Source organism: Robertmurraya mangrovi, from assembly GCF_034427655.1.
GTDB classification, from domain to species: Bacteria; Bacillota; Bacilli; order Bacillales; family Cytobacillaceae; genus Robertmurraya_A; species Robertmurraya_A mangrovi.
Genome location: NZ_JAXOFX010000020.1, coordinates 1 through 57,671, shown reverse-complemented (window position 1 = coordinate 57,671; position 57,671 = coordinate 1). Strand labels below are relative to the sequence as shown.

General features: G+C 37.7%; 49 protein-coding genes, 19 tRNA genes and 2 rRNA genes (1 of these 70 running past the window's edge). 6 read left to right on the top strand and 64 right to left on the bottom strand.

What is annotated here, in order from left to right; all coding sequences use genetic code 11:
• The 17 genes from trxB to hprK form a co-directional block, all read right to left on the bottom strand.
• Positions 1 to 135: the beginning of a thioredoxin-disulfide reductase gene (trxB, locus tag SM124_RS20735; protein WP_322448436.1), read on the bottom strand. The gene continues 816 nt to the left of window position 1, outside the view; only the first 135 of its 951 coding nucleotides appear in the window; its start codon is at positions 133 to 135; the stop codon falls past the left edge of the window.
• 206 nt (positions 136 to 341) lie between these two features.
• Positions 342 to 1,850: a tetratricopeptide repeat protein gene (locus SM124_RS20730; RefSeq protein ID WP_322448435.1), complete on the bottom strand. Its 1,509-nt coding sequence runs from the start codon at positions 1,848 to 1,850 to the stop codon at positions 342 to 344.
• Between the two features lie 352 nt (positions 1,851 to 2,202).
• Entirely contained in the window at positions 2,203 to 2,844 is a 642-nt protein-coding gene (gene hisIE / locus SM124_RS20725; RefSeq protein WP_322448434.1) for a bifunctional phosphoribosyl-AMP cyclohydrolase/phosphoribosyl-ATP diphosphatase HisIE, read from the bottom strand.
• Complete coding sequence (hisF, locus tag SM124_RS20720; protein WP_322448433.1) at positions 2,841 to 3,599, bottom strand: imidazole glycerol phosphate synthase subunit HisF; 759 nt, start codon at positions 3,597 to 3,599, stop codon at positions 2,841 to 2,843. Before hisF ends, hisIE begins: the two co-directional genes overlap by 4 nt.
• Before the next feature lies 1 nt (position 3,600).
• Positions 3,601 to 4,332 (bottom strand): 1-(5-phosphoribosyl)-5-[(5-phosphoribosylamino)methylideneamino]imidazole-4-carboxamide isomerase, encoded by a 732-nt coding sequence (gene hisA, locus SM124_RS20715; RefSeq protein ID WP_322448432.1) that lies wholly within the window; start codon positions 4,330 to 4,332, stop codon positions 3,601 to 3,603.
• Positions 4,329 to 4,967 (bottom strand): imidazole glycerol phosphate synthase subunit HisH, encoded by a 639-nt coding sequence (gene hisH, locus SM124_RS20710; RefSeq protein WP_322448431.1) that lies wholly within the window; start codon positions 4,965 to 4,967, stop codon positions 4,329 to 4,331. The genes hisA and hisH overlap by 4 nt, the downstream gene beginning before the upstream one ends.
• Positions 4,968 to 5,555, bottom strand: coding sequence for an imidazoleglycerol-phosphate dehydratase HisB (gene hisB, locus SM124_RS20705; protein WP_322448430.1), 588 nt, complete (start codon positions 5,553 to 5,555; stop codon positions 4,968 to 4,970).
• A 28-nt stretch (positions 5,556 to 5,583) separates the two neighbouring features.
• Positions 5,584 to 6,852: a histidinol dehydrogenase gene (hisD, locus tag SM124_RS20700; protein ID WP_322448429.1), complete on the bottom strand. Its 1,269-nt coding sequence runs from the start codon at positions 6,850 to 6,852 to the stop codon at positions 5,584 to 5,586.
• Positions 6,853 to 6,875: 23 nt separating this feature from the next.
• Positions 6,876 to 7,508, bottom strand: coding sequence for an ATP phosphoribosyltransferase (hisG, locus tag SM124_RS20695; protein WP_322448428.1), 633 nt, complete (start codon positions 7,506 to 7,508; stop codon positions 6,876 to 6,878).
• Positions 7,505 to 8,689: an ATP phosphoribosyltransferase regulatory subunit gene (locus tag SM124_RS20690; RefSeq protein WP_322448427.1), complete on the bottom strand. Its 1,185-nt coding sequence runs from the start codon at positions 8,687 to 8,689 to the stop codon at positions 7,505 to 7,507. The genes hisG and SM124_RS20690 overlap by 4 nt, the downstream gene beginning before the upstream one ends.
• A gap of 403 nt (positions 8,690 to 9,092) precedes the next feature.
• Positions 9,093 to 10,103: a phosphotransferase enzyme family protein gene (locus SM124_RS20685; RefSeq protein WP_322448426.1), complete on the bottom strand. Its 1,011-nt coding sequence runs from the start codon at positions 10,101 to 10,103 to the stop codon at positions 9,093 to 9,095.
• 45 nt (positions 10,104 to 10,148) lie between these two features.
• Positions 10,149 to 10,898, bottom strand: a complete 750-nt coding sequence (gene fabG, locus SM124_RS20680; RefSeq protein ID WP_322448425.1) for a 3-oxoacyl-ACP reductase FabG — start codon at positions 10,896 to 10,898, stop codon at positions 10,149 to 10,151.
• Positions 10,899 to 11,260: 362 nt separating this feature from the next.
• Complete coding sequence (locus SM124_RS20675; protein WP_322448424.1) at positions 11,261 to 11,794, bottom strand: acyltransferase; 534 nt, start codon at positions 11,792 to 11,794, stop codon at positions 11,261 to 11,263.
• The gene (gene ppaX / locus SM124_RS20670; RefSeq protein WP_322448423.1) at positions 11,791 to 12,444 is read right to left on the bottom strand and encodes a pyrophosphatase PpaX; all 654 of its coding nucleotides are present in this window, start codon (positions 12,442 to 12,444) and stop codon (positions 11,791 to 11,793) included. The genes SM124_RS20675 and ppaX overlap by 4 nt, the downstream gene beginning before the upstream one ends.
• Positions 12,434 to 13,381 (bottom strand): nucleoside recognition domain-containing protein, encoded by a 948-nt coding sequence (locus tag SM124_RS20665; protein WP_322448422.1) that lies wholly within the window; start codon positions 13,379 to 13,381, stop codon positions 12,434 to 12,436. The genes ppaX and SM124_RS20665 overlap by 11 nt, the downstream gene beginning before the upstream one ends.
• A gap of 36 nt (positions 13,382 to 13,417) precedes the next feature.
• Complete coding sequence (lgt, locus tag SM124_RS20660) at positions 13,418 to 14,236, bottom strand: prolipoprotein diacylglyceryl transferase (RefSeq protein ID WP_322448421.1); 819 nt, start codon at positions 14,234 to 14,236, stop codon at positions 13,418 to 13,420.
• A gap of 141 nt (positions 14,237 to 14,377) precedes the next feature.
• Complete coding sequence (gene hprK, locus SM124_RS20655; protein WP_322448420.1) at positions 14,378 to 15,310, bottom strand: HPr(Ser) kinase/phosphatase; 933 nt, start codon at positions 15,308 to 15,310, stop codon at positions 14,378 to 14,380.
• 575 nt (positions 15,311 to 15,885) lie between these two features.
• Here hprK and nagA point away from each other — a divergent pair.
• The 4 genes from nagA (at position 15,886) to SM124_RS20635 (ending at position 19,508) form a co-directional block, all read left to right on the top strand.
• Positions 15,886 to 17,061 (top strand): N-acetylglucosamine-6-phosphate deacetylase, encoded by a 1,176-nt coding sequence (gene nagA / locus SM124_RS20650; protein WP_322448419.1) that lies wholly within the window; start codon positions 15,886 to 15,888, stop codon positions 17,059 to 17,061.
• A gap of 8 nt (positions 17,062 to 17,069) precedes the next feature.
• The gene (gene nagB / locus SM124_RS20645) at positions 17,070 to 17,810 is read left to right on the top strand and encodes a glucosamine-6-phosphate deaminase (protein ID WP_322448450.1); all 741 of its coding nucleotides are present in this window, start codon (positions 17,070 to 17,072) and stop codon (positions 17,808 to 17,810) included.
• Positions 17,807 to 18,529, top strand: coding sequence for a GntR family transcriptional regulator (locus tag SM124_RS20640; protein ID WP_322448418.1), 723 nt, complete (start codon positions 17,807 to 17,809; stop codon positions 18,527 to 18,529). The genes nagB and SM124_RS20640 overlap by 4 nt, the downstream gene beginning before the upstream one ends.
• Before the next feature lie 250 nt (positions 18,530 to 18,779).
• Positions 18,780 to 19,508, top strand: a complete 729-nt coding sequence (locus SM124_RS20635; protein WP_322448417.1) for an N-acetylmuramoyl-L-alanine amidase — start codon at positions 18,780 to 18,782, stop codon at positions 19,506 to 19,508.
• 77 nt (positions 19,509 to 19,585) lie between these two features.
• Here SM124_RS20635 and SM124_RS20630 read toward each other — a convergent pair whose 3' ends face one another.
• From SM124_RS20630 to SM124_RS20605, 6 genes are all read right to left on the bottom strand, one after another.
• Positions 19,586 to 19,942, bottom strand: coding sequence for a phage holin family protein (locus tag SM124_RS20630; RefSeq protein WP_322448416.1), 357 nt, complete (start codon positions 19,940 to 19,942; stop codon positions 19,586 to 19,588).
• Positions 19,943 to 20,014: 72 nt separating this feature from the next.
• Positions 20,015 to 21,121, bottom strand: a complete 1,107-nt coding sequence (locus SM124_RS20625) for a DUF4097 family beta strand repeat-containing protein (RefSeq protein WP_322448415.1) — start codon at positions 21,119 to 21,121, stop codon at positions 20,015 to 20,017.
• Positions 21,122 to 21,150: 29 nt separating this feature from the next.
• On the bottom strand, positions 21,151 to 21,471 hold the full coding sequence (locus SM124_RS20620; protein WP_322448414.1) for a magnetosome magnetite crystal formation protein family: 321 nt from the start codon (positions 21,469 to 21,471) through the stop codon (positions 21,151 to 21,153).
• A 121-nt stretch (positions 21,472 to 21,592) separates the two neighbouring features.
• Positions 21,593 to 24,466, bottom strand: coding sequence for an excinuclease ABC subunit UvrA (gene uvrA, locus SM124_RS20615; RefSeq protein WP_322448413.1), 2,874 nt, complete (start codon positions 24,464 to 24,466; stop codon positions 21,593 to 21,595).
• A 7-nt stretch (positions 24,467 to 24,473) separates the two neighbouring features.
• A complete protein-coding gene (uvrB, locus tag SM124_RS20610) occupies positions 24,474 to 26,453 on the bottom strand; it encodes an excinuclease ABC subunit UvrB (protein ID WP_322448412.1) in 1,980 nt (659 codons plus the stop codon).
• 370 nt (positions 26,454 to 26,823) lie between these two features.
• A complete protein-coding gene (locus tag SM124_RS20605) occupies positions 26,824 to 27,339 on the bottom strand; it encodes a hypothetical protein (protein WP_322448411.1) in 516 nt (171 codons plus the stop codon).
• 139 nt (positions 27,340 to 27,478) lie between these two features.
• Between SM124_RS20605 and SM124_RS20600 the strand changes: the two genes are divergently transcribed.
• The gene (locus SM124_RS20600) at positions 27,479 to 27,760 is read left to right on the top strand and encodes an alpha/beta-type small acid-soluble spore protein (RefSeq protein ID WP_322448410.1); all 282 of its coding nucleotides are present in this window, start codon (positions 27,479 to 27,481) and stop codon (positions 27,758 to 27,760) included.
• A gap of 50 nt (positions 27,761 to 27,810) precedes the next feature.
• Here SM124_RS20600 and SM124_RS20595 read toward each other — a convergent pair whose 3' ends face one another.
• From SM124_RS20595 to SM124_RS20550, 10 genes are all read right to left on the bottom strand, one after another.
• Complete coding sequence (locus SM124_RS20595; RefSeq protein ID WP_322448409.1) at positions 27,811 to 29,811, bottom strand: response regulator transcription factor; 2,001 nt, start codon at positions 29,809 to 29,811, stop codon at positions 27,811 to 27,813.
• A gap of 125 nt (positions 29,812 to 29,936) precedes the next feature.
• Positions 29,937 to 32,081, bottom strand: coding sequence for a bifunctional diguanylate cyclase/phosphodiesterase (locus tag SM124_RS20590; protein ID WP_322448408.1), 2,145 nt, complete (start codon positions 32,079 to 32,081; stop codon positions 29,937 to 29,939).
• Positions 32,082 to 32,170: 89 nt separating this feature from the next.
• Complete coding sequence (locus SM124_RS20585) at positions 32,171 to 33,868, bottom strand: SpoIIE family protein phosphatase (RefSeq protein WP_322448407.1); 1,698 nt, start codon at positions 33,866 to 33,868, stop codon at positions 32,171 to 32,173.
• Positions 33,869 to 33,924: 56 nt separating this feature from the next.
• Positions 33,925 to 34,263, bottom strand: coding sequence for an STAS domain-containing protein (locus tag SM124_RS20580; RefSeq protein ID WP_322448406.1), 339 nt, complete (start codon positions 34,261 to 34,263; stop codon positions 33,925 to 33,927).
• A gap of 2 nt (positions 34,264 to 34,265) precedes the next feature.
• Positions 34,266 to 34,652 carry an ATP-binding protein gene (locus SM124_RS20575; protein WP_322448405.1) on the bottom strand — a complete coding sequence of 129 codons (387 nt, stop codon included), beginning with the start codon at positions 34,650 to 34,652 and terminating at the stop codon, positions 34,266 to 34,268.
• 45 nt (positions 34,653 to 34,697) lie between these two features.
• Complete coding sequence (locus SM124_RS20570) at positions 34,698 to 35,747, bottom strand: protein-glutamate methylesterase/protein-glutamine glutaminase (RefSeq protein ID WP_322448404.1); 1,050 nt, start codon at positions 35,745 to 35,747, stop codon at positions 34,698 to 34,700.
• Positions 35,748 to 35,750: 3 nt separating this feature from the next.
• The gene (locus SM124_RS20565) at positions 35,751 to 36,527 is read right to left on the bottom strand and encodes a CheR family methyltransferase (RefSeq protein ID WP_322448403.1); all 777 of its coding nucleotides are present in this window, start codon (positions 36,525 to 36,527) and stop codon (positions 35,751 to 35,753) included.
• 128 nt (positions 36,528 to 36,655) lie between these two features.
• Positions 36,656 to 40,375, bottom strand: a complete 3,720-nt coding sequence (locus SM124_RS20560) for a methyl-accepting chemotaxis protein (protein ID WP_322448402.1) — start codon at positions 40,373 to 40,375, stop codon at positions 36,656 to 36,658.
• Positions 40,376 to 40,396: 21 nt separating this feature from the next.
• Positions 40,397 to 42,943 carry a chemotaxis protein CheW gene (locus SM124_RS20555; RefSeq protein ID WP_322448401.1) on the bottom strand — a complete coding sequence of 849 codons (2,547 nt, stop codon included), beginning with the start codon at positions 42,941 to 42,943 and terminating at the stop codon, positions 40,397 to 40,399.
• Positions 42,944 to 42,955: 12 nt separating this feature from the next.
• On the bottom strand, positions 42,956 to 43,399 hold the full coding sequence (locus SM124_RS20550) for a chemotaxis protein CheW (protein ID WP_322448400.1): 444 nt from the start codon (positions 43,397 to 43,399) through the stop codon (positions 42,956 to 42,958).
• Between the two features lie 342 nt (positions 43,400 to 43,741).
• On the opposite strand from SM124_RS20550, the gene SM124_RS20545 reads away from it, so the two are divergent.
• Positions 43,742 to 43,930 carry a hypothetical protein gene (locus SM124_RS20545; RefSeq protein ID WP_322448399.1) on the top strand — a complete coding sequence of 63 codons (189 nt, stop codon included), beginning with the start codon at positions 43,742 to 43,744 and terminating at the stop codon, positions 43,928 to 43,930.
• Between the two features lie 282 nt (positions 43,931 to 44,212).
• Here the strand turns inward: SM124_RS20545 and SM124_RS20540 are convergent, their stop codons facing one another.
• From SM124_RS20540 to SM124_RS20390, 31 genes are all read right to left on the bottom strand, one after another.
• Complete coding sequence (locus tag SM124_RS20540) at positions 44,213 to 44,929, bottom strand: DUF3784 domain-containing protein (RefSeq protein ID WP_322448398.1); 717 nt, start codon at positions 44,927 to 44,929, stop codon at positions 44,213 to 44,215.
• Between the two features lie 88 nt (positions 44,930 to 45,017).
• The gene (locus tag SM124_RS20535) at positions 45,018 to 45,929 is read right to left on the bottom strand and encodes a DUF1002 domain-containing protein (RefSeq protein ID WP_322448397.1); all 912 of its coding nucleotides are present in this window, start codon (positions 45,927 to 45,929) and stop codon (positions 45,018 to 45,020) included.
• A 186-nt stretch (positions 45,930 to 46,115) separates the two neighbouring features.
• Entirely contained in the window at positions 46,116 to 48,080 is a 1,965-nt protein-coding gene (locus SM124_RS20530) for a methyl-accepting chemotaxis protein (protein WP_322448396.1), read from the bottom strand.
• A 179-nt stretch (positions 48,081 to 48,259) separates the two neighbouring features.
• Positions 48,260 to 50,140: an ABC transporter permease gene (locus tag SM124_RS20525; protein WP_322448395.1), complete on the bottom strand. Its 1,881-nt coding sequence runs from the start codon at positions 50,138 to 50,140 to the stop codon at positions 48,260 to 48,262.
• Positions 50,115 to 50,885, bottom strand: coding sequence for an ABC transporter ATP-binding protein (locus SM124_RS20520; RefSeq protein WP_322448394.1), 771 nt, complete (start codon positions 50,883 to 50,885; stop codon positions 50,115 to 50,117). The genes SM124_RS20525 and SM124_RS20520 overlap by 26 nt, the downstream gene beginning before the upstream one ends.
• 139 nt (positions 50,886 to 51,024) lie before the next feature.
• Positions 51,025 to 52,020: a sensor histidine kinase gene (locus SM124_RS20515; protein WP_322448393.1), complete on the bottom strand. Its 996-nt coding sequence runs from the start codon at positions 52,018 to 52,020 to the stop codon at positions 51,025 to 51,027.
• Complete coding sequence (locus SM124_RS20510) at positions 52,001 to 52,714, bottom strand: response regulator transcription factor (protein ID WP_322448392.1); 714 nt, start codon at positions 52,712 to 52,714, stop codon at positions 52,001 to 52,003. Before SM124_RS20510 ends, SM124_RS20515 begins: the two co-directional genes overlap by 20 nt.
• Before the next feature lie 4 nt (positions 52,715 to 52,718).
• Positions 52,719 to 53,105: a MerR family transcriptional regulator gene (locus SM124_RS20505; RefSeq protein ID WP_322448391.1), complete on the bottom strand. Its 387-nt coding sequence runs from the start codon at positions 53,103 to 53,105 to the stop codon at positions 52,719 to 52,721.
• 19 nt (positions 53,106 to 53,124) lie between these two features.
• Complete coding sequence (locus tag SM124_RS20500; protein WP_407691433.1) at positions 53,125 to 54,135, bottom strand: medium chain dehydrogenase/reductase family protein; 1,011 nt, start codon at positions 54,133 to 54,135, stop codon at positions 53,125 to 53,127.
• Positions 54,136 to 54,316: 181 nt separating this feature from the next.
• The gene (locus tag SM124_RS20495; RefSeq protein ID WP_322448389.1) at positions 54,317 to 54,694 is read right to left on the bottom strand and encodes a MazG nucleotide pyrophosphohydrolase domain-containing protein; all 378 of its coding nucleotides are present in this window, start codon (positions 54,692 to 54,694) and stop codon (positions 54,317 to 54,319) included.
• A gap of 114 nt (positions 54,695 to 54,808) precedes the next feature.
• Positions 54,809 to 54,882, bottom strand: a tRNA-Ile gene (locus SM124_RS20490).
• Between the two features lie 5 nt (positions 54,883 to 54,887).
• Positions 54,888 to 54,961, bottom strand: a tRNA-Gly gene (locus SM124_RS20485).
• Positions 54,962 to 54,987: 26 nt separating this feature from the next.
• Positions 54,988 to 55,062, bottom strand: a tRNA-Gln gene (locus tag SM124_RS20480).
• A gap of 15 nt (positions 55,063 to 55,077) precedes the next feature.
• A tRNA-His gene (locus SM124_RS20475) sits at positions 55,078 to 55,153 on the bottom strand.
• 50 nt (positions 55,154 to 55,203) lie between these two features.
• Positions 55,204 to 55,287: transfer RNA gene (locus tag SM124_RS20470), tRNA-Tyr, on the bottom strand.
• A 16-nt stretch (positions 55,288 to 55,303) separates the two neighbouring features.
• A tRNA-Phe gene (locus SM124_RS20465) sits at positions 55,304 to 55,376 on the bottom strand.
• A gap of 48 nt (positions 55,377 to 55,424) precedes the next feature.
• Positions 55,425 to 55,500, bottom strand: a tRNA-Asp gene (locus SM124_RS20460).
• Positions 55,501 to 55,510: 10 nt separating this feature from the next.
• Positions 55,511 to 55,584 (bottom strand) — tRNA-Met (locus SM124_RS20455).
• 174 nt (positions 55,585 to 55,758) lie between these two features.
• Positions 55,759 to 55,851: transfer RNA gene (locus SM124_RS20450), tRNA-Ser, on the bottom strand.
• Between the two features lie 18 nt (positions 55,852 to 55,869).
• Positions 55,870 to 55,943 (bottom strand) — tRNA-Met (locus SM124_RS20445).
• 141 nt (positions 55,944 to 56,084) lie between these two features.
• Positions 56,085 to 56,157 (bottom strand) — tRNA-Ala (locus tag SM124_RS20440).
• An 11-nt stretch (positions 56,158 to 56,168) separates the two neighbouring features.
• Positions 56,169 to 56,245: transfer RNA gene (locus tag SM124_RS20435), tRNA-Pro, on the bottom strand.
• Positions 56,246 to 56,273: 28 nt separating this feature from the next.
• Positions 56,274 to 56,350 (bottom strand) — tRNA-Arg (locus SM124_RS20430).
• A 24-nt stretch (positions 56,351 to 56,374) separates the two neighbouring features.
• Positions 56,375 to 56,463, bottom strand: a tRNA-Leu gene (locus SM124_RS20425).
• A gap of 16 nt (positions 56,464 to 56,479) precedes the next feature.
• Positions 56,480 to 56,564: transfer RNA gene (locus tag SM124_RS20420), tRNA-Leu, on the bottom strand.
• Between the two features lie 107 nt (positions 56,565 to 56,671).
• A tRNA-Lys gene (locus tag SM124_RS20415) sits at positions 56,672 to 56,747 on the bottom strand.
• A 173-nt stretch (positions 56,748 to 56,920) separates the two neighbouring features.
• Positions 56,921 to 56,996, bottom strand: a tRNA-Thr gene (locus tag SM124_RS20410).
• Between the two features lie 49 nt (positions 56,997 to 57,045).
• Positions 57,046 to 57,121 (bottom strand) — tRNA-Val (locus SM124_RS20405).
• Positions 57,122 to 57,194: 73 nt separating this feature from the next.
• Positions 57,195 to 57,269 (bottom strand) — tRNA-Glu (locus SM124_RS20400).
• A 38-nt stretch (positions 57,270 to 57,307) separates the two neighbouring features.
• Positions 57,308 to 57,424: ribosomal RNA gene (rrf, locus tag SM124_RS20395) — 5S ribosomal RNA — on the bottom strand.
• A 119-nt stretch (positions 57,425 to 57,543) separates the two neighbouring features.
• Positions 57,544 to 57,671 (bottom strand): 23S ribosomal RNA (locus SM124_RS20390); the annotation flags it as partial.

Sequence of the window (57,671 nt, the reverse complement as noted above, 5' to 3'; positions counted from 1 at the left end):
TGCCATTTGTCCACCCGGAATTCCTCTTTCAATCATTAAAGTAGAAAGATTCGCACGAGATGTATATACAGCAGCTGTCATACCAGCAGGACCGGCACCAGCAATAATGACGTCATAAATTTTTTCTTCAGACACAACTTTCACTCCTTTATTAAAAAACATCCTATATAGTATCTTCTTTGAATAGTATTTCCTTACTACTCATATCCTATAAAACAACTCAAATATAGTCCAAAAATTTGCTCAAAAAGTTGTTCTATTTTTCCAATTTGTAAAGCGGTGTATTAAGTTATGTAGATACAAAGAAAAAACCGAGATGTGGACGGTTTTCTCTTTGCATTTTACTGAAGATGTGAATTCACCAATTTAACATATTTTTGCATAGTAGATGTAGAAATGCCGTACTTTGCTGCGATCGACTGTTGGGAGTATTTTTCGTTTCGAAGTTTTCTCCATACATATTCAATTGCAGCAGCACATGCTGTGTAATTGTTTATTTTAACATTCGATTGCTCAAATTCGACTGACACAGTAAACCACATTAGGTATAGTCCCGCTTCAACAGTCCCGATTGGTTGATGAAACTGATAAAGCTCCTTTGCCGTTTCATGGGCTACTTGAAGACTCATTTGATGAAGATGTTGACTTTCTTCTTTTATAAAAGATAAATAAGTATCCTCTAATGGAGAGCGCTTATTACTTATGTCTTGCATAAATGAAGACTCGAGAATATCTTCTTTATTTTTCGAAACCGAAGTTAAGAATAAACCAAATAGTCTCTCTTCCAGGTAGTCACTTTCAAGCTTCTTATGAATGGTTGAGATGTGAGCTTCAAACCCTTCTAGATTGGACCTCTCGTCATTCCAAGGTTCTAGACCTTCTTTTTCCGGATTGATTTCAAGGACTCTCTTCCAACTAACTTCCGCCATTTTTTCTCTGCCAGTAAAATAAGCGGAGTAACTTAACCAGTAGTAAAATGGACCATCTCCATCAAACCCCTGCTTATACAGCTTTTTCAGCCAGTGATAACCCTGTTCATACTCACCAATTAAAGCAAATGTCGCACCAAGCTTGAATTGATGTTCAACCAGTATGGGTTTAATTTTTTTAAGGATCTCCGCTAGATGCTGAACTTTTTCGCGATCCTTTAAATAGTGAGCAAAAACAAGCTTGTTGCACAAGGCATGTAAGTTACCTTGATTTTTATTTAAAACATCATTTAAAATACCGTCAGCCTTTTCTACTTCTCCTAAGTAAAAATAAGCTAACGCTAAATTATTATAAGCAGACCAATATTCGGGATATTCCTTAATAACCGATTTAAGTAGCTTTACCGCTTTAGGGAAATGCCCAGACTCAAGAAGTTCCCTAGCTTCTTCCTGCTTTGTAATTAAATCATCTTGCTCATAAATATCTTCTTCTAAAGCCTCGGCTTCTAAAGTTAGCAAATCGAGAAGATCCTCTGTGTCTTCAGCAAACTCTCCGTCTTCATCTAACTTCATGTATTGAGTCGCATGATGATAAGCGTCTTTAAATAAACCTAGATGAGCATAGTTGTTTGCTAAAAAATAATGGCACTCCACCATATGCTCGTCAAGCTCTTCTAGAATTAAATGAAGAAAACGATTAGATTCTTTATAGTCACCAAGCTCTGTATGCACAATCGCCAATTGACAAACAATCATCGGTTCACCAGGCTCAAGATGCAAAGCACGCTCTAAATAAGTTTTTGATTTATGGAAATCCCTACGTTGGTAAGCTTTAATTCCTTTCGAAAAATAGTACTCACCTGTCGGAATAAATGTTAGTAATTTACCTTTTTTCTGTAATGCTTTAGAGTCTTTACTCATGAAATCCTCCACTTTTCGTGATTAACTACAGTAGTATATCACAGGACGAACCACCGCGAATAGGATGAATCACAAGTAATCTAGTTTTATTTTGCTTATTTTAGTAGAAAGTGCTAATTATGTAGTGGATTTTTGATTATTGATGTGATTTCGTATGTAGGTTATCGCTAATTTTGCTATTTTAACTGCTCCTTAGCAATTAAATAGGCGGATATCATCGATTTTGGTGTATATATCATCGATTTGGTCCAAGATATCATCGAATTCGGTTCATATATCATCGAATTTTCGGATAAATCGTTTTTTCGACAAAAAACGCATGGAGATAGCAACCTCCACACGCTCAACCTAACTATTTCTTATCCGCACCCTCATGTCTCTTCTTCAACACTTTCAAGACTTCTTTAAATGAAAGCTTCTGTTCTGTGAATAGAACCATTAGGTGATACAACAAATCGGCTGCTTCCCATTTCAATTCTTCTGCATCACGGTTTTTCGCCGCAATGATGACTTCAGAAGCCTCTTCCCCAACCTTTTTCAAGATTTTATCGACACCTTTTTCAAACAAGTACGTCGTATAAGCTCCTTCTGGCCTGTTTTGCTCCCGCTCATGGATTACTTTCTCTAAAGCCAATAAGATTTCATAATCTTTTAGACTAGCAGCTGCCTCATCTTCCTTCAACAAACTCTCCGTAAAACAGCTAGTGGTTCCGTTATGACAAGCTGGTCCAGTAGGCTCAACTAAAACCACCACAGCATCTTTGTCACAATCAAATTTCATCTCTACAATCTTTTGTGTGTTTCCACTTGTTGCACCTTTATGCCATAACTCTTGGCGAGATCGGCTATAAAACCAGGTCTCTCTCGTTTCAATCGACTTTTGCAGTGATTCACCGTTCATATATGCTAGAGTTAGTACTTCTAGTGTTGCGGCATCTTGAACGATTGCGGCAATTAAGCCTTTTTCATCAAACTTTAACTCTTCCAAATTCATCGAACCATCACCTCTTTCTCTCTTAGAAATCCTTTAACTTCTTCAACAGATGTTTCTTTATAGTGAAAAATGGATGCAGCTAGAGCAGCATCAGCTTTTCCTTTTTTAAATACTTCCTCAAAGTGCTCCGCATTGCCCGCTCCACCCGAAGCGATAACGGGAACAGAGACGGCTTCACTAACCGCTTTCGTCAACTCAATATCAAAGCCCTTTTTCTCACCGTCACTATCCATACTGGTAAGCAAAATTTCTCCGGCCCCTCTATTCACTGCTTCCTTAGCCCACTCAATCACTTTCCATTCAGTCGCATTACGGCCGCCATGCGTATACACACGCCAAGTGCCAATCTCTTCATCATACTTTGCATCGATAGCGACAACGATACACTGAGTACCAAAAAAATTCGCACCCTCTGTAATTAGCTCTGGATTGGTAACTGCTGCCGTATTCAAAGAAACTTTATCCGCACCCGCGCGGAGAATTCTTTTCATATCATCAAGAGCGTTAATCCCACCACCAACCGTAAAGGGTATTGCCAATTCGGACGCGACGGCTTTAACGACTTCTACCATCGTTTTACGGCCTTCATGTGATGCTGAAATATCTAGAAAAACTAATTCATCCGCTCCTTGCTCATCATAAAAACGAGCTAACTCGACTGGGTCCCCAGCATCACGAAGCTGAACAAACTGTATTCCTTTTACGACTCGCCCTTCTTTTACATCAAGGCAAGGAATAATTCGTTTCGTTAACATCTTACTTCCCCACCTCTTTCAAAGCTTCCTCAACCGTAAATCTACCTTCATAGATGGCTTTACCAACAATGGCCCCTTTCACGCCTTTATCCGCTAACTCTTTTAAAGCGACTAAATCTGCTAGCTGACTCACCCCACCAGATGCAATAACTTCCTTACCCGTCTCAATAGCAAGCTGCTCCACTGCCTTTAAATTAGGTCCAGATAACATTCCATCTGTAGCAATATCCGTAAAAATAAACGTTTCTGCTCCAGCATCAGCAAAGCGTTTGCCCAGATCAACAGCTCTCACTTCTGAAGTATCCAACCACCCGTGTGTAGCCACATAGCCATCTTTTGCATCTAAACCAACAACAATCTGACTGCCATATTTACGAATCATATCGATTGCAAACTCCGGGTTAGAGACCGCTATACTACCGATAATCACTCGTGCTACACCATTATTTAAGTAATGTAAGATGTCTTCCTCTGTACGAATTCCACCACCAATTTGCACCTTAGCCTTCAGTTGCTGAGCAGCTTGAATGACGTATGTATCATTAACCTTTTTCCCATCCTTTGCTCCGTCAAGGTCAACCATGTGAATCCAATCAGAACCAGCTGTTGCAAACTGCTCCGCCATATGAAAGGGCGAATCTCCATAAACGGTCTCTTTATTGTAATCTCCTTGCAACAGACGGACACACTTCCCGCCTCTCATATCAATTGCCGGATAGATTGTAAAAGTCATGATTGAGTCACCCTTTCCTCCATTAATTTAGTAAAATTTCGAAGTAGCTCCATACCGAGTTTGCTGCTTTTTTCCGGGTGGAACTGCATGCCGAATACATTTCCTCTGCCAACAACAGCTGGTACTTGAACATCATATTCTGAACTTGCAATAACAACTTCATCTACTCTTGTGTTCACATAATAAGAGTGAACAAAATAAACATAATCTTCTTCAATATCATTTAACACCGTTGATTGGTTGTTAAAGTGAATTTTATTCCAACCCATGTGTGGAACTTTATAAGGAGTTCCTTCTTTCGAAATCCCTGAAAAGCGCTCGACTTTCCCCGGGAGTAACCCTAATCCTTTTGTAAGGCCATTTTCTTCGCTTTCCTCAAATAGAAGCTGCATCCCTAAACAAATACCTAAAAGAGGACGACCCGACTCTACATAAGTTTTAATCATATCTGTTAGCCCTAAGTCATTTAAGCGTTCCATGGCATCTTTAAATGACCCAACCCCTGGTAAAAGCAAGCTGTCAGCAGCAAGCAGTTCATCTTTATTATCTGAAATAAAATAAGGAACTTGCAGACGTTCAAGTGCTTTACTTACACTGAACAGATTTCCCATTCCATAATCAATGATGCCAATCATCTATAACATCCCTTTCGTCGATGGAACTCCTTTTATTCTAGGATCAATCGTAGTCGCTTCATCTAAAGCTCTAGCTAAGGCTTTAAAAATTGCCTCGATAATATGGTGTGTATTTTGTCCGTAATGAACAATCACATGTAGATTCATTCGAGCCTCAAGTGCCAGCTTCCATAAAAACTCATGAACAAGCTCCGTATCAAACGTTCCCACCTTTTGGCTTGGAAACTCCGCGCGCATTTCAAGATGTGGTCGATTACTTAAATCAACAACCACTTGTGCTAAAGCTTCATCCATTGGTACAAACGCATTGCCGTAACGTTTAATGCCTTTTTTATCTCCTAATGCTTCTCTTAACACTTGTCCAAGACAAATCCCGATATCTTCTGTTGTATGGTGATCATCCACTTCTGTATCACCTGAAGCATTAATGGTTAAATCAAACTGACCGTGCTTCGTAAACAAGTCAAGCATATGTGTTAAAAAAGGAACTCCCGTTTCTAAACTTGCTTTTCCTTCTCCATCTATATTTAAAGCTAATTCAATATTGGTCTCATTCGTTTTTCTACTAACACTAGACGTTCTACTCATCTTGAATCCTCCAAAAATTATTTGGTATCTACTTTTTAAACCTAGCTTCTACAGACCTAGCATGTGCCTCTAAACCTTCCAATCTTGCAAAGGCAGCGATTTTTTCTGCATTTTCATTCAATGCTTGTTCACTATATAAAATAATGCTGGATTTCTTTTGAAAGTCTTCTACATTTAATGGACTAGAAAAGCGAGCTGTTCCATTTGTTGGTAATACGTGATTAGGTCCTGCGAAATAATCCCCAACTGGTTCTGGACTAAAGCGGCCTAAGAAAATCGCTCCCGCATGTTTAATTTTCCCTATTAACTCAATAGGGTTAACCGTTATAATTTCCAAATGCTCTGGCGCCAATTGATTAATGGTTGATATTGCTTCTTCCATATCATTAGCAATGTAAATGGCACCATAATCTTCTATTGATTTAGATGCAATATCTTTTCTTGGTAACTCTTCTAATTGCTTCAATACCTCTTCAGCAACTTCATTCGCTAGTTTTTCGGAAGTGGTAACTAAAACACTGCAAGCTCTTTCATCGTGTTCAGCCTGGGACAATAAATCTGCAGCCACCTCATGAGGTCTAGCTGTTTCATCTGCTAAAATCGCAATCTCACTCGGACCGGCAATCATATCAATGTCCACATCTCCGAATACCTCTCTTTTTGCAAGAGCTACATAGATATTTCCTGGCCCTACAATTTTATCAACATTGGAAATGGTCTCAGTTCCGTAGGCAAGAGCAGCAATCGCTTGCGCTCCACCAACTTTATAAATCTCTTTTACTCCAGCCTCTTTTGCTGCAACTAACACAGCCGGCGGAAGTTTGCCGTTATCACTAGGTGGCGAAACCATAACGATCCGTTCCACGCCTGCTACTTTCGCTGGCAACACATTCATTAATACAGAAGATGGGTATGCAGCTAATCCTCCAGGGACGTAAACTCCAACAGAATCTAAAGGAGTAATTTTTTGTCCGAGCATCGTGCCATTTTCTTCTGTCGTAATCCATGTTGGTCGAAGTTGCTTTTCATGAAAGGAATGAATGTTAGCAGCCGCTTCTTGAATCACAGAGATGGAGTAGGAATCTACAAGTTCATATGCTTCCTTTATCTCTTCCTCTGAGACTAGAAAGGATGCTAAATTTACTCGATCAAACTTATCTGTAAATTCTCTTACAGCTTCATCTCCTCGAACTCGTACCTCTTCAATGATCTTTTTCACAGCTATACGTTGTTCTTCCGTTCCACTATCAACCGATCTTTTAATGGAGATAGCGTCACTAACTCTCAGAATCTTCACCTTAATTCATCCCTTTCATCATGCTACAACTCGTTAATTACATTGGTTAAACGGTCAACTAAATCACTAATTCTTTCATCTTTAATCCGATAACTTACTGGATTGACGATTAACCTAGAGGTAATGTCTACAATACGTTCGTATTCTACTAATCCGTTCTCTACTAAGGTTCTCCCCGTTGAGACAATATCAACAATTCGATCCGACAATCCAATCAATGGAGCAAGTTCGATTGAACCATTTAATTTTATGATTTCGACCTGTTCGCCTTGCTCTCTAAAATAAGCGGCTGCCACATTTGGATATTTTGTTGCTACTTTTGGTGCCACATCATTCATTTTTGTATTTGGTAATCCTGCTACCGCTAAGTAGCATGCACTAATTTTTAAATCAAGAAGCTCATAAACGTCACGTTCTTCTTCAAGCATCACGTCTTTTCCGGCAATCCCAAGATCAGCCACGCCATGCTCCACATATGTAGGTACGTCCATTGGCTTAGCTAAAATAAACCGGAATTTCTCTTCTTCAACATCTATGATTAATTTACGTGAGTCATCAAACTCAGGTGGTAAGCGAAAGCCTGCTTGACGTAAGAGCTCAGCAGCTTCTTCAAAAATCCGTCCTTTTGGCATCGCAATCGTTAAAATATCATTCACTCTGCAGGTCCCCTTCCTGCTTTTCCAATTAAAAAGCTAATATCATCATACTGACTTGTGCAGCCATCTACGTTTTTTACACCATTAATATCTTGAAGTACGACTTTGATGCCTTCTGCTCTTTTCTCTTTCGCTAACTGAAAGGCTTCTCTTCGTCTTTCATCGCTAAAAATAATGCAGTGAATAGGGTTCTTTTCAACCAGTTCACCTAGAGCTTCTAACAATCGATCTAGATGAAGAGCGAATCCTGTTGCACCTGTATTTTTCCCGAATTTTTGTAAAAGCAAATCATATCTTCCACCATTACCAATTGGGAAGCCAACTTGGTCGGCATATACCTCAAATAGAATTCCGGTATAGTAACTCATGTGACTAACTAAAGTTAAGTCAAATTTTAATTTCGTTTCCATCCCGTAATCAACGATGATATTCCAAAGCTGCTTTAATTCATGAAGAGCTTTCTTGCCAGGTTCATTTTCAGTAATTTCAAAAGCGAACTCAATTACTTCCTCGCCACCTCTTAGCTTTAAGAAATCTAATAATCTTTGTTTATCAATTGAAGATAAAGCAAGACTCTTCACATGCTCACGATAGCCAACGTAATTTTTTTCGTATAAGAATTTAGTTAAAGCCTGTGCACGTTCCTCTGTTCCTAAAATTTGCAGGAACAATTCTTGAACAAATCCTATATGGCCAACGGAAATTTGGAATTCTTGTAAACCAACTTCTGATAAAGCTGACGTCATTAATGCAATAACTTCACCATCTGCACTAACGGTTTCATCCGCAATACATTCAACGCCAATCTGTTCGAATTCTGCTGGTCTTCCTCCTTCTCGTTGCTGTGCGCGATAGACGTTAGCGGAGTAGGCTAACCTTAAAGGTAAATCTTCTTTTAACAGCTTGGATGCTGCTACTCTTGCAATAGGAGCCGTCATGTCCGGTCTCAACACAAGTGTATGACCTTGCTGATCAAGTAATTTAAATAATTGTTGGTCCAGGATAGCCGAAGCTGACCCGACCGTTTCATAATATTCAAGAGTAGGCGTTTCAATAAATTGATAACCCCACTTCTTCATTTCTTCACTTATAACAGAACGCACACGATTTTTTGTCTCGTATAGTTCTGGTAATGTATCTCTCATACCTAATGGTTTCTCAAACATAAATAAGCGACTCATGGTTTCACCTCTGTGTCAAAAAAGTCCAAATCCTTTAGTTCGCTAATATATTAGCAAACTGAAGCTATTTGTAGTTTACCTTGCATTTTATTGTCAGTCAAGAACAAAAGCGCAAGCGCCTCGGTCAGCCCCGACAAGCAAATGTTCTTCAACCCTAAAAGTCTGTTTTTCGACTTTTAGGGTTGAAGGTTATTTGACCGAGGAATAAATGGCTTTTAATTTATTCCCTCGAGGGGCTAGGCGCTGGAGCTGGACGTGGACAATCATTGTTAAAGAATTATCCACAATGCGAAAAATTTATAATTAACTTATTAATTTTTCGATTAATATGCCTAAAACCCTCTTTTACATAAAAAAATGCCAATCCCTTTGATGTCCAGGAATCAGCATGTTATCAACTTTATTAAAATTGTTCCAAGTACTTCTCTGCTAATAGTACCGTGTCCTCTGTATATTGACTTCCCAACTCTCTCGTTGTTTCATTATCACGGCTCCCCACCCATGCCACAAGCTGTAACCTGCGCATCATAATAAAAGTCGGAATTTCATACTCTTCTTCCTTTGAAAGGGGACGAACTTTTCTATAACCTTTTAACCACGATTGAATCAACAAAGGAACATACGGCTTATGTTCCATAAAACTGATTGAAGTAGCTAAATCGTACAAGTACCATCCAAACCCACAATCATCAAAGTCAATTATCTTGATATGATTGTTTTCGACTAACAAGTTTGCGAGCCTTAAATCAGAATGGATAAGACCAAATCGTTCCGGACTTTTTCCAAATTGATTTAGTCTCTCTTTAATTTTTCCGGAAACTTCCTCAAACAACTCTAGTTTTTCCTCGGTCATTCCTAGTCCATGCTGCCACCTTCCCCACTTTGGAGTAGAACCTAAAATTGTGTCATAGTCCCAAGTGAGTCTAGTAATTTGCTGAAGTTGATTTCGAAATTTAATGCTATGTTCATGAAGGTTGGCTGTTACTTCACCGAGAATTTCAAACTGATGAATTAACTCCTGTTCGTTCCCTTCATCTGGCGCATTTCCTTCTAGGAATGTGAAAAGAGTACAATAAAATGTCTGTCTTTCATAAACAATTGTCTGCACTTTTTCTCCATTCTCTCCTTGAAGCGGCAGAGAAATGGTTATAGCGGAAAGTTGATTAATGGACTTTAACCATTCTAATTCGCTCTCCACCTCTTTTTTCGTATGATAACCTGGCCGCCCCACTCTTAATATATATTTCTTAGTAGATTGACTATCTGTGACAAGATAGGTAGCGTTCTCAGAATAATTGATGAGTTTAATACTAGGCATCTTTAAAAAAGAGTAAAACTCTACTGCTTTTTCAGCTATTCGATTATATTTTTCTAACAATCTATTTATAGGGTCAACTGGTGAGGTCCCCATCATATATACACTCCTTCAAACACTTGATGGCTCTTGACTAGTTGCTCATTAATTTTCAGGTAAAATTTGACCACCGTCCACAATAATGGTTTGTCCTGTGATATAACCTGCCTCCTTAGATGCTAAAAAGAGAGCAGCATATCCAATGTCCTCTACACTCCCTAATTTCTTCATAGGAATTGAGGCAGCCATCTCATCTAAATAATCCTGACCTAAACCTTCTAATCCCTCTGTTAAAATATTCCCTGGCATAACAGCATTAACGGTTATGTTGTCTCCTGCTAATTCCAAAGCTGCAGTTCTCATAAAACCTAACTGGGCCGCCTTGCTTGCCGCATAGTGGGACCAACCAGGATAACCCGTTACAGGACCTGTAATGGATGAAGTAATCACAATCCTACCATATTCAGCCTGTTTTAAATAAGGTAGGCAAGCTTGAACAGTATGGAAGGTGCCCTTCGTATTGGTATTCATTACGATGTCCCAATCTTTACTTTTCATATTTTCAAGTGTGGCAGACGGAAAAATCCCCGCGTTGGAACATACGACATCAATACTTCCAAACGTTTGATTAATTCCTCTTGCAACTATTTTCATAGAGTCACCATCTGTTACATCACCATAAAAAGCTTTCACATTGCTACCTATATCAGCAGCTGCCCTATTTGCTACATTTAAATCTCGTGCAACGATAGCAACATTAGACCCATGCTTAGCAAACACCTGAGCAATCCCTTTCCCAATCCCCTTACTACCTCCAGTTACCACAACTGTTTTCCCTTTAATAGAGTGAGACACATCAACAACCCCTCATTTGAAAGCTATAGATATATACTTAATTCAAAATATGCAAGGCTTTAGAATGTGTTTAAAAATTGGCATAATTGTGTGCACTAAAGATTAAGTTGGGTGTTTTAAAACACAAAAAAACTCGCAAATGATTAATTCGCAAGTTTTTTCGCACATATCACGGTACAGCAGAACCTCTAGTAAAGGATATCCGCGTTTATTTTGTTATATCCGCGAAATTTTGAATATATCCGCATTAATTTTCATTTATCCGCGCTTTTTTTGTTATATCCGCGATAATTGAAATATATCCGCGAACCCACGTATTCTTGTTTTTTCAGATGCTACTCACAAATGTACATCAAGCTCCATCAGCTGTTCTTCCCATAAATCTCATCATTTTCCCATCTCTTTGCTAACTCTTCCTTCGTATAGATTACTCTCATGGGATTTCCACCAACAAAGGCACCCGGCGGAACATCTTTATGTACAAGTGTACCTGCCGAAACAATCGCTCCGTCTCCGATTGTCACGCCAGGTAAGATGGTTGAGTTTGCCCCAATCATCACTTCGCTTCCGATACGAACTTCTCCGAGACGGTACTCTTTGATTAAATATTCGTGCGCTAAAATAGTTGTATTATAGCCAATAACTGTATTGCGACCAACGCTAATTTTTTCAGGGAACATGACATCAAGCATAACCATAAGGGCAAAGGATGTTTGCTCTCCCACCTTCATGTTTAAAAAGTTACGATAGAGCCAGTTTTTCATTCCGAGAAATGGAGTGTACCGCGCGGTTTGAATCACCATAAAGTTTTTAACCACCTTTAAAAAAGGAACCGTTTTATACACGTGCCATAAAGAATTAGCTCCTTCCACTCGGTGGCGGGTCGTGTTCCTCATCGTCCTTCTACTCCAACAATCGGCAGTAAATCTCTCATGTTATCAAGCATAAAATCAGGACCATAACCTTGTAAGTACTCTCTACCTTTTACCGTCCATGCTACACCAGCTGTTTTCACCCCAGCATTTTTTCCAGCTAAAACATCATGATGGTTATCGCCAACCATAAGCGCCTCTTCAGGAGTGGAACCAAGCTGTTCTAACGCCATAAAAATGGGACCAGGGTCTGGCTTTGCTTTTTCCACGTGATCTAAAGCCACTACGACATCAAAGAATTGGTCAAGCTTCGTTAGCTGTAATCCTTTCAGTACTACATCTGAAACTTTCGAGGTTACAATGCCAATTTTAAATCCTTGTTCTTTTAAAATTTGAATGGTTTCAAATACCCCTTCATATTCTTTAACCAGGTTGTCATGGTTAGAAAGATTAAAAGTACGGTAGGTTTGAATCATTTCATCTACCTTAGCTTCATCCATCGACCCAAACGTTTCTCTTAACGTTGGACCAATGAATGGCAGTACATCTTCACGCTTATATTTACTTGGGTAATATTTTTCAAGTGTATGAAGGAAAGATTGAATAATAAGGTCATTTGTATCAATGAGTGTTCCATCTAAATCAAAAAGAATAGTTGTAATATTACGATTCATAAGTCATTTCCTTTCCTTTTGCTACATCCAAACGTTTCCAAATTAGACCAACTACGAGTGTTAAAATAATAGCCATTACTAAGCGGATTAGCAATAATGGTAGTACAGGAATGCCAAGTGGTACAAATATTAATGTATCTTCAACAACGGCGTGGCAACCTGCTAAGAAGATAAAAGCAAGCGTGACATCTTTCTTGCTGACGCCATCTTCTTTTACTGCTTGAATCATCACTCCTGCTCCATAAGCAAGACCGAATAACAATCCCGCAGCTAGAGTCGTTGAGGTGTTTTCCTTCATCCCTAACGCCTTTGTCATTGGCGCCATCCATCTTGAAAACACATCAAGCCATTTTAAGTCTTTTAAAATTTGAATTCCGACCATTAACGGAATGACAATAAGTGCTAATTGAATGACTCCAAGCCCCGCAGTCTGAAAAGCATTCAAAATGATATTTAAAACACCTGACACTTCTTCCTGCTTTTGAGCGATCATTCCGTACTTTGCTAGTTCTCCGCCACCTTGCCAAACAAGATTGATCACAATTCCTGAGAGGATGGCCAATCCAAGCCTAACCACAAAGGCAACCCAAATCTTCACACCTATTTTCACTGCTACACTCGACTCAACAAGGATATTGTGAGAAAAAGAAAGCATAACAGCAATAATGAACACTTCTTTAACCGTTAAATCCAATGTTAAAATGGCCCCGATGGCTGCATAAAGATTTAAGAAGTTTCCAATTACAAGCGGAATGGCTGCATCACCTGAAAGGCCAAACACTCTCATTAATGGAGAAATGATCTCAATTACCCAAGGCAAAATGGGAGTGTATTGAAGCAAAGCCACAATCAAAGCAACTGGAAAAATAATTTTCCCTAAAGCCAAGGTTGTTCGTAAACCAACCTTTATCCCCTCTTTTACTGAACCTAGCATCATGATTTCTATCTCCCTTTGTTCCCTATATTCTACTTTTTACATCCCTTTATCTAAATATCTTTCGTTGGCAAATCCCTTGATTCTTCGATAAACCCAAATAGCAACTGCTCCAATAATTAGGACAATGGAAATCGTTTGTGCAATTCTTAAGTACTCCGTTAGCATTAAGCTATCTGTGCGGAGACCTTCTACAAAGAAACGTCCAATGGAGTACCAAATGACATATGTTAAAAAGAGTTCCCCTCTTCTTAAGTTCACCTTTCTAAGTGCTAGAAGGATAAAGAATCCAACAATGTTCCAAACAGACTCGTATAAAAAGGTTGGGTGATAATAAGTTCCTCTTATATACATTTGGTTAATAATAAATTCAGGTAAATACAGACTTTCTAAAAACGCACGACTGACTTCTCCACCGTGTGCCTCTTGGTTGATAAAGTTCCCCCAGCGACCGATTCCTTGGCCAAGAATAATACTAGGCGCTGCAATATCAGCAAGCTTCCAGAAAGAAAGACCTTTCTTTTTTGTAAAAATATATGTCGTAACAACCGCTCCAATTAATGCACCGTGTATCGCAATTCCACCTTGCCAGATTTTCGGAATATCAGATAGGTTTTGCGAGTAGTAATCCCATTGGAAAATGACATAGTAAATACGAGCTGAGATGATTGCAATGGGAATAGCCCATAATAGCAAATCAGGAAAAGTATCTTTCTCTAATCCCCTTCGATCTCCTTCACGCATCGCAAGGACTAGTGCGAGAACGATCCCAAATCCAATAATGACCCCATACCAATGTATTTGGATAGGCCCTAGTGCTATCGCGACAGGATCAATTGGCTGAATATTTTTTTCCATCTCTTCTTCACCTTCGTTTCTATATTTATATAGCCGTTATTGCCATGTAAATGACAACAAATGACCTTTCTCTATTGGCTCTTTTCTATCACTTTAGGCTCTTGCTTGTAAAATTTTTATACTATAAAAAAGCCAATTAAATTAATCCTCATGATCTCCATCTTCAATAACATCAGAGAGACGATTCGTAAACTGTTCTGCCGCGTTTACACCCATTCGTTTCAAACGGAAATTCATTGCTGCTACTTCAATAATAACGGCAAGGTTTCGTCCAGGACGTACAGGAACGGTTAACTTGGTAATTTCAGTATCAATAATTTTCATTTTTTCTTCATCCAACCCAAGTCGATCATATTGTTTGTTCTGATCCCAAAGTTCAAGGTTAATGACTAAAGTAATACGCTTATAGCTTCGTACGGCACCTGCCCCAAATAAGGTCATAACGTTAATAATCCCTAAACCTCGGATTTCAAGTAAGTGTTCAATTAGTTCTGGAGAAGTACCAACTAGCGTATCCTCATCTTCTTGACGAATTTCTACGCAATCATCCGCTACTAAACGGTGCCCACGCTTCACTAGTTCAAGTGCGGTTTCACTTTTACCGACACCGCTTTTTCCTGTAATCAGCACTCCAATTCCATATATGTCGACTAAAACACCATGGACAGCTGTTGTTGGAGCTAATTTACTTTCTAAAAAGTTCGTTAAACGACTCGAAAAGCGAGTGGTCTTTTGCTTAGAACGCATAACCGGAACAGCTTCTCTTTCTGATGCCTCAATTAGCTCTATAGGTATTTCCATATCTCTTGTAACGATGATTCCCGGTGTGATATCTGTACATAGCTGTTCCATCCTAATTTTGCGGTCCATATCGCTCAGCTTTTCTACAAACTCCAATTCTGTCATACCTAATAACTGAATCCTTTCAGCCGGATAATAGTCAAAGAAACCAGCCATCTCTAATCCTGGTCTTGAAATATCACTAGTTGTAATGGGGCGATCCACTCCTTCTTCCCCACTAATAAGCTCGAGATCAAACTTTTCGATAATGTCTTTCGTACGTACCTTTGGCAATAGGAGCTCCTCCTTTGTTGGCTTTACTTTAGTCTTGTTTCGATTCTCGAATGTATCTATTTTAGCACTTTTTCTTCCAGAACCAAATTTCATAATCCTATTTTGCTACTCTTTTCCTAAACTTTCTATTTTTATAAAAATGATTGTGTTTTGACCTTAAGTCAAAAGTGGTATATACATCTATACAAGATTAACCCTTTTGATTTATGTTAAAATGAAGAATATTCAAAAATAGTAAAACCATCACTTTAAGACATGAGAGTAACTAACGATAGATCTCCATCATTAATTTTTCCTCTCCATTTAATATTCAACGCTTTTATAAATTCAAAAAACACTGAAAAGTTAAGGTTTTATTCCTCAAAAAGACTGGTTACAAAAATGATAGAGTCTCAAAGTGATTGCAATTCCTCTCTCAACTCTCTTAAATAGAAATTCTTAATAGATTTAATACTCCCACTTAATTTCCATTTACAAATGTCTATACCACTATAAAACGAACATTATGTGGTATAGACATCTTTATTATCAAACGATATAATGAGGATAAAGAAAAGGAAGATAGGATGAAGAAAATGAGTGGTATTTTAATAAAAAACGGAATCATTGTGTTGGAAGACACGATTTTGGATTCAGGGTTTGTTTATATAGAGGAAGGAAGAATAAAAAATGTCGGGCCAATGACCGAGCTACAAGCAGCCGATTATAGCATAGAAACGATTGATTTAAAGGATGAGAAACGAATCATTCCTGGTTTTATAGATGTGCACATACATGGAGTGGGTGGAGCAGATACAATGGACGGAACAATCGAGGCTCTATCCACCATGGCTACATGTCTTCCTGCTGAAGGAACCACTAGTTTTCTTGCAACAACTATCACTCAAGAGGTAGAGAAGATTGAAAAAGCCATGAGAAATGTGGCCGAATACAACCAAAAGGACAATATTGCTGGTAAAGCTGAAATTCTTGGGATTCACCTTGAAGGTCCTTTTATTAACACTAAACAAGCTGGAGCACAACCAAGAGCTCAAATTATTCCTCCCAATGTTGAACTATTTAAAGGTTGGCAGACGGTAGCGGACAACTTAATTAAGTTAGTAACACTGGCACCTGAAGAAGAAAACGGGATAGAACTGATTCAGTACCTGGCGGAAACCGGAGTTATTCCTTCTATTGGTCACTCCGATGCAAACTACGATGAAGTCAAAGCTGCCGTAGATGCAGGAGCCATTCACGTGACTCATTTGTTCAATGGAATGAGAGGAATGCACCACCGGGAACCAGGAGTAGCAGGTGCGGCACTTCTTTTTAAAGAGCTAATGGTTGAAATGATTGCTGATGGAATTCACATTCGTCCGGAAATGATTAAACTGGCCCTTCAAGCAAAAGGAATAGAAAAATCTCTTTTAGTAACGGATTCCATGAGAGCTAAATGTTTAAAAAATGGTCAGTATGACTTAGGTGGGCATAATGTATTTGTGGAAAATGGAAAAGCTCTCCTTCAGGATGGTACGCTCGCGGGAAGCATTCTTAAAATGCAGGATGCTGTAAAAAACATCATGAATTTTACCGAGATTAGTCTTTTGGAGGCAATCCAACTGGCATCAGTAAACCCCGCCAAACAATTAAACGTATTTGACCGTAAAGGGAGCATCGCTATCGGAAAAGATGCTGACATTGTTATTCTAGATGAACATTTCGAGGTTGAAATGACTTTTTGCCGTGGGATAAAGGCATTTGAGAGGTGAACGTAATGATGAATGTTATTGAAGTTAAAAATTACGAAGAAATGAGCAGGATAGCTGCACAGCATATTATAAAAAAAATCCGAGCACATAGAAGCTATAAATTAGGTTTGGCAACAGGAAGTACACCAAAAGGCGTTTATCATTACTTAGTTAAAGATCATCAAGAGACACAAACTTCCTACCAACAAATAAAAACCTTTAATTTAGATGAATATGTGGGGATTTCAGCCCATGATTCGAATAGTTATCACTATTTTATGAGAGAACATTTATTTAACCATATTGATATTCCAGCTGAACATACTTACATTCCATCAGGTGTTTCTACCAACCTTGAAAAGGAATGCTTGCATTATGAAGAAAAAATTAGGCTTCACGGAGGCGTAGACTTACAGCTATTAGGCATAGGTCAAAATGGACACATTGGGTTTAACGAACCTGGGACTTCTTTTAAAAGCCGAACACATATCGTTCCATTGACTGAGTCAACCCGAAAGGCTAATGCTCGCTTTTTTCCTAGCATAGAGGAAGTACCTACACATGCCATCACAGTTGGCATTGGGACCATATTAGATAGCAAAGAAATTTTATTATTAGCATCTGGAAAAGCAAAAGCAGAAGCGATTAGTCGATTATTAAATGGTGATTTAGACGAAGAGTTCCCTGCCTCTTCCCTCCTCACACACAAACATGTCACGGTAATAGCAGATGAAGAAGCTTTAAGTTTAACGAAGGAGTACTTTAGATGATTGATAAAAATTCACCCGTTCCTATTTATCACCAGCTTGAGGAACAAATTAAATCACAAATTGAAAATGGCAGCTTAGAGGCTGATGAGTTGATTCCTTCCGAGAGGGAGTATGCTGAGAGATACCAAATCAGCCGTATGACCGTTAGGCATGCGATTAATAATCTTGTGAAGGATGGTTTTCTCCATAGACAAAAAGGGAAAGGAACTTATGTTAGTAAGCAAAAGGTGGAGCAAAAACTTCAAGGCCTTACAAGCTTTACGGAGGATATGCTTGAAAGAGGAATGACCCCTAGCAGTAGGCTATTATCATTTGAAATTATTCCGGCAAGTCAACCTATTGCTCACCGACTTGGATTAAAGGAAAATACACCTGTCTATGAAATCAGAAGAATTCGGCTAGCTGACCATGTCCCCATGGCGGTTGAAACCACTTACCTCCCAGCGAATCTAATTAAAGGATTAACAGAGGATATTATCAATCAATCTTTATATAAATATATTGAAGAAAAACTGACTTTAAACATCAGTGAAGCATCACAAGAAATTGAAGCAACTAGCGCAAAAGATCATGAAGTAAAGCATCTACAAATCGAAAAGGGATCACCTGTCTTACTTATTTTGAGAACTTCATATTTAGAAGATGGAACTCCATTTGAGCTGGTCCGATCTGCTTATCGAGCGGATCGATATAAATTTGTTCATACGATGAAGAGGTAATTTATTGGGGAAGGCTTTCAAAAAGTGCCTTCTCTTTTTATTATAGAACTCTTATGCACCTCCCCTCTTTGCTTTTACCACTGTGAAAATACCTTTTACCCTAAAAATTTATCTTGTCCATGTCCGATTTTTGAAGTTAGGCATATTATATAGGTGTAGCCCAACTAAAATTTATGAGTTAAGGTTCCTTCAGCAGCTTAGTTAGTTGCATCAATATAAATGAATTCCCTACACGAAAGGAGATAGAAAGATGAAAATCATGTTAGATGCCGGCCATGGTTATAAAACCCCAGGAAAGCGCAGCCCTGATGGGTTTCAAGAGTATGAGTTTAACAGAAGTGTTGCCAATCAAGCCAAAAAGCTGTTGTTAGAAAGCTATAAGGATGTAAAAGTGTATTTTGCCCACTCTGATAAAAAAGATGTTTCTCTAAAGGAGAGAACCGACAAAGCAAACCGCTTAGATGTTGATTTATATATTGCGATTCATGCAAACGCTCAAGGAGCAGGGGGATGGACCAGTGCTCGTGGTATCGAAACCTATATTCATCCTTCTAAACCTAAAATAGCAAGTGCTCTAGCTAAAAGAGTCCAAAAAAATTTAGTGATTGCTACAGGCCTTACGGACCGGGGAGTAAAAACATCCGATTTTCATGTGCTTCGTGAAACGAAAGCTGAAGCCATTTTAATTGAGTGTGGATTTATGACCAATCGCGAGGAACTTAAACTGCTCCGCTCAGAGACATTCCAAAAAACATGTGCAGAAGCCATCGTTAAGTCTATTCAAGAACAATTCAAACTCGTAAAAATTACACCAGCCACCAAAAGCAGCAGCCAACCGAAATCAACTAAACCAACACCCTCAAAACCTACCAATGAAAAAATATATCGAGTCCAAATAGGAGCCTTCAAGGACAGAAAAAAAGCCGAACAACTAATGGAAAAACTCAAAAAAGAAGGCTACGACGCAATCATCAACTAAAGGGGGTCAGACCCCCTTTAGTTGAGTAAAGTCAAAAAACAGAATAAAAGGAACTTGCTAATGAAGTCCCCGAGTTGTTATTTTTCTTTTGTATCAAACACTGCTTTTTGTATAATCACATTGGCAATAGACATTACTATAGAAATGAAAAGGGCCATTCCAAATCCTTCAATTTCAAATGACTCACCAATGATTCTATCCGTTAATAAAAGGGTTATGGCGTTGATTACGAATAGAAATAACCCTAGAGTTAGGACTGTAACAGGTAAAGTTAAAATAACTAATATCGGTTTTACGAGAATATTTAATATAGCTAGTACAAAACTGGCGCCTAGTGCAGCCCCGAAGCCCTCAATATAGATAGACTTCTCAAAGTAACCAGCTAGTGCTACGAAAATCACCGCATTAATTAAAATTCCAAATAACCATCTCATGATGAAACATCCTTTTCTACTAACATATTTCGAAATCAGCAGGAAGTTACCTCTCCCTGCTGATTTTCCACTCTATTTTCTTTTCTTTAATTTGATTGAACCTGTTTTAGTATCAGCTAACACTCTTGTAATTAAGTGATTGTGAATTTGTGGTTTAAAGCTCATGTATTTTTGTACCACTTCACTTTTTTCCTCAATAACTTGAATACCATCAAAATCGATATCAAATCCACCTAAATTGGATCGCAACTCTCCACTTACAGCCGACTGTTCTGGTAAAATTAATTTTATCGATCCCGTTGTCGCTTTCGCCTCAATAAATTCGCAGCGGGTACTCATCGTTGAACAACGTATATCTCCATTAAAAGAATGAACATCCACCTTTCTAAAGTCTCCTTCAATATTAATGGATCCGTTAATCGTTTCTGCTTCAAAGTCCTCAATGACGCTATTTTCCACCGTAATTTTGCCGTTCGCCGTCTCAGCTTCAACACTTTTACTTTTAATCGCAATCATATCAATCTTACCGTTTGCTGTTTTAACCTTATAGTTGTCTACTGTTAAGTTTTCACTAGCAATCGGTCCATTAAACATTCTAATTTTCACATGGTCATAATCTGTTTTTGGAATATAAATTTTAGCATTAATTTTCATCCATTTTTGCTGAGTTGAAAATCGGAGTCTTTCTCCACCAATGGAGAACAATACATCTTTTAAAAAGATATTTCGTGCTTCCTCGACCGTTTCTACTCGATAGACTTTCGCTTCACATTCCACTCTAACATCATTTTGGTCCCAAGGGATCACCTGAACCGAACCATTTGAAATATCAATATCAATGTCTTTTAAATAAACATCACTTTGATGAAAAATATGAGAGATTTCTACAGAATGACCAAAATTAAAATCTAAATCAAAATCTTTTATCTTCTTAATGGCCGTATCTACAAAATCTAAAATTTTCTCTTTTGCCGACTGCACTTTCGCACCAGATGATGAATGCTCTTTTTTGGCTTCCTCAAAATGAACAACAGTCGAAAGTTCTCCCATCATTTCCTCTTGTTTTTTCTCCATAGCTTTTTGAGATTTATCCAGTTCCTCTAGTAATTTCAGTGCCTCTTCTACAGTTAATCGACCCGTTTCAACCATTTTTAGAATTCGTTTTTTCTCTTCATTCATCCTAATATCCTCCCTGATAATATTCTTTTCTATATACTTTCTTTACTTAATACTTTGACTCCTTTAACAATATTCCAAATCGTTACAACTAAACTTAAAATAATCGTAACAACAACTCCAACTGCCAGAAAAATAGGCATTTCTGTCGTTCCTTGGATGGCACCTGTAACTCCAGCGAATATCAGAAACGGAACCGGTATTAATGGGATGAAGTGAGATAATAATGCGCTTTTCGCATGTTCCTTCACTCGTTTATCTTCTGAAACAAGCAAGACAATTAACGGAAAAACAATTCCGGCAAAAAAGATACTAAAGTAACTTAATGCGGATAATATTTTATTCGTTTCCATAAAAGTCTTCCTCCTTTTTAATGAACTTTGTTGACTTAATTTACGTTAGAAATTGGAAAAAGTTTCAGAAGAATTGACTAATAAAAAGAAGACAACACCCCTTTGGCATTGTCCTCCATCTTTAAGCATTCGTGACACTAGCTTCTTCTATTTGCTTTTGCATTCTTAAGCGGTCCCGTTCAAGAATAGGTTTTAAATATTTCCCTGTATACGAACCTTTTGCCTCAGCAACTACTTCTGGAGTTCCATAAGCGATAATGGTTCCACCTTTATCTCCACCTTCAGGGCCAAGGTCAACAATATAGTCAGTCGCTTTGATTACATCTAAATTATGTTCAATGACTAACACCGTATCTCCATTTTCAACTAAACGCTGTAAAACGACTAGCAATCTCGAAATATCATCAACATGCAGTCCCGTTGTTGGCTCGTCCAAAATATAAAGAGAGCGGCCTGTTGAACGACGATGTAATTCTGATGCCAGTTTAACACGCTGGGCCTCACCACCGGAAAGAGTGGTAGCTGGTTGACCAAGAGTAATATAGCCTAAACCAACATCAAGGATCGTTTGAAGCTTCCTCTTAATTTTAGGGATATTCTCAAAAAATTCTAGAGCATCTTCAACGGTCATATCAAGAATTTCAGAAATGTTCTTCCCTTTATATTTCACTTCTAACGTTTCACGATTATAGCGTTTCCCATGACAGACCTCACAAGGAACGTACACATCCGGTAAAAAATGCATCTCAATCTTAATGATTCCATCTCCACGACATGCTTCACAACGGCCACCTTTTACATTAAAGGAAAAACGTCCTTTTTTGTACCCACGGACTTTTGCTTCATTTGTTGTCGCATACACATCACGAATATCATCAAATACACCCGTGTAGGTTGCTGGATTTGATCGAGGAGTTCGACCGATTGGTGATTGATCAATATCAATTACCTTATCTAAATACTCTATCCCTTTAATTTCTTTATGTTCACCCGGTTTGCTTTTTGCATGGTGAAGCTTTTGGGCAAGAGTTTTATGCAATATCTCATTAATCAGTGTACTTTTTCCTGATCCAGACACTCCTGTAACCGAAATAAACGTACCAAGCGGAAACTTCACGCTTACATTTTGTAAGTTATTTTCCCGTGCACCTTTAATTTCTATCATACGTCCATCACTTTTACGTCGCTCTAATGGGAGTGGAATAAACTTTTTCCCTGACAAGTACTGGCCAGTTAAGGAGTTAGGATCGTTCATAACCTCTTCTGGTGTTCCAGCTGATACAATTTGTCCTCCGTGAACACCTGCACCAGGACCAACATCAATTAAGTAATCAGCTGCCATCATCGTATCTTCGTCATGCTCAACGACAATGAGTGTATTCCCAATTTCACGCATATTTTTCAACGTATCAATGAGACGGTCATTATCTCGCTGGTGAAGACCGATGGAAGGCTCATCGAGAATATATAGTACTCCTGTTAAACGTGAGCCAATTTGAGTGGCTAAACGAATCCGTTGTGCTTCCCCACCAGACAAGGTTCCAGCTGCCCGGTTTAATGTTAAATAATCTAAACCGACATTAATTAAAAAACCTAATCTTTCTTTAATTTCGCGGAAAATAAGATTAGCAATCTTCATATCTTTTTCCGATAAAGAAAGCTCGGTGAAAAATCGGAAGGCATCTTGAATCGAGAAAGACGTTACTTTTCCAATATGCTCACCAGCAATGAGAACCGCAAGACTTTCTTTCTTCAGTCTGTTCCCCTTACAAGTTGGACAATGATGTTGAGCCATATATTTTTCCATTTGCTCACGAATATAATCTGAGCTTGTTTCTTTGTAACGGCGCTCAATGTTTCGGATAACCCCTTCAAAGTGGATATAGTTCTCGCGAATTTGTCCAAAATCATTTTCATAACGGAAGTATATAGAGTCAACAGGCGATCCATATAATACTTTTTCTAAAAGATGATTAGGAATATCCTTTATTGGTAAATCCATATCTATTCCATAATGATTACATACTGCTTCTAACAGTTGTGGGTAGTATTGAGAGCTTGTTGGTTCCCAAGGGGCAATGGCATGCTGTTTTAAAGACAAATCTTTATTTGGGATGACTAAATCTACATCTACATCCAGTTTAGAACCTAAACCATCACAATCTGGACAAGCCCCAAATGGACTGTTAAAAGAAAACATCCTTGGCTCTAACTCACTAATCGAGAAGCCACAAAGAGGGCAAGCATGGTGTTCACTAAATAGAAGCTCTTCTTCACCAATCACATCAATGATGACTTTACCTTCTCCTAACTTAAGTGCCGTTTCTAACGAGTCTGCTAGACGGGGGCTGATTCCCTCTTTGACCACAATACGGTCTATTACAACTTCGATAGAATGCTTTTTATTTTTCTCTAGCTCAATTTCATCCCCTAAGTCATACATTTCTCCATCAACTCTGACACGTACAAAACCTTGCTTTTTAATATCCTCAAGGACTTTAACGTGGCTTCCTTTTCTTCCTGAGACAATAGGGGCTAAAACCTGCAGTTTTGTTCTTTCCGGGTATTCAAGAATACGGTCGACCATTTGTTCAATCGTTTGCGAAGCGATTTCTATATTGTGATTAGGACAGGTTGGTTTCCCTACCCTTGCAAAAAGTAACCTCAAATAATCATAAATCTCCGTCACAGTACCAACTGTTGAACGAGGGTTTCGACTTGTTGTTTTTTGATCAATGGATATGGCTGGAGATAATCCTTCAATCGCATCTACATCCGGTTTGTCCATTTGACCTAAAAATTGACGAGCATACGCAGATAAAGATTCAACATATCTTCTTTGGCCTTCAGCGTATATAGTGTCAAAAGCTAAGGAAGACTTCCCGGATCCGGAAAGTCCCGTTAATACAACAAGCTTATCCCTTGGAATCGTGACATCAATATTTTTTAAGTTATGAGCTCTGGCACCTTTTACAATTAATTTATCCATTGCCATTGTCTCGTCATCCTTCCGCTTTTAACTCTAGTAAAAGGTCGCGCAGTTCAGCAGCACGCTCGAAGTTGAGTGCTTTTGCCGCTTCCTTCATTTCTTTTTCCATATCTTCTATCATCTTTTCGCGTTCTTTCTTCGTCAACTTATTCAGCTTAGCAACTGGTTGGTAGTCTTCCTGTTCTTCAGCAGCATGCGTGGCTCGAATAACGTCACGAATAGCCTTTTGAATCGTTGTCGGAGTTACACCATGCTTTTCGTTATATTCCTCTTGAATAGCACGGCGTCGCTTCGTTTCGCTGATAGCTAGCTCCATTGAATTCGTCATTTTATCCGCATACATGATTACGTGACCACTCGAATTACGAGCGGCACGACCAATCGTCTGAATGAGTGAACGCTCGGAACGTAAAAATCCTTCTTTATCTGCATCAAGAATAGCGACTAATGATACTTCTGGAATATCTAATCCTTCTCTTAACAGGTTGATTCCTACAAGTACATCATACTTTCCTAGACGAAGCTCACGAATAATCTCAATCCGCTCTAACGTCTTAACTTCTGAATGCAAGTATTGTACTTTAATCCCAATCTCTTTTAAGTAGTCAGTTAGATCCTCAGACATTTTTTTCGTTAATGTAGTGATAAGGACGCGCTCATTTCTTTTAATCCGCTCGTTTATCTCTCCTATTAGATCATCAATCTGACCTTCAATCGGACGAACATCAATCGTTGGATCAAGTAATCCAGTCGGACGGATAATTTGTTGAACCATTTCTGGAGTATGTTCAATCTCATAAGGTCCGGGTGTAGCTGATACGTACACAATTTGATTAATATGCTTTTCGAACTCTGGAAAGGTTAATGGACGATTATCCATAGCTGATGGTAATCGGAAACCGTGGTCAACTAGGACTTGTTTTCGAGCTTGGTCTCCGTTATACATCCCACGAATCTGCGGGAGAGTAACATGGGACTCATCAATGACAATCAGTAAGTCTTCTGGGAAGTAATCTAGTAACGTATATGGTGTAGATCCTGGTGGCCTTAATGTTAAATGACGGGAGTAGTTTTCAATTCCTGAACAGAAGCCCATTTCTCTCATCATTTCTAAATCATAACGAGTTCTCTGCTCAAGGCGCTGAGCTTCTAGCAACTTGCCATTCTCACGCATTTCTTCTAAACGTTCTTCTAACTCTTTTTCTATATTTTCAATCGCAACTCTCATCTTTTCTTCACGGGTTACGAAGTGAGATGCTGGGAAGATGGCTACATGATCACGTTCACCCATGATTTCACCCGTTAAGGCATCCACTTCACGAATTCGATCAATTTCATCTCCAAAAAACTCTACACGAAGACAGTGTTCATCTTTAGAGGCAGGAAAAATCTCCACGACATCTCCACGTACACGGAATGTTCCGCGCTGAAAGTTAATATCATTTCTTTCATATTGAATATCTACTAATCGATGTAAAAGTTGATTGCGCTCAATCTCCATCCCTGTTCGTAAAGACAATACTAGATCTCGGTATTCTTCTGGAGACCCTAAACCATATATACAAGAAACACTGGCGATAATAATGACGTCTTTCCTCTCAAATAAGGAAGAAGTCGCCGAGTGTCTCAATTTATCAATTTCATCATTAATACTTGCGTCTTTCTCTATAAATGTATCGGTTTGTGGTACATACGCTTCTGGTTGATAGTAATCATAATAACTAACAAAGTACTCAACCGCATTATTCGGGAAAAACTCTTTAAACTCACTGTAAAGCTGTCCAGCAAGGGTTTTATTATGGGCAATAATTAAAGTGGGACGGTTCACTTCTTTTATTACGTTAGATATTGTAAACGTTTTACCTGTACCCGTTGCCCCTAATAATGTTTGGTGTCTTTTCCCTTGATTAATTCCTTCAACTATTTTTCTAATCGCTTCCGGCTGATCTCCTTGAGGCGAATATTTTGAGACTAATTCAAATTGGTCTTTCACAAAAAAAGCCTCCTGTTCAATAATTCAAATCTGTTCGAATTTCACAAAGAACGCACAATGATATATGTTAAGATGCCCATTGATATTGAAATCAGCACGAATTTTGCCTAGAAACCAAAGTGGAAGCTGATTCTCTATTCACATCATTCATTCTACCACAAACTAGTAAAAACAAACCAATCATTTACGAACAAATATTCGTTTTTTTTATTTTTAGAATAGCGTATTATCATCCACTTTCAATTCTCGACACAAACAGACGGATAAGAGTTTTAAACAAACGTTTGATTAAAACTCTTTTAAGCTTAGTTTATCAATCATTCACTATAAAAAAACTGTCGATTCCCTTTCGACAGTTTTTTTGCATTCCCTATGCAGACTTACGTAAGCTTTTAAATACTCTCCAAATTCCATAAAAGATTCCACCAATAATCGTGTACCCAACGACTAGTATGAGGAGTGGCACATAGCCTGGTGTGTTTCCTGAATCGGTCGACATGGCTGCTAAGAAGAGTGGAAGAATCGGTAGAAATATAATGCCCGGTCCTAATGTAACAGCAATAAGACCAATGAGGATAATCATGATCCAGCTTTTTTGATTTTTACTTTGCTCGCTTTTTATTTCCTCTTGGATCGCTTCATCTTCATAAACTACAAGGTCTTGATTATTATTTTTACTCCCTTTTATTTCTGCTAGAGCTTTTCTAAAATACTTCCACCAGAAGTATAGGATGACTCCACCAAATCCTAGATAAAATAATAGAGAGAATAAACCATTATCCAAACTAAAAAGCACTAACATGAGAAATGGTAGTCCAAATTTCAGAAAGAATATGACTGATAAAATTAAATATACGTACGGCCAAATTGGCTTTTTTTCTTGCATATTAGTCCCCCAAAAATCTCAAACATTTCATTGCTTTTCTATTATAATTAGGAAATATTTTCTATACAACATATTTTTTGTAAGGACCATATTAAGTATAAAACCATTGTTCTTTTAAAAAACATAAGAGGTGCTTATTATGGCTAGAAGAAGACGTCGTCCGCTTGTTCCTGGGTCACAACCAGCATTGGACCAACTAAAAGCAACTGTCATGAAAAAACAAGGCTATGATGCCGATATAGAGAATCCCAATGATGTAAAGTTTGAAGTGGCGGAAGAGGTGAATGTCCCTCTTAAAAAGGGATACAATGGGCATTTAACTTCCCATCAAGCCGGTAAAGTTGGAGGCCAAATTGGCGGAAGTATGGTAAAAGAGCTTGTTCGAATGGCTCAAGAACGGTTAAAGAATAATAACCAATGACAAGAAAAGGAGCCTCCTGCTGGTTTAGGAAGCTCCTATTTCAAAAGATTTTATTCATACTTTATCCGATAAATCTTCGCCATAGCCTGTACTCGGTCTGTGACATTTAGTTTTCTAAAAATATTGGTGATGTGGTTTTTTACGGTATGTACACTAATTATTAATAGGTCTGCCACTTCTTGATTATTCAATCCCTCTAGAACTAAATGTAGAACTTCTTGCTCTCGTGTTGTTAAAGGGAGCTGCTTAATCACACTTTTAACATCGCGTATTTTTTCAATATCTTCATTATTGATGTTAATGTCTATATTTTTAGATCGAGAAGGTTCGTTTCCGTTATACGTCTTCGTAAATTGTAGATATGCATTTTCTAACTTTTCCTTTATCCCTACCTCAATCTCTATATATTCAAGGCTAGTTTGTAACCTCTCCCCTTTTACCAATAGTAAAATTAGAGTAAGCAGTTTACATTCTTTCGTTGACGAACGACTCATGCCCTCAGTAACAGCCTTGTGATATTCAGTTAGTAACGGTAATTTCCCTTTTAATTTTTCGTTACCTTTAAGATAGTTTAGAGAATAAGGGATGATTTTACATACCCCTATTAGTTCTTCCTTTTTTTCGTTGTTCAAAGCTAAAACTTCACTAAATAATTTACAAAGCTCGATTGCTTTTAATGTAGTTTGATACTCTATGTAATTCCATTCCCTTAAACTCTCATGCATGACTTGAATCGTCTCTTCATCACTCGAGTCGTGGTACTTTGTTTGGTTATATTTTAAATTTAGTAATTTTGATAATAATTGAACAAGAGGCTTACATTCTACATGATCCGTATCTATACATTCTACAGAGATAATTCCAAATACGCTGCCTTCCCGTTCGATAAAGATATGTTCATAAGTTGAGAAGCTAAGGCTAGGCTGTTCCTTTGATTGACCCATGAATTGATCAACAAGAGAGCGATGATTAAGCATTAATTCGTTATTTTCATTCCCTCGAAATCCGTGTTCTCCATTGTTCAAAGTGTAACTAACGTATTTTCCTTTACTCATATTCGTTAATACATCAAGTGCTTTATATAATAGATTTCTTGGTTCTTGTGAATGAAGACAAATATCCATAACATCCAGCAACTGATAATAGTTTTGATTATGTAGATTTGCTTTTTTAGTCAGTTCAAGAACTTCTGTCTTTTCTGATAGAAAGTGAGTAAAATATTGAACTGCTTCAGTAATCATATCCTTTATAGGTTGCTCCTTTAACCTTCCACCAAAAATCAGTCCAACAACATTTCCTCTCCTTTTTACTGGATAGGCAAAAAGATGGCTAGGATAGATTCCTAATCGATGAAAATAATCTAGTCGATAAGAGTTCCCTATGTTACTCCAGTGCATTCCTTTTTCCATTGCTGCAGTTTGCCCTAACAACCCTTCCCCGATAAAGAAGGATTGATGTTGAAGTGTTTGTTCTATTTCTCCGTATGTAATCTCAATATTAAAGCGGTCATTATGAGTCTTTTTGGCGAAACCCATAAAATCAACCTCATTAGACTGAAGCATCCACTTAAAGAAACAATGGACTGTCTCATCTTCTTCCTTATCAAAAGAGAACAGTTTAGCCATGTCTTCTGCTTTTAACCGAAAGAATTGGTTCTCTTGTTCTATTAATAGGTTGCTTATTAAATAGTGTAATTTATCAATCTTCTTTAATAGGAAGGAATTTTTTTCATCGTTACCTAAATGATTATTCACACTATTTTCATTTTCAAAAGGACCTACTAATAAAAAGCATGGTTCTGGCTCAATTTGAATAAGGGGGGAGATAACCATATTATTATTTAAGTTAATTTTAGAGTCATCTGCTAAAGATGAAATAACTGGTTTTTTTATTAATTTTACTAAGGAAAGGATGTTATCCATTCCTACTGCTTGAGAAATAACCGTTTTAGTTAAAATCTTTCCTGAAGAACTAACTAGACAAATTGGAATCTTTATAAAAGAGGAATATGTCTCCAACAGATCATCCAATATATTTTTATTTTCAATCATATGAAGCACCTCAAAATCAGTCTCTATGTTTAATATCGGATACATTCCCCATACCTTTTCAGGTAATATCATCCAATATAAGGCTGCCTAGTAGGAAAACAAACCTACACAAATTGACAGCCTTATTAGTTCTTATAAAGCCACTTGCTCGCAAGTTCATTCCATGTATCATACAGCTCTTCAAACACTTTTGGTGGTACTGGCTTACTAAAATAGAAACCTTGAACCGTTTCGCACCCCGAGTTCCTTAAATATTCTATTTGCTGTTTCGTCTCAGTACCTTCAGCAATCAAGTTAATATTTAAAGATTTTCCCATTTGGATTATGGCTTTAACAATGACTTGATCATAATGATCTTGTTCTATTTCTTTTACAAACGCTCGATCAATTTTAATCGTTTGAATAGGAAACTTCTTTAAATAATTTAAAGACGAATAGCCTTTCCCAAAATCGTCAATGGATACACCTATACCAATATGTTTCAATTGATCTAATATTCTAGTTGTTTCTTCAATACTATGGACTAGCATATTTTCAGTGATTTCAATTTTAAATTGTGATGGGTTAATCTTTGATGAAGCAATTGCTTCGTTAACGGTTCCAACCAATATATCCGATTTAAACTGCACAGGTGAAATATTCACTGAAATACTTAATTCTTCTAACCCCTTACTAGACCAAGCATATAATTGATTACAAGCTTCTCGTATCAACCATTCTCCTATTGGGATAATCAGTCCTGTTTCTTCCATTAAAGGTATAAAATCAGCAGGTGATAGATAACCATATTTAGGATGCTTCCACCGCAATAATGCTTCTGCACCTATGATTTTTCCAGTCCTTACGTTTACTTGAGGTTGGTAAAATAACTGCATCTCTTTTCTTTCTAATGCATAATAGAGATCATTTTCTAGCGATAATTGATTCGGTCTAGGATTACTTAAATCTTCACAATAATATCTAATATAGTTTCTACCTTCTCGTTTTGCTTCTCTACATGCTAACTCGGCATTTTTGATTAAAACCTCACCATCATATCCATCATGTGGATAACCAGCTAAGCCAAAACTAGCAGTCAGATAAAATTCTTGTCCATTTACCTTCCATGGTCTTTTAAAAACCTCGGTAATGGAACTTATTTTTTCAGATAGTTTTGGATTACCAATTTGCTGATTAAAAAAAACAACAAATTCATCCCCACCAATTCTAGAAAGCAATTCGTCCTGTCCAAGAATGTCTCTAAGCTCTCTAGCGATATCTTGTAAAATACGATCTCCGTTTTGATAGCCAAATGTATCGTTTAATATTTTAAATCGGTCACAATCAATAAATAAAACTGTGAATAAGCGATCAGAAAGTTGCTCTGAAATTTCTTGATTAATAAGTGAAACTAAATAAGACCGATTCGGCAGAGATGTTAATTGATCATAATAAGCCATTTGCCTTAATTCTTTTTCTTTTACATACCTCTCAATTGCTAGAGAAGCAATATGGGCACAATCTTTTATAAGTTCTTCATCTTGTTTTGAGGGGAAAGAAACCTTTAAAAAGTATAGACTAATAACCCCTAACATTTGATTTGTATTTGAAAAAATAGGGAAGACCCAACAAGATTTTAGTCCTTGTGAATCAATCTTAAAAAGCTTATTTATGTCTTCAATGATTAATAATTTTTTTATTTGAATAATTGAACTGTAAGTTTTATTGTAAAGCCTTCCCGCTATTTTATTTAAAGATAAAGGAAGTCTTGGACTTGCTCCTAGTTTTAACTGGTTATTCATTTTGTCTACTAAGTGAATGGAACAGTAAGCATGAGGATAAAGTCTTTCAACCAATTCAGCAATTTCAGAAAGTGACTTGGTGATATTAGGAGCGGAAGTAATGGATTTTAACACCTCTTGCTGACCCTTTAATAAAATTTCTTTTGTTTTTTCAAATGTAATATCATAACACGTTAATTCAAAATATGGGTTATATGAGTTGACTCTTCTGATAATCCCCCTAACCCACAGAGTCATCTCATTGATTAACAATCGAAACTCCCACTGAATATCATCTAAGCCTTTCTGACAATTGTTCCAAACAAGCATAAACATCTCTTGATCTTTAACATAAATAATGGAAGAGATGTCTTTTCCAGCCCACTTCCCATCTAGATCCGCCTCTTGTATTTGGCCATGAAAATCGAGTTTAAATGTAAACGAAGGAACTAGGGGTCTACTGTTACTAAATGGCATGTTGGAACTTTCTAATACAGTAATAGGGTTCATTCCCCTCCCTCATTTCTAAAGGCTTTTTCAAAATTGAATTGCTCCTTACATGCTTAAATCTGGGAAAACAGTCCTTTTAAATATTAGAATTATAACTCTATTTTTACGAAGGAAACATCATCTTGACCTTTAGTCACTTCCCCATTTTTAAGAGCTTCAAGAACAAGTTCTTCACTCGTTAGGTGCTGATTTCCTTTATAAGTGCTAGCTACCTCTAAAATCGCTTCATTTATAGATAGGTCATGATAGTATTCAAGAAATCCATCCGTAAATAAGAGAATTTTAGATCCGCTTTCATATGGTAGCTTTTTAACTTTCGGTTTTTGGTTCTCTAGAATCCCAAGTGGAGTACAAGTGGATTCTAAAAGAATATTATTTTTACTAATTACTATTCCTGAAGGATGTCCAGCATTGACATACTCTATTTCTTTCTTTTGCGTGTCTACTACTAGGTAAAGCGCAGTAAAAAATCGAATAGAGTCTATATTCTTCGTAAAAAGTTGATACATATGTTGATTTAGTCTTTGAATCACTAGTTCGGGTTCTTTGGTTTTCGTTATAATTCCCTCTAATAATGAGCGAATAGACATAGAAATCAAGGCTGAAGAAACACCATGCCCCATTACATCTAATATGATAATTCCGAATCGATTCTCATCAAGTTTATACCAAGCGTACATATCTCCACCGATATGTTTAGCCGCAATATAGTGTCCAGATATATGGATATTTTTATCGCGTATTGGCTTACTTAGTACACTCTCTTGCAAGACTTTAGCTAAATCTAGGTCACTGTTGATGACTTGTTCTAAACGGTCTTTTTCCGTAATATCTCTTGCGATAACAAATTTTCCTTCTAGATGGTTATTAACAAAAATAGGAATACTTTTTAAATCCACTTTTAAATGCATACCCTTTTTATCAACAACTTGATAGATTCCTTGAATAACCTCACCATTTCTAACAGATTCAAAATCATGTAGGGCTCTATGTAAATCATTTTTGGACAATAAATCGATATAGTGACTACCGATCATATTCGTACCAAAGTCTTCTATCATTTTGTTATTGACTTCTTCTACAAATCCATCCTTATTAAACATACATGCATAGTGAGGATTTTTTTCAAAAAGACATTTATACCTTTGACTTAAATCTTCAAGTTTTTTGGAATAGTTACTTTCTTTTGTGATATCTTTTGCTACACCAATTAATCCAACAATGTCTCCTTTTTCATCTGTATAAGGGATAGATAATACCTCCATATCAATAATCTTCCCATTCTTATGTTTGATTCTTTCCTTAGCAATAAAAGATTCAGAATCAATTTGAAGGTTTTCATTATGAAATTTATTCCTTATATCTTTCCTTTGACTTTCAAGAAACATATTAAAATGCTGACCAATTACTTCCTTGGGTAAATAACCAAGAATGGTTGTAGTTGCAGAGTTGATATCAACTACAACCCCATCCATGTTGACAATATAAACAATATTTAAGGGATTTCTAAACAGAGTCTGATATCTCTCATAACTAATCTTCATATCTTTTGAATACTGATTTAGTTTCTTATATTGGTCATTTAATATAAAACCAAGTGGGAAACGTAATAACAAATAAATAAAAATTAAAATAGCCACTTTCCCTAATTGTGAGTAAATTCCTACTTTGTCAAGGAAGTGATAAATCTCTCCTATAAAATAAAGAGTGAGGATTTCAGAGCTTAAATAAATAATAAATAATATATATATAATTGGTTTAAAAGTACTTTCCTTAAGTAATTCCATATGAAACCCCCTCTAAATTTTTGAAAGAACTTAACGGAGAGTTCTAATTTTGTCTATTATTTTGAGGAAAAATACTCGACCGCTTCTTCTTTAGATTTAAAGAGCTCCATAAAAAATTCAAATTTTACAATGTGAAAAATCTCATCGATAGGTGGTTTTATTCCTGCCACAACTAACTCTTTATTAACTTTCTTCGCTTTCATTGCTGTATCAGCAATACAGCCAAGTGCAGAACTATTAAGGTAAGTTACTTTTTCTAAATCGAGAATTAAATATCTTTTCTGAGTAGATTCTAATAGACTTTCTAGATTTACTTTGAATTGTTCTACATTTTTTATGGTTATTTCTTGGTTTACTTGTAAAATATCCATGCTATCCATTTCAATAATCAGCACCTTTATTCACCCATTTCCTTCATCATGTAAAGTTCCACATAGTTATTTTCTTCTCTCAATTCAACTTGGTCCATTATATTCGTAATTAATGTAATCCCACGCCCACGTAAACTGGTATTGATTTGATCGTCCTTAGTTATTTCAAACAATTCTCCCTTATGTCGAACAAATATTTCAAATGTTTTAGATGTGACCGCCCATTTTATAAATAACGATTTATACCCTTTTGATTTACAATATTCGTAAGCGTTCGTACATGCTTCCTCTGTAACAAGTCGAAGTTTCATCACAATATTTGGGGGATAATCTTTTTGTAAAGCTAATTTCTCTGTATGATTCATCGCATTGTATATATCATCTATTGTTTTGAGTTTCCTAAAGAAACACATTAATAATCACTCCCCCTTTCAAATCCACAGATTTCTCTTTTGATTTTATAAAGATAGATATTTCATAATTTCATCATACATTTGATCAATGGGAGCTTGTTTATCTACAAGTCCAGCCTCGAATACCACTTTTGGCATGCCATAGACTACACAAGACTCTTCAGATTCACCTAAAACCGTTCCACCAGCTGCCTTTACAGCATGACACCCGCGTAATCCGTCATCACCCATACCAGTTAATATGACAGAAAGTAGTTTCTCTTTACATGTAGTGGCAATAGACAATAAGGCCACATCAACAGATGGTTTGTATAATGTTTCGATAGGAGCCGTAATTTTCAATCTAACTTTGTACCCGTCCTGGTCATTTTTTTGCACCGTCGTTTGCAAACCAGCTGGTGCGATGTAAATGGTGCCTGCCTTCAAGATTTCGTTATGCTCAGCTTCCTTCACATGCAACTCACAAAGCTTGTCAAATCTCTCCGATAATGGTTTTGTAAAACCAGGTGGCATATGCTGAATGACGAGAATAGGAATATTAAAACTCTTTGGAAATTGTGTCAAGATGGTTTGTAATGCGGAAGGACCACCTGTGGAACTACCAATAATGACTAAATCTTTCATATAGTTTTTTATTTTTAAATGGTTCGGCTCTACTGGTTCTACCACTTCATTTGAAACTTTAACACGTTTTCTCTTAGGTATTCTGGCATTTGCCGCTAATAAAACTCTTTTATGAAAATCAATAATGATATCTTCCTGACTATTATTAAGTAAGTTTTCCTTCATTACAAAGTCAACGGCTCCCCGCTCGAAGGCCTCTAAAGTGGAATCTATTCCATTACTAAGCATAACCACTGGAACCGGACATTCTTCCATTAAATAATCCAATGTTACTAACCCATCCATTTCTGGCATTTCTATATCTAAAGTGACTACATCAGGTTTTAACTTTTTTATTTTTTCAAGTGCGTCTAAGCCATTTCTTGCTTTTCCTATAACATACATTTCAGGGCTGTCCTCAATGATAGAGGAAACAAGCTTTCTCATATAGGCGGAATCGTCAACAATTAAGACGCCAATTCTAGGTTCCATGCTTTACCCCTTCCTATAGTAAAAGGTTCCTTGTGTATTTAATGTTTCAAAACCGATATTTAAATTGGAGATGTTCTCAGCATGTCCTAAAAATAAATAGCCACCTTTTTTTAGAGAGTGGTAAAAATACCGTACGACTTTTTCTACCGTTTCAGCATCAAAATAGATGAGTACGTTTCTACAGAAAATAACATCGTAATTCTGTTGGTTTTGCATACTTTTTTCATCTAGTAAATTTAGATACTTAAATTCGACTAACTCTTTTATAGACTCTTTAACACTGTACTCGTTTTCACTCTCATCGAAATAAGTAGATAACCATTGTGGTGGTATTCTTCTAAACGATAAGGAACGTTTATTATAAACTCCGTTACTAGCTGCCTCTAAAACTCTTTTATTAATATCGGTACCAGTAACCTGACCTTTTACATCTGATTGACTGAGAACTATTGCCAATGAATAGGGTTCCTCCCCTGTTGAGCAAGCAGCACTCCAAATCTTTAAGGGTTGATGATGCTGAGGTAAAATATAATCCCGCAAAACGGTCAATTGCTTTTCTTCTCTGTAAAAATACGTTTCATTAATCGTTAGCAATTCTACTAATTGGTCCCATTCACTTTTAGATTCCTCTAACAACCGAATGTACTCCCATATAGACAGATTTAAGTCTTGTAATCTCTTTGAAATCTTAACTTCTAACGAGCTTAAATTATTTACATAGTTTAAGCCGCAATAATAATAAACGATTTGACTTAATTGCTTTAATGAAATATTATCCACGTTTCTTATCTCCTTACTTTGATCTTGGGCTGTTTTCGTATACAAAGCTTAAGAATTAGAACTTTAAGGAAAACCGCTGATGTTAGTCGCATCAACGGTTTATTTCTACTCATTCTATATCACTTGCATTATCTAACCTGAAGTGTTCTTCTTATTTGGTTATTTTGTGTTTGAATGTCAGAAGAAACTTTTGCGATTTTATCTAAACCTCTTACATTTTTGCTCGCTAAGCCTTGTGTTTCTCTTACTGCACGTTCTAGACTAGTGACTTCGCTTGCTTGAACCTTCGTTGCTTCTGTTACTTCAGCTGATTGACTAGTAACCTTTTTAATTAACTCAACCACCTTATCAGTTTCAGCTGCTAGCCCTCTTGTAGAGTTTGTTACATTCACCATTTGATTTCGAATATTTACAACACCTACTACTATTTCCTCCACAGCCGATGTTTGTTCTACTGTAGATTGAGTCACAATTTCTGCTTGTGTTGTAACCTCACTTACGATATTTACAATTGATTCTGCTTGCTTTGTTTGCTCTGCTACCGATTGAGTGATTTGTAGCATTTGCTCTTTAGCATTTTGAATATCCTTTACTATCCCTTCAACACCTATGGCTTGTTCTTTTGTTGCTTGTGCAACCAACTCTGCTTGGTCAGTAACATTTCCAACAGACGCAACAATCGATTCAGCTTGTTTTGCTTGCTCCACAGAAGACACAGCCATTTGCTTCAACTGCTCACGTGATTCCAAAATACCAGCCATAATTTCTTCTACATTCGCTGCTTGTTCTTTTACCGCTTCTGTTACTTGACTTGATTGGGATGTAACATTTTCTACTGCTTTAACCATTTCCTGTGCTTGTCTTGATTGTTCTTCTGTCGCAACAGTAATTTGTCTTGCTTGCTCACGGGCATTGATAACGCCACTAATGATTTCTTTCGCATTTTCTTTTTGTTCTAGTGTTGCTTGAGTGACTTGCTCCGCTTGGTTCGTTACAATTGCCATTGCTTTTACAGCATCTTGAGCTTGAATTTTTTGCTGCTCTGTCGCTGATGTTATTTGTCGAACTTGTTCACGGGCATTAATGACACTCTTAATTATATCTTCTACACCAGCAGCTTGTTCCCTCATGGACTCAGTAACTTGACCTGTTTGATCAACCATACTGTGGATTTCTTTAGTAATTCCTTGAGCTTGGTTTGCTTGCTCTTCCATAGCTACAGTTACTTGTCTTACTTGTTCTTTTGCACTTGCCACGCCTCTTATAATTTCCTCTGCAGCTAATGTTTGTTCTTTTGTTGCTTCTGTAACAATCTCTGCCTGTGTCGTTACATTTACCATTGAATGGACAACAGATTGTGCTTGTCTCGCCTGTTCCTCAGTTGCTACTGTAATTTGTCGCACCTGCTCGCGTGCATTTGTTACGCCTTTAATAATTTCCTCCACACCAGCAGCCTGTTCTTTTACCGCTTGCGTAACTTGCTCTGTTTGACTTGTCATATTTTCAACTGAGCGTACAATATGCTGAGCTTGCTTCGCTTGTTCAGCCGTTGCATCTGTTATTTGGCGGACTTGGTTTCTCGCATTTATTACACCACTGATAATTTCTTGAACACCTTCTGTTTGCTCAACCGTTGCTTTTGTAACTAATTCTGATTGCATGGTTACGTTTTCAACTGACTTAACAATTTCTTGAGCCTGTTTTGCTTGCTGAGTAGTAGCTGTTGTAATTTGGGCAATCTCAGTTGTGATATTTTCTACACCTGTAACGATTTTTTCAATTGCTTCACTTGCGCGATCTGATAGTTTAGACCCTTGGTCTACTTTTTGTTGTCCTATTTCGATTGCTTTAATCGCATCCGATGTTTCCCCTTGAATTCCTTTAATTAACGTAGCAATCTCTTTTGTTGCAGAAGCCGTTCTTTCAGCAAGCTTTCTCACTTCATCTGCTACTACACTAAAACCCTTCCCGTGCTCACCAGCTCTTGCTGCTTCAATGGCTGCGTTTAAAGCGAGTAGATTAGTTTGTTCTGCAATATCGTCAATAACTTCAATAATACTGCCAATTTCATCAGAGCTTTTTCCTAGACTTTGCATAACCGTTGATGCTTGTTGGACTACCGTACCAATCTCCTTCATGCCATCAACAGAACTTAATACAGCCTCTTTTCCATTTTGCGCATCATCTGCTACCTTATTAGTTAATTTGTTTACGTTTTCTGCATTTCCAGCTACTTGTTCAATCGAAGCAGCAATTTCCTGAATGGATTCGTTTGTTTCTTTAGCAGAATCAGTTAAACTTTCTGCGTTGACTGAAACACTTTTAATAGACTTACCCATTTGTTCGATTGAAGCGGATACTTGTTCGACCGAACTTGCTACATTCTGGGCATTCCCCGCTACTTGTTGTACCGATGCTGCCAATTCTTGAATAGAAGAGGCTGTTTCTACTACTGATTGATTCAAGCTTTCCGCATTCCCGGCTACACCTTTTACCTGGCTTCCCATTTCTTCAATCGCAGCAGATACTTCTTCTACCGACATAGCTGTGTTACGAGCATTCCCAGAAACTTGTTCAATAGAGGTTGCCATCTCTTGGATGGAGCCATTCGTTTCCCTAGCAGATAATGCTAGACTTTCCGCGTTCCCAGCTACACCTTTAATGGATTTGCCCATCTGTTCAATGGATGCGGAAATTTGTTCAACCGAGCTTGCTGTGCTCTCCGCATTCCCTGCCACTTGTTCAATCGATACGGCCATTTTCCCTATTGCCGAGCTTGTTTCTTCAACAGAAACTGCTAATACTTCCGCGTTGTTTGCCACACCTTTTACTTGGCTTCCCATTTCTTCAATTGCTGCTGAAACTTCCTCTACGGAAGCCGTTGTACTCCCCGCATTCCCTGCCACTTGTTCAATGGAGATGGCTAATTCTTGAACTCCATCGTTTGTTTCCTTAGCAGAACGAGTTAAACTTTCCGTGTTGCCAGCCACCTGTTCAATCGATGCGGCTAACTCTTCAATTGATACAGAGATTTCTTCAATTGAACCAGAGGTACTTTTTGCATTACCTGCTACTTGTTCAATTGATGCAGCTAATTCCTGGCTAGCACTCAACGTTTCACTTGCAGATATAGTAATACTTTCTGCGTTTCTTGTTACACCTTTGACCGATGCGGCTAGTTCTTCAATAGCAGCAGCAATCTGTTCTACAGATTGTGAGGTCCTACCAGAGTTAGCTGCCATTTGCTCGATAGAAGCGGCAATTTCTTGAATTGCATCTGTGACACTCTTAGCAGAAGAGGTTAAGCTTTCTGCATTCTCGGCCACACCTTTAATCGATTGACTCATTCTTTCAACTGCTACAGATACATCTTCAACTGACTTAGTTGTGCTCTCAGAGTTACCTGAAACTTGCAAAATGGATGCTGCCATCTCTTGTATTGAGTGTGAAGCCCCTTGAGCTAATCCCGATAAATCTTTGGCATTTTTAGCTACACCCTTAATTTGGCTTTCCATTTCTTCCATAGCAGCTGCAATTTCTTCAATGGAAGAGGAACTGCTTGTTACATTGCCATCCACGTCTTTGATAGAACTTAAAATTCTCTCTAATATCTTGAAAGATTCTCCCGTCATATCTTTGAGAGATTCTGCATTTTTTACAACACCACTAATAGATGTAGATAAATTTGTCATCATGGCTACGGTTGTTTCAAGAGAAGAGGCTTGCTGATCAGACCCTGTTGTTATTTGTCTTAAGCTCTCCGAAAGTTCTAATATATGATCCTCTAAACGATTCGTTGATTGGGAAAACTCTTCAAGATTTAATTTTGATTTTTTAAAAAAACTCATATTTAAAACCTCCTAATGGGCTTATATAGTTACTGTTTCGTTAAGATGTTCTTTTAGCTGTTCTGTATTAATCGTACTTAATACTTCATCAAACTCTAGTAAAATAACGACTCGATTTCCTAGTTTGCTTATACCTTTAATAAATTTGGACTGATTATACTGATTGTGGGCAGGTGGTTTTTCAATCGTATTACTACCTGTTTTCAATACTTCTGTTACCTCATCTACTAAAATTCCAATATCTTGATGAGCTTCCTCAACTACAATAATTCTTGAAGACTTTGTCTGTGCTTTTTGTGGCAGGTTGAACCTTTCACGCAAATCAATGACAGGTAACATCGTTCCTCTCAAATTAATTAGTCCGAGTAAATCCTTTGGAGAATTAACTACTTTTACAATTGTTGGAACAGAAACGATATCTTTTGCACGACCGATATCTATTCCATACTCTTCTTTATCTAACTTAAAGGTTACAAACTGACCTTCATCTTCTAATTCCTTTTTACGATTGTTATCTAAGTTCTCGTCATCTTGAGTTCCTTCTTCTCTAACCACTCTAGAAACATCGAGTATTAAAGCTACACTGCCATCCCCCATAATCGTTGCACCTGTTATGTATGGTGGAGATCCGATATAGGAGCCTAGAGATTTAATAACAATTTCTTGGTTTCCTAAAGTTTTGTCAGCAATTAACCCAATCCGTTTATCGGCTATTCCTACAACAATGACAAATTCACGTTTCTTCTCGCGACCAGGCCCTTCTTCTTGAATACCAAGGCGTTCTTTCATTCGAACAAGTGGAAGTACCCTCCCGCGGACTAATCCAACTTCTTTGTCTTTAACCATTTGAATTTCTTCTTTATTTAAACGAATAATTTCCAGCACATTGACCAATGGAATAGCAAATGTTTTTGAACCAAACTTAACGAGAAGGGAACGAATGATAGCTAACGTTAATGGTAGTTTAATGGTAAAAGTAGTCCCTGCTCCTACAGCCGTATCAATATCAATGATCCCGTTTAATTTTTCAATATGAGAGCGGACAATATCCATTCCTACTCCACGGCCAGAAACATCCGTCACTTTCTCAGCTGTAGAAAAACCAGATTTAAAAATCAGGTAAATCAAATCTCTCTCAGCCATCTTATTTGCATCTTCTTCTGTAATTAGTTGTTTCCTAATGGCAGATTCTTTTACTTTTTGAGGATCAATCCCTCTTCCGTCATCTGAAATAGAAATGACGATATGATTCTCTTCATGGGCGGCTCGAAGTTCAATTCTTCCTTTTTTCGGCTTCCCTAAAGCTTTACGTTCTTCTGGACTTTCTACTCCGTGATCAATAGAGTTTCTTAGAAGATGGATAATAGGATCACTTATTTCCTCAATAAGTGTGCGGTCCAGTTCGGTTTCTTTTCCTTGCATGATAAAATTGATATCTTTGTTCGCTTTTTGAGCTGTATCACGAACCATTCGTGGAAAGCGGTTGAAAAGCTGTTCAATTGGAAGCATCCTCGTTTTCATCATGCCTTCTTGAAGCTCTGTAATGACGCGGCTCAAATGGTTCGTTACTTCATCGAGAATATCAATATCTTCTTCACTTCTAGATTGCAGCCCTGTTAATCGGCTTCTTACATCTACTAATCTCGTTTGGTCAATCACTAACTCGCCAACGAGATTCATTAAATGCTCGAGCTTATCTACATCTACCCTGACTGTCGGATTTACTTTCGCTTTAGAAGTCCCCGTCTGAGGTTGACTAGTTTGAGAGACTACAGTTGTTTCCAACATCTCTTTTTCTTCGTGCTCAACACCAGTCAGATCATTAATGCTTACTGACCTTATATCTGATATTTGGTTAATGATGTGCATAACTTCTTGTTTCGTTTGCGTCGTGACGAGAACGAAGCATAATTCGTCGTCAAAATTTTCATCGCTTTCCATGACTTCAACAGATGGGTAGGTCGCTACGATTTCTCCCGCTTCTTTTAGGTTATTGTGTATTAATAGTGCACGAACATTTTTCATAATGGCACTTTCAACAATCCTAATGGTAATTTCAAGTGCGTGATGTCCAATTAACATTGCTGATTGAATAATATTTTTTTGAAATTCATCTAGCGGATGCTTTGGATTGGAAACCACATGTGGTTCTGCATGTATCGTTTTTTCTTTTTGCCCCTCACTATTTTTAAAGGCGCTTAGTTTATTTACATGTGCTGTAATATCAATGGTCTCTAAAGTACCATTTACGATTGCTTGCTTTAACTCTTTTATAAAATCAATACTCTCAAAAATGACATTAATTAATTCTGAAGTTACATTTAACCGAGAACTTCTAATGAGTTCAAAAATACTTTCTAGATGATGAGTAAACTCTTTCATTTGCTCAAAACCCATAGAAGCGGATGAACCCTTTAAAGTATGTGCGGCCCGGAATATATTTTGAATTGTATCTATACGTTTTGGGTCTTTTTCTAATTCTAAAATCTGTGAATCTAGTATTTGTAGTTGCTCGTCTACCTCATCTAGAAACACACCAAGATAGGCAGACAAATCAAAGTCTTTCATCCTTGTTTCCCCCTAACCTAGTTGGTCGTAAAGGACTTTTTCAAGGTTTAGGATTCCGATTACTTGACCATCAAGTTTCGCAAAACCAGTGAATATTTCCTCTTCTATTTTTAAACCTGGAGGCGGTTCAACATGGTCCAAATCAAACTTGGTCACCATCTTTACTTCATCAACCATAATGCCAATGTTCTCAACCTTCCCTTGAACAATAACAATCCGATTCCTTTTATGCTTCGTTTGTGTCGGTAGCTGAAAACGCCTATGAATACTGATGACAGGAATAATACTTCCTCTTAAATTAATTACACCTTCTATCATTTCATTAATACCAGGAATGCCTGTAATCATCGGAACTCTTAGAATTTCCACTACTTCTTCAATTGATAGAGAATAATGTTGATGATTCACAGAAAATACAACAAACTGTGTGGTTTTATTGACCGCAGCAATTGTCAAAATATGAACGCCTCCTTTGAGCGTAAATTAAGCTACTGTAGTCAGTACTGAACTTTATAACTCTATATTGCTAGATTTTTATATTTTTAGGTATTAGAAACTATTCCTATTTATTTGGTAGTATTTAGTAGTATTAATTACCTACTTCTCCACTAGGACCATAGATATGTTACTCAATAGGAAGGCAGTCTTAATTTTGCTTTTAGAGGTCGAATTCATATAGGAATGTATTCTAGTAAAACGTTAAAGTACTTGGAAAAAAATAGTATTATTATATAGTGTTTTTCGGTATAATAATGGTAGTTACATAGTTAATTATTATTTTATAAAGAGGGAATAGAGATGGGCATTGAGGTAAATTTATATGTCAAAAAAAGCAATGGTACGGTTCCATTGAATATTACACAACCTTCTAATGTTATTTCACAATTACTTCATACGGGTGTAGCCCAGCACGGGGATGCTCGTTACCAATACGAGGATATAAGAATTCAGAAGCAATCTGTTAGTATTTTTGTTTCGCAAAAATAAAAGGCTTTCCTCAAAGTCACTCTAATAAATGACTTTGAGGAAAGCCTTATTTTTTTTTGTTTTAGCCTCTTAAAATAGGTCTGTTGATTTCCGTTCCAGGCGCTTCGCTTTCCGCGGGGCGGGCGGTGAGCCTCCTCGTCGCAAGCTCCTGTGGGGTCTCACCTGTCCCGCTGCTCCCGCAGGAGTCTTCGCGCCTTCCACTCCAATCAACAGAGTGCTCAATATAAAGATGGAACTTTCAAGTAGTATTTTTAAACTAAGATAGGGACTTATTGGACGCCCTTATTCGCTATTCCCTTTCAATTGTTCATACCATAGCTCTGTTTTTACTGGGTTTTTGGAATTTAAGATAACATATTGTTTATTAAGTTTAATCAAAATATATGGCTTCTGATTTTTATAAATAAACAGTTTCCCTCTTCCTAGTTCTTCTAGCCGGAAGGAACCCTTTGCTAGTTGTTCGGTTCCAAAGCCACTTAATTTTGTTTTAATTTGAGGATATTCGTTTAATAGAGTTACTTCTTTGATTTCCTCTAGTCTCCACTTATCTCCGTACATGCCAGTAATCTCAAATGTCTCAGCTTTAATAATGACATCGTGTTCCTTATAACCGATTAAAAATAATATCACAATGGAAGTGATAGAGACTACCGCAATGATTGACGTGATCCAGTAGCTTCTCTTTCTTTTTCCCTTTACTTCAAATTTAGAGAGGTAAATCATCCCTCCAAACAAACTTAGCATTAAAAAGCTGAAATAGATTTCAATGGAAAAAGGAACCTTAGCAATGTTAAGAATAGTAAGGAGCAGTAGGACTATACCAATGTATTTAAGCATTTTCCCCACTCTTTGAGGGTATCCATTCTGTATTAATTCTTGTTGTTCTTCCTTTGACCGGTTATTAAAATTTGAAAGAAGATCATAGATTTTCTTTTTTTCAATTAAGTAAGCTAATGCAATGAATAGTACACTAATAAAAATATTAATGGCTAATAGCATGTTTTTCACCCCTTACATTGTATTACGGATTATGTAGGGAAAAAGTTACAATTATCATAAAATAAAGCAGAGGCTGAATCCCCTGCTTTTATGAAAATAATCCTTTAATTGCATCTATAATTTTTTGGAAAAAGTCTGATACTGCTTGAAGGAATCCTTTGTCTCCAACGGCTTCTTCAATACGTTTTTGGATGTCGTCAGATAAATCCTTTAATTGAGATTGTACGTTTTCAAAGTTAATGTTTAAGCTGCGCATTTTTTCAAAAAGGTCGATTAATAACTGTCGGTCTTCCGGACTCAACTTAATTTCTAGAGTCTTTAGTTTTTCATCAATGATTTGTTGGATTTCTTCTTTTGTTGCTGGATTTTGTTCTGCGATTTCCTTTTTAATTTCTGTTAAGAGTTCACTTACTTTGTCTTGATCTAGACCTTCTTTTTTAGCTAATTCGGTTGCTAAGCTTAGTTCTTCGTTTGCTACTTCTGTGTGCTCTTTATTTAAGGAGCCTTCCCCTTCATCATACGCTTTGTAGATTCCCACTAGAGCCGAGTGCCCGGTTACTTTTACAGGTGAAGCGACTTCAACTACTGCATCTTTGACTCCTGCTGTTAAAAGAGCATTGGCGTACATTTCGTCTGTTACTTCTGTAATGTTTTGTGGAGTGACTTGTTTGATGATGAGTCCTTGACCGTTATCCTCACGTGTAATTTTAGCTGAGGAATACATGTTAGAATGTCGGTCTCCCTTGATGTAGTAAACAAGATCTTCGCCAGTAACCGTAATCTCTCTCACTTTGCTTGGGTCAGTGACTCCTAAGAGCTTTCTAACTTCTTCTTTTTGTGCTGGACTTAGAGCCGCACCATATACTACAACCGGAAGTCCATATTTTTCATTTATGGTTTCTTCTTCATCTTTGTTGTCATTGGAGGCAAATGCTGTCACGCTGAGATTTAAAGCTAGGATGAATACTGCGATGGCTGCAAACCATTTTATTATCTTCATGTTAGAAATCTCCTTTGTATGGTGTATAAAAAATAGCCTATATAATATATACGAAGTTTTTAGCATTTTAGTTTCAATTTGAAAAATAATTAGGACAAGTATGGTTGTTTAATATTGGTATTAGTTTGTTCACTTTTAATAAAAAATAGGTAAGCACGCACTACTTCACGCACTTACCTATTAAAATTATTTACTTATTTTAAAAGTACTGACTGCTTGCTTCAATTCATTCGCCACATCTGCTAATTCAGAAACAGAAGAGTTGATTTCTTCCATGGAAGAAAGTTGTTGCTGAGCTCCCGATGCTACTTGGCTTGCTGTGCTAGCTGATTCTGTTGAGATGCTTGTCATTTCTTGAACAGAAGCGGTTACCTCCTCAGAACTTGCTGATAATTCTTCAGATGTGGCTGATACCTCTTGAATTTTCGCTGTTACTTCTTGAATGGAGTTTAGTATACTCGTGAACTTTTCACCTGTTTCCCTCATCACTTGGTTACCGGTCTCCACTTGAACTCTTCCCTTATCCATAAGTTCCACTGCTGTTTTTGTCTCAACTTGAATAGATTGTACAATGTCAGCAATTTGTTGAGCAGATTTTCTTGATTCTTCAGCTAACTTGCGGACCTCATCTGCTACAACGGCAAAGCCTTTACCGTGTTCTCCTGCTCTTGCTGCTTCTATAGCTGCGTTTAAAGCAAGCAAATTGGTTTGTTCTGAGATCGCCGTAATGACTGCTAAGATATTTCCAACCTCTTCTGAACTTGCCCCTAGCTTCGTAATTGCGTTCGAACTTTGTTCAACCACACTCTGAATTAATTCCATTTGTTTAATAGCTTCATCAATAGATTGTTTTCCTTCTTCTGCATTAGAATTTGCATCGATTGACGCTTCGCTCGCAATGGAAGACTGGTTCGCAATATGTTGTACCCCATCTGCAATTTCCACCATTGCTGCTGTACTTTCTTCCGCACTTGCCATTTGAGTTTCAGCCCCACTTGCCATTCCAGAAATGGATGTTGCCATGGAACGAGTAATATTCGTTGATTCTTCTACATTTGCAGATAACTGCACCGAAGAAGAAGCGATTTGCTCTGATGACGAATCAATTTTTCCAATTAAATCTCTTAATGATAAAATCATACTGTCAAAGCTATGGCTGAGTTTACCAATCTCATTAGTTGCCTTTAGATCAATCGTTTCGGTTAAATCTCCTTGCGCAACCTTACTAGAGACTTCGACCATTTTTTCGAGTGGATTTACGATTCTTCTGATATTAAAAATAGTAAGAGTAATTCCTAAAATGATACAGACAACAATCACTGTCAGCATATTGATTAAAATCGGTCTTGCCGTTTCAGCAAATTCATTCGTATCAAGTGTACCTGCTATTTTCCAGCCCGTTAGCTCGTTTGTTGTAAACGCCATTTCTTTTGAGTTTCCGTCGATCTCATAAGAAAAATAACCTTCCTTATTTTTAAAGAGTGGCTCCGCTAGACTTGAATCACCTTCCTGTCCTGCTTCTATCGTTGGATGGATAATCATAAGTTTAGTCGTGTCCATGATAAACGGGTAACCCTTTTTACCAATGGTTTTTGAAGCAACGGCATCTCTTAATTCATTAAGATTAATATCATACCCTACTACCCCTGCGTTGTTTGGTAGAGTAAGAGACACGGTTAACACCATATCACCTGTAGCTACATCTGTATACGGTGAGGAAACGAATGGCTTTCCTGTATTTTCTACAGCTTTCATATACCAATCCCTTTGACGCGGATCGAAATCTGCAGGTAAGTCCACATGTGGCGAAGTAATGATTTCACCCTGAGAATTCGCATAATAAGCTAATGGGATATTTTTATTGCTGCTGACGAAACTGCCTAAATCTTTACTGATTTCATCGTTGCCTTCAGTGATTGAGCCTGTAATCATAGAGCTCATGAGCTGAATTTCTACTAATTTAGATCCAATAATTGAATTAATTAGGTCGTTAATAAGTACAGTATTTTCTTTTGCATCTTTGACAACTACCTCCTGTAACTCCTTTTTGGCTGCTACATAAGAAAAAGTACCTATCAATAAAGATGGAATTAATAATGTAAGAATAGCAGTTAGAACCAACCTTCTTCTAACAGTCAAATTGGAAAGCATTGTTCTCAATCCTTTTCTAGTATTATAGTAATATATGTTATCACCATAATATTACATTTATCGACATAATCACAAGCAGAATATTATATAAAACATAGGTACAATTGTCTATTATTAATGTGCACCATTATATTTTTTACATACAAAAGGCCTTCTCTCTATGGAAAAGGCCTTTCAAACTATAGTATTTCAGACTTTATATTTCTAATGTAAGTAGTACGTATGAATAGAAAGTAGACTACTTGAATAAGGAAGAAGCTTCCCAACACTAGTATGGATTCGGTCAATAGGGAATAACCAAACATTCTTTGCAGAGCGGTCAGTGCCACACCTCCATGAACAACAGCCACTAAAATGGGAACAAAGAATAAAACCATTAACTGCTGTGTGATTACTTTAGTTAATTCTTGTTCCGTTAAACCCATTTTCATTATAGCGGAAAACTTCTTTTTGTCTTCCTCTAAATCGGTATATAAACGGAAATAAAGAAAGCTCCCTGCTGCTACAAAGAAAACAGCACCAATGAACAAGCCCACGAACATGATTGCACTATACCCCTGATTCATCACATACATATCATAAGCTAACGATGTAAATTTGAATTCTTTTTGATTACTAGCCGACCAATCTTTCGTTAACATTTTCCCTATAGCTTCTGTTTCTTGCCAATTAGGAATGTCATAGGCTAAAAAAGTAATCTGTTTTTCTCCCTTTAGTTGTTCAAAGAGTACATCTTCTACTACAAAATAACTAGTAAAGTTAGGTAAAGTAACAGATTTTACTTTTTCCACTACCTGAAGATTTGTGTTATCCTCTAGAACAACAGATGGATTGTCTTCATTGGCACTACCTATCAATGAATTGCTATAAAATACTTGAATTGCTTCATTTTTGCTCAACTGAACCGTTTTTTCCCCAGCAGCTTTTGCTACTTCGTTGTAATCTGACAACTTCACGATAGTGGTATTTTCATTTGGATCAACTAGCGTTACATCCTTCATTACGGCTTCAACTTTCATATATTCAATATTCTCTTGATCAAGAGCAGCCTCGAGTATAAGTAGATGCTCGTCATGGTTGGAAGAACTAGAACTAGAATATTCGAATGCGAATGGATTTTCATCTAGAAAAATATTGGTCATCATCGATTTGAAACCGACCAGTGACCCAATAGCCGAGAAAGACACGGTTGAAACAATAGCGACAAAAAAGAACGTACGGGCATTATCCTTCATTCGGTAATCCAAGTCTGAAAGAAGAATCATATTTGTCTTTCTCCAGAAGATGCCTTTCCTTTGTTTCCCCTTCTTAATAAAATAAACACTTAACTGAGTGAATAGAAAGTATGTCCCAATAATGACGACTGTAGTGACGGGTAGCATGGCCATACTAACAGCCGCTCCCTTCACATTTAAAGCTACAACATAACCACTTCCTATAAGTAAAATAGCTAATAAGGACAGCCAAACGGACGATTTAGGTTCCGCCTTAGGTTTCACACTGCCTTTAATCAAATCAATCAGTTTATTTCCTTTAAGCACAGAAACGGTAAAGATAGATATAACCATAAAGAGAATGATGAATGCTGCAAAAGTAAGAATTAATGCATGTGTAGGGAAATAAAAGGATAGAGATTGCTCTAGATTTAATAGATTTTCAGCTATTAATAACAATAATTTTGCTAAAATGAATCCAATTCCTATTCCCATAATGGTAGCAAAAAAGCCAATAAGCATGTTTTCTAGAAATACCATAGTTCTTAACTGTCTATTAGTCATTCCATGCATGACCATCAAACCAAACTCTTTTTTTCTAGTCTTTAAAAAAGAACTCATAGAGTACAGTACAAAAATAAACGAAAAAACATAGATAATTGATTCGGCAAAATGCAATCCGATTGCCACCTGTGAACCAATGCTCTCATTTGTTAGATTTGGATGAAAGGCAAAAATCGCGTATACAAAGAACACCATTACCGAAAAGGCACTACTTAGAAAATAGCCGGCGTAAATACGTTTATTTCGAATAACGTTATTAAACGCGAATTGTCGAAAGGTCATGTGCGTTCCCTCCCAACAACGAAAGTACGTCGATAATCTTTTGGAAAAACACTTGGCGACTTTCTCCACGATGAATTTCATTATATAGTTGGCCATCTTTTATAAAAATAACACGGTTACAAAAGCTCGCAGCCACCGCATCATGGGTTACCAACATTAGAGTAGTTCCGTCTTTTTGATTGATGGTGCTTAACGTTTCCATTACATCCTTTGCTGATTTTGAATCAAGGTTTCCTGTTGGTTCATCGGCTAACAGTAGCTTAGGAGAATGGATAATCGCTCGTGCAATGGCCGCTCTTTGTGCTTGCCCACCTGAAATTTCGTAAGTACGTTTTTTTAGAATATGGTCAATTCCCAGCTTTTTAGCTACAATGGCTAGCTTCTCATCCATTACCTTCACACTTTCTCCATCGAGAGTTAAAGGTAAGACTATATTTTCTTCCACGGTTAAAGTTTGAAGAAGATTGAAATCCTGAAACACAAATCCAAGCTCTCTCCTCCGAAACCTGGCTAAGTCATTTATTTTTAATGAATGAGGATCCTTCCCGCCTATTAAAATGTTTCCTGTTGTAGGTGTATCTATAGTTGATACAAGGTTTAGAAGAGTGGTCTTTCCACTACCTGAAGGGCCCATTACTCCAACAAACTCTCCTTGTCTAATAGTAAGATTAATATCTGTAAGGGCACGGTAAGCAACTTTCCCCTCATATACTTTGCATAAATTCTGTACTTCCATCATGTTCATGATTCAGTACTCCTTTCACTGACTTCTTCATTTCTAGGTTAAGTGTACCGAATTTAACGGTGGCTTCCTATCGACTTTTCTTTCATTTCCCTTACACTTTTGTAAGATTTCGCAAAAGAAAAAAAGATGACCGAGATAGTCAGTCATCTTCGAGTATATAAGATTGAAAAGCAATTCGAACCGTTGTTCCTTGTCCAACCTCTGATTGTACCTCAATTTTATGGCCTAAATGTTTACATGCTTCCGAAGTTAAATAAAGCCCCATTCCTGTGGACTCCCCAAAGTTTCTTCCATTCTCTCCTGTGTAAAAAGGCTGGAAAACTCGATTAATATCTGAGGATGGTATCCCCACACCGTAATCCTTTACTTCAAGGATCATTTCTTGTTCTTCTAGTTTAGCTAGAATCGTAATCGTATGATGCAGGTTGGCTGTATATTTGACTGCATTTGTAATTAATTGATTTAAAATGAATGCTAACCATTTGGCGTCTGATTCTACTATGATATGTTCAGAGATTTCAACAGTTGGAAAGACTTTGTTTCTAATAAAAAGACGCTTATTTTCTTGGAGAACTCTCTCGATGATTTTACGAAGATGGACACTCTCTACTGCAAAATCCTGTTCAAAGGCATCTAATCTAGCAGCATATAGTGCCATCTCAATCCCCTTACCCATACGGTCCGCTTCTTCTTTAATACTGCGAAACCGGGGGTCATCCTCTTCTTGTGTGATTAAGTCAATAACAGACAAAGGTGTTTTCATTTGATGGACCCATAAGTTCATAAAAGCTATATGTTGGTCACGCTTCTTTTCACCTAACTTCATTTGCTGCTGATACAGACGATATTGATGCTTTAAAAGATCGTTTAATTGTTCAGCTAGAAGAGCATTTCCGTTTTTGTTTATGGATTCATCCAGTGTCTCCATAGGGTTCGATAATCGATTGTAAAAAGACCGTAAACGGATATAGCGATAGAGTAAATAACCAGTTAGTATGCTCATACCAAGGAAAATGGAATAAAAAGCTGTTGGAAGATTTCGATACCCATCCAACCAATAGATCAGTAGTACTAAAAACAGTTGGATAATATGGATAATGACTAATGGCAAGTGGTCACGAATGAATAGTTTCATATTTGCTATTTTCCCACACCAGTTTATATCCTGCTCCGCGGATCGTCTCTATGCCGTCATTTATCCCGATTTCCTGTAGCTTTTTCCGCACCCGAGTCATATTCACATTTAATGTATTCTCATCTACAAAAGACTGATCGTCCCACAATTTTTCTAGGAGTAATTCTCTGCTTACTACTTTAGGATAGCGCTTCATTAAAACTTCTAGTATAGTTGCTTCTTTTTTTGTTAGTAGTGTCGTTTTGCTTCCCTTTGTTAACTCTAACCTTTCAGGGTACAAGATCAGGTCGTGATGACTAATTACTCGTTCCTCTAATTTAGGGGCATATTCCCCGAAAGCCCTTCGAAGCTGACTTTTTATTTTTGCAATAACGATTTCATGATGGAATGGTTTTGTTATGTAGTCGTCCGCACCATATTCTAATGCCATTACTTGATCCATTTCACCTGAGCGAGCGGAAATAAAAATGATGGGACAAGTTGAGGCCGCACGAATCTGTCTACACCAATAAAACCCGTCAAACTTCGGTAGATTCACATCTAACAAAACTAAATTAGGCTGGTAAGCTTGGAAGATATCGAATACTCGATCAAAATCAGTTACAGCTATAACCTCATAGCCGTATTTTTGAATATACAATTTCAGTAACTCCGCTAGCTTTGTATCGTCCTCTACAATCATGATTTTGTTCATATCTTTACCTCTTGTTATGTAACATACTTGAGTAAAAAGCTTTTTTATCTTCAGCTACTTTTTTTACGGCAAGAATATCTGATAGTTGCTGCTCAAGACTTTCTAAGTGTTCTGTTAAAATATCAATTCGCTTCGATAGTGTATCACTAATGATGGTCTCCTCCGTTTGTGACTTTAGGCAACCATCTTCTGAAAACTTTGCAATATCTTCAAGCTTCATTCCCGTTTTCTTCAAGCCGTTGATAAATAGAATAAATTCAAGGTCTTGTTCACTATATTCACGAATTCCATTTTTTCGATTGGGATTTGGAAGAACTCCTATCTTCTCATAGTATCGTAGAGTAAAAGCTGAAATCCCTGTAAGATTGGAGATTTCACTAATTGAGTACATACAGATTAATCTCCTTTTCTCAGAAAATAAGAATGATTTTACCAACAGACTTTTGAATCATTTCATGAGAAAGCCTGACATCCTTAAAAGGAATTTCATGTGCTATATGAGGCTTGATTTTTCCTTTTTCTAATAAACTCATGAGTAATTGACAGTCTTCCTTATACCATATTGGCTTTTCTTTTTTGAGATTTGTAACGCTATAAAAATAGATAGGATTACCTTTGTCTTTTTGAACTCGTTCTTGGAAAACTTTCCATTCTTTTAGCCAGTTATCAAAAGGTCCTTCTTTTATCGCCGAAGTAAAGCCATAGCCTATAAAACGGCCAGTTTGGCTTAACGTTTCAATGGAGCGTGACCAGTTCTCTTCTCCAATTGGATCAAATACTACATCTATACCATTCGGTGCACAGTGTCTTAAAACCTCCACGAAATCTTCACTTTTATAGTCAATTGGATAGGCGCCATACTTGGAAACGATGGAATGATTGGCTTTTGAGGCGGTTCCAAACATATTTAAGTTAAATAACTTTCCGAGCTCTAAAAGTGCCGTTCCCACCCCACCACTTGCGCCATGAATCAGGATCGTTTCTCCCTCCGTTACTTTAGCAATGCGCCTTAGCATTTGATAGGCTGTAACATAATTTAAGAGGACAGCATTAGCATGGCTGGACTTGATAGAGTCTGGAATCTTAATTAGTTGAATTGGATTTGCATATACGTATTCCGCATAACCTCCAACCCCTTCTTGAAAAAAGACACCCACCCTTTCACCCAAATTAAAACCTGTCACATCTTCACCAATCATATCTATCATTCCAACAACATCGTATCCAGGTGTAAATGGAGGTTGTGGTGACATGGGATATACTCCTTCCCTCCTCATAATGTCGGCAAGGGCAACACCTGCACTCTGAACTTTGAGTAGTATCTCTCCTGTTGATGGCGGTCGCAGTGATCCCTCTACCATTTCCAATACTTCTGGCCCTCCGTATTTCGTGACTATTACTTTTGAATACAACACATGCATTTCTCCTTTTTTGGTTAGTTGCATGAATTGTAAGGGTTAGAGTGAACTCTAAGTCAAGTGGGAGGGGTAAATAAAATGTAATATCTGAATATATACGTTTAATATCTTACTTAATATACTCTAGGTACAAAGGTAAAAGCACAGCTGCTCGATAGTAACTGTGCTCTAATATCCATTAAACCTATTTCAATCTTATATCTTTATTTTTTCTATTTTTAACTTCTTCCATTTTCTCATAAAAGCTTTCTTCTAGATCAATTTCAAAGTAGTTAGCAATCTTAATTATGTATGCAAGGCAATCAGCAAATTCTTTACCCAAATCCTCTCTAACAGTCTCTTTGGCTTGGCTAAATGATTCTTCTGCATCAATGCCTTGTTTTATATTGTTATTTGTTAAATTGAAGAGCTTTCTAAGTTCTTCTGCAACTTCGGAAACTTCTGTTGTCAACAACATGTAGTTATTTAAAAGAGAAGCACGCGCACTCTCATAACCATCTCTATCTATTTCCCAATTCATTTCTTTGTGATAACTCTTTAAGAACTCTTGCATTTCTTTCATTGTACACCTCTGGAAATTATTTTTTACTTATATAAACTAGATTACTCCAAAAGCCTATTAATTGCATAAAAAAAACTAACCCAAAAGGATTAGTTCTAAATTTATGTATTATGATGGGCCTAAATGGACTCGAACCATCGACCTCACGCTTATCAGGCGTGCGCTCTAACCAGCTGAGCTATAGGCCCCAATTTGGAGCGGGTGATGAGAATCGAACTCACGACATCAGCTTGGAAGGCTGAGGTTTTACCATTAAACTACACCCGCAATGGATTTATAAAAGTAAAATAAAATGGCTGGGCTAGCTGGATTCGAACCAACGCATGTCGCAGTCAAAGTGCGATGCCTTACCGCTTGGCTATAGCCCAATAAAAAAAGAAATATGGGGCGACTGATGGGAATCGAACCCACGAATGTCGGAACCACAATCCGATGCGTTAACCACTTCGCCACAACCGCCATAAAAACTTATTAAGCTATTTTACTACACTTTGTTTCGTAAAAAGCTTTGGTGGAGGGGGACGGATTCGAACCGCCGAACCCTAAGGAGCGGATTTACAGTCCGCCGCGTTTAGCCACTTCGCTACCCCTCCGTATAAAAATAAAAGGTGGCTCAGGACGGAATCGAACCGCCGACACAAGGATTTTCAGTCCTTTGCTCTACCAACTGAGCTACTGAGCCACAAAAATAATCTATATTAACAGCAGTATATTACTAGCTGTATAAAGATGGCGGTCCCGACGGGAATCGAACCCGCGATCTCCTGCGTGACAGGCAGGCATGTTAACCGCTACACCACGGGACCAGATGGATTATTGCGGGGACAGGATTTGAACCTGCGACCTTCGGGTTATGAGCCCGACGAGCTACCAGACTGCTCTACCCCGCGATAATAGTATATATAAAAATTTATCTATGCTCATTTATATGAGCATATCTATTTTGAAAACCGCCCTGATTTCAGAAAGCAAATTCAAGAGGTGGCTCAATCAGTGCGCTGTAGAGTAATCGAAGAAGCATATTCGGTCGTGCTCCACCCCGCGATAATAATATTTAAAATAAATGGAGGAGGTAGAGGGATTCGAACCCCCGCGCGGTTTGACCCGCCTGTCGGTTTTCAAGACCGATCCCTTCAGCCGGACTTGGGTATACCTCCAAATGTGTATTAATATAGTAGCGGCGGAGGGAGTCGAACCCACGACCTCACGGGTATGAACCGTACGCTCTAGCCAGCTGAGCTACACCGCCAAAATAGTATATAAGTAGTATTTTTTCAATACACTTGATACCGTGAGTAACTTAATGATGATTCTTTTTCACTCCACTACGTTACGGAAAAAATAAAAGGAAAATTCTTTCCACTACACTTCGTTTCGTGAAAAATTCAAGTGGAGCCTAGCGGGATCGAACCGCTGACCTCCTGCGTGCAAGGCAGGCGCTCTCCCAGCTGAGCTAAGGCCCCATAAAAAATAATGGTCGGGAAGACAGGATTCGAACCTGCGACCCCTTGGTCCCAAACCAAGTGCTCTACCAAGCTGAGCTACTCCCCGATATCTAGTTGTAACTGCTTGATAATAATGGCGCGCCCGAAAGGAGTCGAACCCATAACCTTCTGATCCGTAGTCAGACGCTCTATCCAATTGAGCTACGGGCGCATATGAAACATGTAATTAAAAACTTGGTGCCGAGGACCGGAATCGAACCGGTACGGTAGTCACCTACCGCAGGATTTTAAGTCCTGTGCGTCTGCCAGTTCCGCCACCCCGGCATTAATTGAATAAGCATGGTGCGGGTGAAGGGAGTCGAACCCCCACGCCTTGCGGCGCTAGATCCTAAGTCTAGTGCGTCTGCCAATTCCGCCACACCCGCAATGTAATTAAATTAAATCTCTTTTGCTATCGCAAATTTAAAGGAAACTTCTTTTTGCTAGCGCGAAAACATAATAAGGAAATCTCTTTTGCTTACGCAAAAAGATTTGGTGAGCCATGGAGGACTCGAACCTCCGACCCTCTGATTAAAAGTCAGATGCTCTACCAACTGAGCTAATGGCTCTCAATATAATTTAGCCTATATTTTCTAATCCTTCTCTGAAGTTAAGCATCTACGATGTCCCCATCTCAGGAGGATTAAGCAAGAAGCAGCTCGATGGGTACAACTCGAAGCAATTCAAGTAGCTTTGCTCGTTGCTCTACCGACTGAGCTAATGGCTCGAAATAATAAAAAAATGGTGCCGGCGATAGGAGTCGAACCCACGACCTACTGATTACAAGTCAGTTGCTCTACCAACTGAGCTACACCGGCAACATTAAGGAAGAATCTTTTTACTCCACTACGTTCCGTAAAAAATTCTTGGTGGAGGATGACGGGATCGAACCGCCGACCCCCTGCTTGTAAGGCAGGTGCTCTCCCAGCTGAGCTAATCCTCCATATATAAATGTTTCTATTTTTCTACGTTTTAAGGAAGATTCTTTTTTCTCCACTACGTTACGAAAAAAATCTTGGTGACCCATACGGGATTCGAACCCGTGTTACCGCCGTGAAAGGGCGGTGTCTTAACCGCTTGACCAATGGGCCATTTAAAAATGACATAATAAAAACCCCAAATGGGGTATGCCTGGCGACGTCCTACTCTCACAAGGGGACAGCCCCTAACTACCATCGGCGCTGAGAAGCTTAACTTCCGTGTTCGGTATGGGAACGGGTGTGACCTTCTCGCCATCGCCACCAGACTAATATTAAGGAAAATTTTTATCACTCTCGTGAAAAAACATAAAGGAAAGTTCTTTTCACTACCGTGAAAAAACATTATTCCTTCAAAACTAGATAACTGACAATCATCATTAAAGTTATGGTTAAGTCCTCGATCGATTAGTATCAGTCAGCTCCACATGTCACCATGCTTCCACCTCTGACCTATCTACCTGATCATCTTTCAGGGATCTTACTAGCTTGCGCTATGGGAAATCTCATCTTGAG

Bases quoted from the DNA above. Each gene is read 5' to 3' on its own strand.
- SM124_RS20730 (WP_322448435.1), bottom strand. From the start codon at position 1,850: ATGAGTAAAGACTCTAAAGCATTACAGAAAAAAGGTAAATTACTAACA.
- hisIE (WP_322448434.1), bottom strand. From the start codon at position 2,844: ATGAATTTGGAAGAGTTAAAGTTTGATGAAAAAGGCTTAATTGCCGCA.
- hisF (WP_322448433.1), bottom strand. From the start codon at position 3,599: ATGTTAACGAAACGAATTATTCCTTGCCTTGATGTAAAAGAAGGGCGA.
- hisA (WP_322448432.1), bottom strand. From the start codon at position 4,332: ATGACTTTTACAATCTATCCGGCAATTGATATGAGAGGCGGGAAGTGT.
- hisH (WP_322448431.1), bottom strand. From the start codon at position 4,967: ATGATTGGCATCATTGATTATGGAATGGGAAATCTGTTCAGTGTAAGT.
- hisB (WP_322448430.1), bottom strand. From the start codon at position 5,555: ATGAGTAGAACGTCTAGTGTTAGTAGAAAAACGAATGAGACCAATATT.
- SM124_RS20690 (WP_322448427.1), bottom strand. From the start codon at position 8,689: ATGAGTCGCTTATTTATGTTTGAGAAACCATTAGGTATGAGAGATACA.
- SM124_RS20685 (WP_322448426.1), bottom strand. From the start codon at position 10,103: ATGATGGGGACCTCACCAGTTGACCCTATAAATAGATTGTTAGAAAAA.
- SM124_RS20675 (WP_322448424.1), bottom strand. From the start codon at position 11,794: ATGAGGAACACGACCCGCCACCGAGTGGAAGGAGCTAATTCTTTATGG.
- ppaX (WP_322448423.1), bottom strand. From the start codon at position 12,444: ATGAATCGTAATATTACAACTATTCTTTTTGATTTAGATGGAACACTC.
- SM124_RS20665 (WP_322448422.1), bottom strand. From the start codon at position 13,381: ATGATGCTAGGTTCAGTAAAAGAGGGGATAAAGGTTGGTTTACGAACA.
- lgt (WP_322448421.1), bottom strand. From the start codon at position 14,236: ATGGAAAAAAATATTCAGCCAATTGATCCTGTCGCGATAGCACTAGGG.
- nagA (WP_322448419.1), top strand. From the start codon at position 15,886: ATGAGTGGTATTTTAATAAAAAACGGAATCATTGTGTTGGAAGACACG.
- nagB (WP_322448450.1), top strand. From the start codon at position 17,070: ATGAATGTTATTGAAGTTAAAAATTACGAAGAAATGAGCAGGATAGCT.
- SM124_RS20640 (WP_322448418.1), top strand. From the start codon at position 17,807: ATGATTGATAAAAATTCACCCGTTCCTATTTATCACCAGCTTGAGGAA.
- SM124_RS20635 (WP_322448417.1), top strand. From the start codon at position 18,780: ATGAAAATCATGTTAGATGCCGGCCATGGTTATAAAACCCCAGGAAAG.
- SM124_RS20630 (WP_322448416.1), bottom strand. From the start codon at position 19,942: ATGAGATGGTTATTTGGAATTTTAATTAATGCGGTGATTTTCGTAGCA.
- SM124_RS20625 (WP_322448415.1), bottom strand. From the start codon at position 21,121: ATGAATGAAGAGAAAAAACGAATTCTAAAAATGGTTGAAACGGGTCGA.
- SM124_RS20620 (WP_322448414.1), bottom strand. From the start codon at position 21,471: ATGGAAACGAATAAAATATTATCCGCATTAAGTTACTTTAGTATCTTT.
- uvrA (WP_322448413.1), bottom strand. From the start codon at position 24,466: ATGGCAATGGATAAATTAATTGTAAAAGGTGCCAGAGCTCATAACTTA.
- SM124_RS20605 (WP_322448411.1), bottom strand. From the start codon at position 27,339: ATGCAAGAAAAAAAGCCAATTTGGCCGTACGTATATTTAATTTTATCA.
- SM124_RS20600 (WP_322448410.1), top strand. From the start codon at position 27,479: ATGGCTAGAAGAAGACGTCGTCCGCTTGTTCCTGGGTCACAACCAGCA.
- SM124_RS20595 (WP_322448409.1), bottom strand. From the start codon at position 29,811: ATGATTGAAAATAAAAATATATTGGATGATCTGTTGGAGACATATTCC.
- SM124_RS20590 (WP_322448408.1), bottom strand. From the start codon at position 32,081: ATGAACCCTATTACTGTATTAGAAAGTTCCAACATGCCATTTAGTAAC.
- SM124_RS20585 (WP_322448407.1), bottom strand. From the start codon at position 33,868: ATGGAATTACTTAAGGAAAGTACTTTTAAACCAATTATATATATATTA.
- SM124_RS20575 (WP_322448405.1), bottom strand. From the start codon at position 34,652: ATGTGTTTCTTTAGGAAACTCAAAACAATAGATGATATATACAATGCG.
- SM124_RS20570 (WP_322448404.1), bottom strand. From the start codon at position 35,747: ATGGAACCTAGAATTGGCGTCTTAATTGTTGACGATTCCGCCTATATG.
- SM124_RS20560 (WP_322448402.1), bottom strand. From the start codon at position 40,375: ATGAGTTTTTTTAAAAAATCAAAATTAAATCTTGAAGAGTTTTCCCAA.
- SM124_RS20555 (WP_322448401.1), bottom strand. From the start codon at position 42,943: ATGAAAGACTTTGATTTGTCTGCCTATCTTGGTGTGTTTCTAGATGAG.
- SM124_RS20545 (WP_322448399.1), top strand. From the start codon at position 43,742: ATGGGCATTGAGGTAAATTTATATGTCAAAAAAAGCAATGGTACGGTT.
- SM124_RS20540 (WP_322448398.1), bottom strand. From the start codon at position 44,929: ATGCTATTAGCCATTAATATTTTTATTAGTGTACTATTCATTGCATTA.
- SM124_RS20535 (WP_322448397.1), bottom strand. From the start codon at position 45,929: ATGAAGATAATAAAATGGTTTGCAGCCATCGCAGTATTCATCCTAGCT.
- SM124_RS20530 (WP_322448396.1), bottom strand. From the start codon at position 48,080: ATGCTTTCCAATTTGACTGTTAGAAGAAGGTTGGTTCTAACTGCTATT.
- SM124_RS20525 (WP_322448395.1), bottom strand. From the start codon at position 50,140: ATGACCTTTCGACAATTCGCGTTTAATAACGTTATTCGAAATAAACGT.
- SM124_RS20520 (WP_322448394.1), bottom strand. From the start codon at position 50,885: ATGAACATGATGGAAGTACAGAATTTATGCAAAGTATATGAGGGGAAA.
- SM124_RS20515 (WP_322448393.1), bottom strand. From the start codon at position 52,020: ATGAAACTATTCATTCGTGACCACTTGCCATTAGTCATTATCCATATT.
- SM124_RS20510 (WP_322448392.1), bottom strand. From the start codon at position 52,714: ATGAACAAAATCATGATTGTAGAGGACGATACAAAGCTAGCGGAGTTA.
- SM124_RS20505 (WP_322448391.1), bottom strand. From the start codon at position 53,105: ATGTACTCAATTAGTGAAATCTCCAATCTTACAGGGATTTCAGCTTTT.
- SM124_RS20500 (WP_407691433.1), bottom strand. From the start codon at position 54,135: ATGCATGTGTTGTATTCAAAAGTAATAGTCACGAAATACGGAGGGCCA.
- SM124_RS20495 (WP_322448389.1), bottom strand. From the start codon at position 54,694: ATGAAAGAAATGCAAGAGTTCTTAAAGAGTTATCACAAAGAAATGAAT.